General features: G+C 73.1%; 38 protein-coding genes. 18 read left to right on the plus strand and 20 right to left on the minus strand.

Features of this window, described 5'->3' with window-relative positions:
* Nucleotides 1-146: 146 nt before the first annotated feature.
* Nucleotides 147-344: a hypothetical protein gene (locus tag AB0C99_RS32370; protein WP_362482858.1), complete on the minus strand. Its 198-nt coding sequence runs from the start codon at nucleotides 342-344 to the stop codon at nucleotides 147-149.
* Between the two features lie 444 nt (nucleotides 345-788).
* Here AB0C99_RS32370 and AB0C99_RS32375 point away from each other — a divergent pair, with 444 nt between their 5' ends.
* Together AB0C99_RS32375 and AB0C99_RS32380 are read left to right on the plus strand one after the other, a co-directional pair.
* Nucleotides 789-1,274 carry a hypothetical protein gene (locus AB0C99_RS32375; RefSeq protein ID WP_362482861.1) on the plus strand — a complete coding sequence of 162 codons (486 nt, stop codon included), beginning with the start codon at nucleotides 789-791 and terminating at the stop codon, nucleotides 1,272-1,274.
* A 90-nt stretch (nucleotides 1,275-1,364) separates the two neighbouring features.
* Complete coding sequence (locus AB0C99_RS32380) at nucleotides 1,365-1,853, plus strand: ricin-type beta-trefoil lectin domain protein (RefSeq protein WP_362482863.1); 489 nt, start codon at nucleotides 1,365-1,367, stop codon at nucleotides 1,851-1,853.
* Nucleotides 1,854-1,943: 90 nt separating this feature from the next.
* On the opposite strand, the gene AB0C99_RS32385 is transcribed toward AB0C99_RS32380, so the two are convergent.
* The 8 genes from AB0C99_RS32385 to AB0C99_RS32420 all read right to left on the minus strand — a co-directional run bounded on the left by AB0C99_RS32385 (nucleotide 1,944) and on the right by AB0C99_RS32420 (nucleotide 11,336).
* Nucleotides 1,944-3,083 (minus strand): GNAT family N-acetyltransferase, encoded by a 1,140-nt coding sequence (locus AB0C99_RS32385; protein WP_362482866.1) that lies wholly within the window; start codon nucleotides 3,081-3,083, stop codon nucleotides 1,944-1,946.
* The gene (locus AB0C99_RS32390; protein ID WP_362482869.1) at nucleotides 3,080-4,357 is read right to left on the minus strand and encodes an ATP-grasp domain-containing protein; all 1,278 of its coding nucleotides are present in this window, start codon (nucleotides 4,355-4,357) and stop codon (nucleotides 3,080-3,082) included. The genes AB0C99_RS32385 and AB0C99_RS32390 overlap by 4 nt, the downstream gene beginning before the upstream one ends.
* A 32-nt stretch (nucleotides 4,358-4,389) precedes the next feature.
* Nucleotides 4,390-5,697, minus strand: coding sequence for an MFS transporter (locus AB0C99_RS32395; protein ID WP_362482871.1), 1,308 nt, complete (start codon nucleotides 5,695-5,697; stop codon nucleotides 4,390-4,392).
* Complete coding sequence (locus AB0C99_RS32400) at nucleotides 5,697-7,115, minus strand: hypothetical protein (RefSeq protein WP_362482874.1); 1,419 nt, start codon at nucleotides 7,113-7,115, stop codon at nucleotides 5,697-5,699. Before AB0C99_RS32400 ends, AB0C99_RS32395 begins: the two co-directional genes overlap by 1 nt.
* Nucleotides 7,112-7,951 carry a class I SAM-dependent methyltransferase gene (locus AB0C99_RS32405; RefSeq protein WP_362482877.1) on the minus strand — a complete coding sequence of 280 codons (840 nt, stop codon included), beginning with the start codon at nucleotides 7,949-7,951 and terminating at the stop codon, nucleotides 7,112-7,114. The genes AB0C99_RS32400 and AB0C99_RS32405 overlap by 4 nt, the downstream gene beginning before the upstream one ends.
* Nucleotides 7,952-7,956: 5 nt before the next feature.
* A complete protein-coding gene (locus AB0C99_RS32410; protein WP_362482880.1) occupies nucleotides 7,957-8,643 on the minus strand; it encodes a 2OG-Fe dioxygenase family protein in 687 nt (228 codons plus the stop codon).
* 402 nt (nucleotides 8,644-9,045) lie between these two features.
* Nucleotides 9,046-10,038 (minus strand): GDP-mannose 4,6-dehydratase, encoded by a 993-nt coding sequence (locus AB0C99_RS32415; protein ID WP_362482951.1) that lies wholly within the window; start codon nucleotides 10,036-10,038, stop codon nucleotides 9,046-9,048.
* 74 nt (nucleotides 10,039-10,112) lie between these two features.
* On the minus strand, nucleotides 10,113-11,336 hold the full coding sequence (locus AB0C99_RS32420) for a UDP-N-acetylglucosamine--N-acetylmuramyl-(pentapeptide) pyrophosphoryl-undecaprenol N-acetylglucosamine transferase (RefSeq protein ID WP_362482883.1): 1,224 nt from the start codon (nucleotides 11,334-11,336) through the stop codon (nucleotides 10,113-10,115).
* Nucleotides 11,337-11,409: 73 nt separating this feature from the next.
* On the opposite strand from AB0C99_RS32420, the gene AB0C99_RS32425 reads away from it, so the two are divergent.
* Both AB0C99_RS32425 and AB0C99_RS32430 read left to right on the plus strand, forming a co-directional pair.
* Nucleotides 11,410-12,144 (plus strand): response regulator transcription factor, encoded by a 735-nt coding sequence (locus AB0C99_RS32425; RefSeq protein WP_362482886.1) that lies wholly within the window; start codon nucleotides 11,410-11,412, stop codon nucleotides 12,142-12,144.
* Nucleotides 12,141-13,613, plus strand: coding sequence for a HAMP domain-containing sensor histidine kinase (locus AB0C99_RS32430; RefSeq protein ID WP_362482889.1), 1,473 nt, complete (start codon nucleotides 12,141-12,143; stop codon nucleotides 13,611-13,613). Before AB0C99_RS32425 ends, AB0C99_RS32430 begins: the two co-directional genes overlap by 4 nt.
* 55 nt (nucleotides 13,614-13,668) lie before the next feature.
* On the opposite strand, the gene AB0C99_RS32435 is transcribed toward AB0C99_RS32430, so the two are convergent.
* From AB0C99_RS32435 to AB0C99_RS32445, 3 genes are all read right to left on the minus strand, one after another.
* Nucleotides 13,669-14,196, minus strand: coding sequence for a hypothetical protein (locus AB0C99_RS32435; RefSeq protein ID WP_362482892.1), 528 nt, complete (start codon nucleotides 14,194-14,196; stop codon nucleotides 13,669-13,671).
* A gap of 109 nt (nucleotides 14,197-14,305) precedes the next feature.
* On the minus strand, nucleotides 14,306-14,563 hold the full coding sequence (locus AB0C99_RS32440) for a hypothetical protein (RefSeq protein ID WP_362482894.1): 258 nt from the start codon (nucleotides 14,561-14,563) through the stop codon (nucleotides 14,306-14,308).
* 1,013 nt (nucleotides 14,564-15,576) lie between these two features.
* On the minus strand, nucleotides 15,577-16,302 hold the full coding sequence (locus AB0C99_RS32445) for an NAD(P)-dependent oxidoreductase (protein WP_362482897.1): 726 nt from the start codon (nucleotides 16,300-16,302) through the stop codon (nucleotides 15,577-15,579).
* A 200-nt stretch (nucleotides 16,303-16,502) separates the two neighbouring features.
* Between AB0C99_RS32445 and AB0C99_RS32450 the strand changes: the two genes are divergently transcribed.
* Complete coding sequence (locus tag AB0C99_RS32450; RefSeq protein WP_362482900.1) at nucleotides 16,503-17,426, plus strand: serine hydrolase; 924 nt, start codon at nucleotides 16,503-16,505, stop codon at nucleotides 17,424-17,426.
* Between the two features lie 376 nt (nucleotides 17,427-17,802).
* Here the strand turns inward: AB0C99_RS32450 and AB0C99_RS32455 are convergent, their stop codons facing one another.
* On the minus strand, nucleotides 17,803-21,078 hold the full coding sequence (locus AB0C99_RS32455) for a S8 family serine peptidase (protein ID WP_362482954.1): 3,276 nt from the start codon (nucleotides 21,076-21,078) through the stop codon (nucleotides 17,803-17,805).
* 410 nt (nucleotides 21,079-21,488) lie between these two features.
* Here AB0C99_RS32455 and AB0C99_RS32460 point away from each other — a divergent pair, with 410 nt between their 5' ends.
* The 3 genes from AB0C99_RS32460 to AB0C99_RS32470 all read left to right on the plus strand — a co-directional run bounded on the left by AB0C99_RS32460 (nucleotide 21,489) and on the right by AB0C99_RS32470 (nucleotide 23,780).
* On the plus strand, nucleotides 21,489-22,484 hold the full coding sequence (locus AB0C99_RS32460) for a hypothetical protein (protein ID WP_362482903.1): 996 nt from the start codon (nucleotides 21,489-21,491) through the stop codon (nucleotides 22,482-22,484).
* Between the two features lie 122 nt (nucleotides 22,485-22,606).
* Nucleotides 22,607-23,098, plus strand: a complete 492-nt coding sequence (locus tag AB0C99_RS32465) for a hypothetical protein (RefSeq protein ID WP_362482905.1) — start codon at nucleotides 22,607-22,609, stop codon at nucleotides 23,096-23,098.
* Nucleotides 23,099-23,159: 61 nt separating this feature from the next.
* Nucleotides 23,160-23,780 carry a hypothetical protein gene (locus tag AB0C99_RS32470; RefSeq protein ID WP_362482908.1) on the plus strand — a complete coding sequence of 207 codons (621 nt, stop codon included), beginning with the start codon at nucleotides 23,160-23,162 and terminating at the stop codon, nucleotides 23,778-23,780.
* Between the two features lie 33 nt (nucleotides 23,781-23,813).
* On the opposite strand, the gene AB0C99_RS32475 is transcribed toward AB0C99_RS32470, so the two are convergent.
* A complete protein-coding gene (locus tag AB0C99_RS32475; protein WP_362482911.1) occupies nucleotides 23,814-23,954 on the minus strand; it encodes a peptidoglycan-binding domain-containing protein in 141 nt (46 codons plus the stop codon).
* A gap of 363 nt (nucleotides 23,955-24,317) precedes the next feature.
* On the opposite strand from AB0C99_RS32475, the gene AB0C99_RS32480 reads away from it, so the two are divergent.
* Nucleotides 24,318-25,046 (plus strand): SMI1/KNR4 family protein, encoded by a 729-nt coding sequence (locus AB0C99_RS32480; protein WP_362482914.1) that lies wholly within the window; start codon nucleotides 24,318-24,320, stop codon nucleotides 25,044-25,046.
* A gap of 176 nt (nucleotides 25,047-25,222) precedes the next feature.
* Here the strand turns inward: AB0C99_RS32480 and AB0C99_RS32485 are convergent, their stop codons facing one another.
* Nucleotides 25,223-26,074 carry a YihY/virulence factor BrkB family protein gene (locus AB0C99_RS32485; RefSeq protein ID WP_362482957.1) on the minus strand — a complete coding sequence of 284 codons (852 nt, stop codon included), beginning with the start codon at nucleotides 26,072-26,074 and terminating at the stop codon, nucleotides 25,223-25,225.
* Between the two features lie 304 nt (nucleotides 26,075-26,378).
* On the opposite strand from AB0C99_RS32485, the gene AB0C99_RS32490 reads away from it, so the two are divergent.
* From AB0C99_RS32490 to AB0C99_RS32505, 4 genes are all read left to right on the plus strand, one after another.
* Nucleotides 26,379-27,458 carry a helix-turn-helix domain-containing protein gene (locus AB0C99_RS32490; protein WP_362482916.1) on the plus strand — a complete coding sequence of 360 codons (1,080 nt, stop codon included), beginning with the start codon at nucleotides 26,379-26,381 and terminating at the stop codon, nucleotides 27,456-27,458.
* A gap of 318 nt (nucleotides 27,459-27,776) precedes the next feature.
* Nucleotides 27,777-28,220, plus strand: a complete 444-nt coding sequence (locus AB0C99_RS32495) for a hypothetical protein (protein WP_362482919.1) — start codon at nucleotides 27,777-27,779, stop codon at nucleotides 28,218-28,220.
* 72 nt (nucleotides 28,221-28,292) lie between these two features.
* A complete protein-coding gene (locus tag AB0C99_RS32500) occupies nucleotides 28,293-28,874 on the plus strand; it encodes a carbonic anhydrase (RefSeq protein ID WP_362482922.1) in 582 nt (193 codons plus the stop codon).
* Between the two features lie 14 nt (nucleotides 28,875-28,888).
* Nucleotides 28,889-30,400, plus strand: coding sequence for a SulP family inorganic anion transporter (locus tag AB0C99_RS32505; protein WP_362482925.1), 1,512 nt, complete (start codon nucleotides 28,889-28,891; stop codon nucleotides 30,398-30,400).
* A gap of 103 nt (nucleotides 30,401-30,503) precedes the next feature.
* Here the strand turns inward: AB0C99_RS32505 and AB0C99_RS32510 are convergent, their stop codons facing one another.
* Both AB0C99_RS32510 and AB0C99_RS32515 read right to left on the minus strand, forming a co-directional pair.
* A complete protein-coding gene (locus AB0C99_RS32510; RefSeq protein WP_362482928.1) occupies nucleotides 30,504-32,645 on the minus strand; it encodes a tetratricopeptide repeat protein in 2,142 nt (713 codons plus the stop codon).
* Nucleotides 32,615-32,839, minus strand: coding sequence for a helix-turn-helix transcriptional regulator (locus tag AB0C99_RS32515; protein WP_362482931.1), 225 nt, complete (start codon nucleotides 32,837-32,839; stop codon nucleotides 32,615-32,617). Before AB0C99_RS32515 ends, AB0C99_RS32510 begins: the two co-directional genes overlap by 31 nt.
* A gap of 217 nt (nucleotides 32,840-33,056) precedes the next feature.
* Here AB0C99_RS32515 and AB0C99_RS32520 point away from each other — a divergent pair, with 217 nt between their 5' ends.
* The 4 genes from AB0C99_RS32520 to AB0C99_RS32535 all read left to right on the plus strand — a co-directional run bounded on the left by AB0C99_RS32520 (nucleotide 33,057) and on the right by AB0C99_RS32535 (nucleotide 37,859).
* Nucleotides 33,057-33,920: an SUKH-4 family immunity protein gene (locus AB0C99_RS32520; protein ID WP_362482933.1), complete on the plus strand. Its 864-nt coding sequence runs from the start codon at nucleotides 33,057-33,059 to the stop codon at nucleotides 33,918-33,920.
* On the plus strand, nucleotides 33,917-35,614 hold the full coding sequence (locus AB0C99_RS32525; protein WP_362482936.1) for a hypothetical protein: 1,698 nt from the start codon (nucleotides 33,917-33,919) through the stop codon (nucleotides 35,612-35,614). Before AB0C99_RS32520 ends, AB0C99_RS32525 begins: the two co-directional genes overlap by 4 nt.
* 88 nt (nucleotides 35,615-35,702) lie before the next feature.
* Nucleotides 35,703-37,247 (plus strand): nucleic acid/nucleotide deaminase domain-containing protein, encoded by a 1,545-nt coding sequence (locus AB0C99_RS32530; RefSeq protein ID WP_362482938.1) that lies wholly within the window; start codon nucleotides 35,703-35,705, stop codon nucleotides 37,245-37,247.
* Between the two features lie 12 nt (nucleotides 37,248-37,259).
* Nucleotides 37,260-37,859, plus strand: a complete 600-nt coding sequence (locus AB0C99_RS32535) for an SUKH-4 family immunity protein (protein ID WP_362482941.1) — start codon at nucleotides 37,260-37,262, stop codon at nucleotides 37,857-37,859.
* Nucleotides 37,860-37,911: 52 nt separating this feature from the next.
* Here the strand turns inward: AB0C99_RS32535 and AB0C99_RS32540 are convergent, their stop codons facing one another.
* Genes AB0C99_RS32540 through AB0C99_RS32550 form a run of 3 tightly spaced genes read right to left on the minus strand, consistent with a single transcriptional unit; the run spans nucleotide 37,912 to nucleotide 41,210 of the window.
* A complete protein-coding gene (locus tag AB0C99_RS32540; protein ID WP_362482943.1) occupies nucleotides 37,912-38,484 on the minus strand; it encodes a hypothetical protein in 573 nt (190 codons plus the stop codon).
* On the minus strand, nucleotides 38,484-40,724 hold the full coding sequence (locus tag AB0C99_RS32545) for a DUF6571 family protein (RefSeq protein WP_362482946.1): 2,241 nt from the start codon (nucleotides 40,722-40,724) through the stop codon (nucleotides 38,484-38,486). The genes AB0C99_RS32540 and AB0C99_RS32545 overlap by 1 nt, the downstream gene beginning before the upstream one ends.
* 15 nt (nucleotides 40,725-40,739) lie before the next feature.
* Nucleotides 40,740-41,210, minus strand: a complete 471-nt coding sequence (locus tag AB0C99_RS32550) for a hypothetical protein (RefSeq protein WP_362482949.1) — start codon at nucleotides 41,208-41,210, stop codon at nucleotides 40,740-40,742.
* Nucleotides 41,211-41,646: 436 nt separating this feature from the next.
* Here AB0C99_RS32550 and AB0C99_RS32555 point away from each other — a divergent pair.
* On the plus strand, nucleotides 41,647-47,962 hold a 6,316-nt coding region (locus AB0C99_RS32555; RefSeq protein WP_362482960.1), incomplete at its 3' end, for a DNRLRE domain-containing protein.

A 47,962-nucleotide genomic window follows, 5' to 3' on the forward strand; every position in this document is an offset into this window, starting at 1 on the left:
AGGGCGGCGCGCTTGAGGTTCTTCGACATGGAAGGCTCCTTCGGAGGTGTTCCGGGCATAGGGATGCCCGGGATCTGTGGGCGAAAGGTGTGAAAAGGGAGGCGGGGGTGTCACCGGCCGGTGGAGCCGGGCTCACCCCGGTCCGGTCATCCCCAGTCGTTGGTGAGCGGACCGACGGTGCCCGGGGCGGGCTCGCCACTGGGGGCCGCGCTCTGGCCGGAGGTGGCGGTCACCGGCCCGGCAGCCGGAACGCCGGTGCTGTCGGCGTGGGCCACGCCGGCCGCGCCGGTGACCAGGAGGGCGGCGATGGCGCCGGACACGATGCGGGCCGCGATGCGGTTCACGGGATACCTCCTGGATTGACGGTGGCGCTGGACGTGGATGCCGTGTTCGGGCCCTCCCGCCGTTCTCGTCCCGGCGGGCCGCCCTCACAAGAAGAATGTTGCCCCCGCCAGCACCCCTCCGGGCGGCCGCGGCCGTGCAGCAAAGAGCCCACTTCCCGCGCACTTTCCTGCACCCCCCGCACCCACGGGAACACCGCGCCCCGACCGGGCCGCCGCGAGGCCGCCGTACGCCGTACAGACGGACTCCGCCACCCGGCCACTGATGCGAGCCGGGCACACCAGCACCGCCGATTCCCCCCACCCGGCCACAGCGAGGAATCGGCAGCCAGACCTCCCGCCCACGGCACGACACCGGGCGACCCCACCGGCCGGGCCTAACGGCGGGAACGCACCAGCGGCGGCCCATTCAGGGTGCCGCTCGTTTCGATCACGAGGAGAGATCCCATGCGCACACGCGCGAAAGTCACCAGTGTCCTGACCGCCGCGGGAACGGCACTCCTGCTCGGCATAGGAACGGCCCCGGCCGCCCACGCCGCCGGCATCACCGTCGTGCAGTACCAGAACTCCAAGACCGGGCTCTGCCTGGACTCCAATGCCAAGGGGCAGGTGTACGCGAAGGTCTTCGGCGCGGACAACCCCTACCAGCAGTGGGAACGCGCGGAGCAGAGCGGCAAGGTCGTGCTCCGCAACGTCCAGACCCGCCGCTGCCTGGATCTCACCGCCCTCCCCGCCGACAACTCCCTGGAGACGAATCTCGGCTGCGGCATGCTCTGGAAGGAGATCAACTCCGGTGGCACGTTCCGGCTCACCTTCGACTACTTCGGCGAAGCCAGCGAAGCCGTGGACTCCGACACCAAGGGCAGCGTGTACACGAATCCCTACGGACCGGACAACCCCTACCAGCAGTGGCACATGCTGCGCCGCAAGTAGGACGACGCCAGGCCGACAGTCTTCACAGCCCCACGGAACCCACACCATCCCGGCACCCAGCGGCCGGTCCAGCTCTCCAGGAGGAACACCATGACCATCCGTAAGGGCCTCGGCGGCCTCGCGGTCACGGCGGGCGCCACGGCGCTCCTGCTCACCGGCATGACCACGGCCGCCCACGCGGCGGGCGGCCCCAGCGGCGGCATCTGGCGGCTCCAGAACGTCCAGACCGGGCTCTGCCTCACCGACAACACCAGCAAGGTCACCACGTCCTCCTGCTCCACCACCAGCCTGTACCAGAAGTGGGACTACAAGCGCGTCGGCGACAGGATCCAGCTGGAGAACCAGGGAACCGGCCGCTGTCTGAAGCCGACGAACCCCTTCTCGCTGTACCTGGAATCCCGGCCGTGCGGCATCGGCACCAACGACCTGTGGGACGAGTACTTCGTCAGCGGGAAGCTCCGCCTCGTCATGAACGGCAACGCGCTGGACTCCGACGCCAAGGGCAACGCGTACCTCAAGCAGTACGGCGACACCAACCCCTACCAGCAGTGGTACCTCACCACGAGCATCCCCGGCTGAGAACCCCGCCGCACCGCGCCACGGTCAGCACCCGGGTCCCGCCCCCTCTCCGGGGCGGGACCCGGTCCCGGGCCTGGCGGCCACCGCCCCTCACATCTCCAGGTGGGCGGCGAGGCGGGCGAGGTGGGTCGCCTCCTCGGGGTGGTGGGCCAGGACGTAGGCGATCTGGCGGCGTGGGACACAGCCCCGGAGGAGTTTCGCCCGGTCCGAGCCCGTGGAGTAGTGGATGTGCGAGAGGCCCTCGGCCATCGCCGTGCGCAGGAGTTCGTAGTAGACGAGGCCGAAGTAGAGCGGCAGCGTGCCCTGGGCCGCGTAGTCGAAGCCGGCCTGGCGGGCGTACAGCTCGCCCCGGTGGGTGAAGGTCAGGACGAATCCGGCCAGGTTGCCTTCGAGGTGCGCGGTGGTGACCCGGGCGGCCTCGCCGGCGTGGCGGGCGACGCTGTGCAGGACGGCGGTGAAGGCGTCGGCGTTCGCCGGGGTGCCGTACTTGGCGTAGAGGGCGAGCTCCAAGGGGGCGAGCCGCTCGATCAGTTCCGGGGTGAGCGGCTGCGTCCGGTAGGTGACCCCGGCTTCGTCCAGGGCGCGGACCTCGCGCCTGATCTTCGTGCGGCGGGAGCTGTCGAGGCGGGCCAGGTAGCTGTCGAAGGAGCCGTCCTCGGGGACCGGGAGAGAGTACGCCGTCTGGCCGGGCAGGGCCGTGTACCCGCGTTCCGCGAGGACGCCGCGCAGCAGATGGTCGTCCTCGTCGACGTACAGGAAGGACACCGACCGCAGTCCGGCCTCCCGGGCCTCCTCCTCGGCCCGGTGCACCAGGGCCGTGAGGGTGGCGCGTCCGCCGTCGGGGGCGGGGGCGGTGCCGGCCTTGGTGTGGGAGGGGTTGCGGCCACCGCAGGCCAGGGCGGGCAGGAGTCCGGCGGTCCAGGGCGCCTCCTCGCCGGTCAGGGTGCGGTGGACGGTGTCCACGACCCTGGCCGGGCTGCAGAAGACGTACGGCGTGTCGTGGTCCAGCGGGTACGCGGGCAGCACGCCGGTGGCGGGGCCCTCGTCCTCGTGGGCCGTGAAGTAGTACGGGGCGCCGCCGGCGGTGGACTCGGCGTGCCGCAGCCAGGGCGAGGCCGCGTAGAAGCCGCGCGGGCCCAGGAGGGCGTCCCACCGCTGCGGGTCGGTGTCGCGCAGCGTGCGATGGACCCGTACGCGGGGCCCGGGGGCGGGCGCGTGGGCGGCTGTCACCGGCCGTCGCCCGTCGCGGGGACGATGACCGGGGTGAGCTGGCCCAGCGCCGCTTCGGCGCGGCGGACGGCGTCGCCCGTGGTGTCGCCGACGGCCACGACGTAACCGAGCAGATCGAGGTTGCTCTCGGCGGGCCGCACCGGGTCGCCGGGGTGGACCTCCAGGTCGACGTCGACCACGCCGGGGACGCGGCGGGCCAGGTCGGTGCCGCCGATTTCGGTGAGAGTGCCGGCCTGGCGGGCGGAGAGGTAGCGGGAGGCGGCGGCGCGGTCGAGGGTGGTGGTCAGGTCGGCGGCGAGGCCGGCGTGCAGGCGGACGACCTCGCGCTGGAGGTAGAGGCCGGTCGCCTCGCGGATGAGCTGGGTGATCTCCGCGCCGGGCATCCGGCCGTTGACCTCGACGACGTACGGGCCCTTCTCCGTCATCTTGACCTCGACGTGCGCGGCGCCGAAGTCGTGGCCGACGGCCTCCAGTGCCTGGCGGGCCAGTTCGGTGCACTCGGCGCGTACGGGAGCGGAGAGCATCGAGGGGAAGGTGTCGCCCATCTCCACGAAGTGGGGGTGCGCGCCGAGGGCCTTGTCGGTGACGCCGAGGAACCGGCGCACGCCGTCGGCCAGGACGGACTCGACGCTGACCTCGAAGCCGAGGAGGTACTCCTCCACGAGTGCTCCGGGGCGGCGGGGCTGGCCGCGGAAGTCGGTCGGGGAGGAGCTGATGTCCCGGTAGGCGGCGACGACTTCGTCCGGGGTCCGGCAGAGGGTGACGCCGATGCTGGCGGATTCGGTCATGGGCTTGACCACGACCGGGTAGCCGAAGCGGTCGGCGGCGGCCAGCGCGTCCTCTTCGGCGGTGGCCTGGTGGAAGCCGGGCACGGCGACGCCCGCCCGCTCGCACGCCTGGCGCATCAGCAGCTTGTCCCGGCAGGTGCGGGCGGCCTCCGGGGAGAGGCCGGGCAGGCCGAAGTGCGCGGCGACTTCGGCGACGATCGGGATGTTGTAGTCGGTGACGGTCATCACGCCGCGCAGCAGGCCCTGTTCGTGGAAGGGCAGGAGGGCGGCGATGACGGCGTCGGCCGAGTTGGTGTCGGTGCGCACGATCTCGTCGACGTGCCGGGAGAAGATCTCCTCGGCGATCCCGACCACCCGGTAGCGGTCGGGGTCGTTGCTCACCAGGACGGTGTGGAAGCCCAGTTCGTGGGCCGCGCGCAGCGGGGTGAGGCCGAAGTTGGACAGCTGGCTCTCGACGACGGCGATCACGCCGGGGGTGCTGGTCATGTCTGGTTTCCTCGGAGGTCAGAGGTCGGAGGTCAGAGGTCGGAGGTCGGGGTGGGATCCCCCGCCGCGACGGCGGGGGTGGGTACGGGCGCCGGGGCCGGTGCGACGGCCCGGGTGATGGCCCGGCGGGCGGCCAGGCTCAGCAGGAGGGCCGCCAGGGTGAAGGCGGCGGGCATGCAGAGGGCCGCGCCGGGGCCGGCCCGGTCGGCGATCAGGCCGGTGAGGGCGGAGCCCGCCGCGCCGCCGAGGGCGATGAAGCTGCCGACACCCGCGAACGCCTGGGTGGCCCGGCCTTGCGTGGTCATCTCCCCGATGAGCTGGAACTCCTCGGCGCCGGCCGGGGCGATGGGGAGTCCGCTGAGCACGAGCAGGACGGCGAGCAGGACCAGGGCCCAGCCGGCCGGGAGGCCGGGCGTGAGCGCGTGTACGGCGGGCAGGGCCGCCAGCGCGAGGGTGAGCACGATCAGCAGGCGGAGGTAGCGCCGGTAGGTGGTGCCGCCGAAGGTGCGCGCGCCGTAGAGGAGGCCGCCGACCACGCTGCCCGCCGACTGGAGGGCGACGAGGGTGCCCGCGAGTTCGGGGGCCGAGCCCCGGTCCCGCAGGGCCGCGGTGACCGCGACGACGAGCCCGCTGGACAGGGCCGCCGTGAGGGCGATCGCCACGAGTACGGCGGTGGCGGCGGCGGTCCGGCCCGTTGCCGCGTCCTTCGGTGCCGGGTCCGCGGTGCCGGGGGCGGTGGCGGGCCGGCCGGTGCGCGCCCGTACGGCGGGGGCCTGCCCGTACGCGAGTCCTCCGGCGCCCAGCAGGACGGCGGTCGCCAGCAGGGCGCCGCGGGCGCTGACGAGGGTGGCGAGGAGGGTGACGACGGTCGGGCCGAGGATGAACAGCAGCTCGCTGAGGGTGGCCTCGAAGGAGTACGCCCGCTGCCGCAGGGCCGTGTCGTCGGTGAGGGAGGGCCACAGCGCCCGCATCGACGCCCCGACGGGGGCGGTGGCCAGCCCGGCCGCGCAGGCGGCGGCGGGCACCACCGCGGCCGGGGCGCCGGCCGCGGCCAGGGCGGCCCCCGCCAGGGTGAGGCCCGCCAAGGGGCCGGTGACGCACAGGACGCGGCTCGGTCCGGCCCGGTCCATCAGCCTTCCGGTGACGGGGCCCCCGACGGCGCTGCCCACGGCGTACGCCGCGCCTGCGGCGGCCCCGGCCGCGAGGGAGCGGCCGGACTGGACGCAGGCGAGCAGCAGGGCGAGGGGGACCATGGTCCCGGCCAGGCGCGCGAGCGCGGCGGGCACCGCCGCCGCGCTCGCGCCCGGAAGCCTCAGGAGCTCCAGGTAGGCCCTGACCATCAGGGGGTCCCGGGCGCGGGGTCCGGGTCGGCCGGATCCGCCGGGGCTCCCGCGTCCGCCGGGTCGGCGAGCGCGAAGACGTCCGCGCCGGTCTCGGCCCGCCACACCAGCCGTTCGGCGTCCCCGGCGTCCCCGCCGCCCCCGTCGATGGCGACGACGGCGGCCCGGGTGCGGATGAAGTTGTTGCTGCGGCCGAGCGAGTACGCGCCCGTGTCGTGCAGGCACAGGAGGTCCCCGGCCCGTACGTCGTCGGGCAGTTCGGTCGCGGCGGCGTGGACGTCGTTCTCGTAGCAGAGCGGCCCGGCCACCGACCAGGTGCTGTGGACGTCCGAGTACCGCCGGCCGATGGGGGTCAGGCGGTGGACTTCTCCGGTGCCGTTCCACGGGGTGACGTGGTTGCCGGCGTCGAGGATCAGCCAGCGGGCTTCGGGGAGTTCCTTGCGCGACATCACCCGCGTGACCATGGCCATGACGTCCGAGACCAGCCAGCGGCCGGGCTCGCAGGCGAGCGCGACCCCGTCGAGGCCGCGCAGCCGCATCCGCTCGTCCACTTCCGGCAGCAGCCGGGCGATGTCGAGAGCGGGCTCCTCCTCCGGGAAGGGGGCCTCGCCGCGCAGGGCGGCCAGTGCTCCCTGCGGGCCGGTGCGGGGGCGCCGGATGCCCGGTACGCCGAACCCGCCGCCGATGTTGACCTCGGTGAGGCCGAAGCGGGCGTGCAGCTTCGCGGCCTCGTCCAGGACCCGGTCCAGTGCCGCCAGCATCAGGTCCTCGTGGACGATCTGACTGCTGAGGTGGGCGTGGACGGCGCGCAGGGCGAGGTGCGGGGACCCGTCGACGCGCTCCACCAGGGCGGCGAGCTGCGGTGATCCGGCGGGCCAGCCGAAGCGGGTGCGGGCGGCGGCGCGGGCGGCCTGGGCCCGGTAGCTGGGGTCGGCGGAGGTGGAGACGGGCAGTCCGGGGGAGATCCGGATGCCGACCTCGACCGGCGCTCCGGTGCACGCGGCGAGGGCCTCCAGCGCCTCGATCTCCTCTTCGCCGTCGATGTTGACGCGTACGCCGTGCCGTACGGCGGCGGCCAGTTCGGCGTCCGTCTTCACGGGGCCGTTGAACACCATGGCGGCGGGGTCGAAGCCGGCGGCCAGCGCGGCCTCCATCTCGTACCCGGAGACGACGTCGGCGCCGAGGCCGTGAGTGGCGAGCCGCCTCATGAGGTGGGGCAGGTAGTTCGTCTTCACCGAGTAGTAGGCGCGGGCGGGCCTGCCGAGCCCGCCGAGCACCTCCAGCAGGCGGGCGGTGGCGCGGTCCAGGCGTCCGGTGTCGAGGACGTGGACGGGGGTGCCGTGGCGCTGGGCGATGCCGGCCAGCCGTGCCGGGTCCCAGCCGGTGTCGGGGCCGGTGTGCGGCCAGGTACCGCTCATGCGGACGCCTCCGTACGGGCGGCGTGCGGGGACTCGCCGGTGATCAGGCGGAAGCCCGCGTCTATGTGGTCGCGGGAGGCGAGGTCGGCGTAACGGCGCTGCCACGCGCCCGAGGCGAGGTCCTCGCGCAGGCGGGCGACGCCCCGGTCGACGGCCTGCGCGTCGGTGAGGGCGAAGGCGGAGCAGGCGCGGCGTATGGCGGGGTCGAGGTATGCCTCGGGGCGGCGCCAGAAGGCGGTCATGAACCCGTCGGTGAAGTCGTGCCAGATCGGGAGCTCCGTCACCTCGCAGGGGCCGAGGAGCTTGGTGAGCCGCTCGATGGAGGGGACGCGGGAGCACTCCGCCTCGGCGATCTCGGGGACGTAGTCGCGGGTGAACCAGAACTCCCGCTGCACGTCCATGTCGTAGGTGACGAGGGAGAACCGACGGGCGACCCGCTGGAGTTCGGCGATCCCGGCCTCCAGGTCCGTCCAGTGGTGGACGGTGAGGACGGCCATGACCGCGTCGAAGCTCTGGTCGTCGAAGGGCAGCCGCTCGGCGCTCGCGACGACGCACGGCGCGGACCGCGGGCCGCGCTGGACCCGCATCCGCAGGGAGGGTTCGACCGCGACGAGAGTACGGCCCTCGGGCTCGTAAGCCCCGGTCCCGGCACCGAGGTTGAGCACGGTGCGGGCGTCGCCGAGCGATGCGTCGATCCGCGTGGCCCAGCGGTGGTCGGGACGGCGTACGGAGGCGTAGCCGACACCGATCCGGTCGTAGACGGGGGCGGCGTGGCCGGTGGCGGCGTCGCTGGCGTGGCCGGTGGCGTACGAGGAGGAGGTCAGGTCTCGGGACATGGCGCTCAGACCTCGTTGCTCTCGCGGACCTCGGCCTCGTACTCCTCGCCGTAGCGCCGGTTGTCCCAGGTGTTCACGGCGACGAGCCACACGTCCCGGTGGCCGCCCTCGTCGGTGAGGTGCTCGATGTCGGTCACGTGGTGGAACATCAGGCGGTCGTCGAAGGCGATGGCCTGGCCGTCCTGGAGGGTGGTGCGGAAGAAGGGCTCACCGCCGCCGAGGGGCATGAGCTGGGTCTCGCCGCCGGAGATGTTGTGGCGGCGGGTGACGGCGACGATGCCGTACTGGTGGCCGTCCCGGTGCGGCCCCTCGGGGGCGGCGACGCCCTCGACCTCGGGGGTGGAGACGACGCGGCACTGGTGGATGTTGAGCTGCCAGGCGGTGTTCTTGTCGAGCCCCAGCGCCTCGGCGCCGACGGCGATGAGCGGGGTGGGGTCGGTGGTCAGCGGCTCCAGCGTGCGCAGCCGGCCGCCGACGAGGTCGTTGTACTGGCGCGGCTGCGCGAAGTGGCGGTGCGGCAGCAGCTCCAGCTTCCACTGGTCCTCGTGGACGAGGCGGAACTGGGAGAAGCGCCGGTACCGCTGCGTCGAGCCGGTGTACGGGTCGAGCGGCAGCTTCTCGAACTCGGCCAGGCTGTGCGCGTCCAGCGGCGGAGTGTCGATGACCGCGTAGCCCTTGTCGCCCAGACTCATGTGAACCCCCAACGTCAGCAGCCCGGATGTGTGTCATCCGAGCTTCGAAGCAACGTTCTGAAGGCTAGGCAGGTGTACGACACGCCAACAAGATCATGATCTTGGCATGAACGGCAGGGGAACTCGACAAGGCGTCACATGGACAGCCTGCGCGCCGGGAGGTATAGGCGGACGCGCGTAACGGGCGCCGGAAACATGGTGACGGAACGACCGTGGCTCGAATCGTATCAGCCGCCATGGCCTGAATCCGAAAACCCCTCATATGGCCGCTGTATGGCCGGTGTTGGGAGACGAGGGGAAACGAGGCGAGCCACTGCCATTCCGGCGACGGGGGCCACCGTCGGCCCGTGGCGGGCGAGTTCGGCATCCCGGTCTCCCCCGCCGTCGACGACAGGCTCCGGATCAGACCTGGTAGCGGTCCGAGGCGAACAGGTGCGGGTGCGCCTCGACCCATTCCGAGGTGCGGCGCAGGCCCTCGCGCAGCGAGACGCGCGGCGCCCAGCCCGCCCATTCCCGGGCCCGGGAGTTGTCCGACAGCAGGCGCATGACCTCGCTGCCGCCGGGCCGCAGCCGCGCGGGGTCCTCGACCACGCGCGCGTCCCGGCCCGAGGCGGCGATCAGCTCCGTCGCCAGGTCGCCGACCGAGATCTCGCGCCCGCTGCCGAGATTGACGACCTCCCCGATGGCCCGGTCGCAGCCGGCGACGGCGAGGAAGCCCTCGGCCGTGTCGGTGACGTACGTGAAGTCACGCGTGGGCGCGAGCGAGCCGAGCCGCACCTCGCGGGAACCGGCGTGCAGTTGGGACAGGATCGTGGGGATGACGGCGCGCGCGGACTGGCGGGGACCGTACGTGTTGAAGGGGCGGACCACCGCGACCGGCAGCTCGAAGGCGTGGTGGAAGGAGAGCGCCGTCATGTCGGCGCCGATCTTGGACGCCGAGTAGGGGGACTGCGGCTGGAGCGGGTGGTCCTCGGAGATGGGCACGGTCCTGGCCGTGCCGTACACCTCGCTGGTGGAGGTGTGGACAAGGCGTCGCACCCCGTGCCGGCGGCACGCCTCGGCGACGTGCTGGGTGCCGACGACATTGGTCGCGGTGTACGCGCCGGGGGCGGCGTAGCTGTACGGGATGCCGATCAGCGCGGCCAGGTGGAAGACGGTGTCGCAGCCTGCGGCGGCGTCGCTGATCCGGCCCGCGTCGCGCAGGTCGCCGGCCCACATCTCGACGGGCCCGTCGGGGTCGGCGAGGTAGCGGGCGAGGTGGCCCTTCTCGGCGTACGGCTTGTAGTGCACGAGGGCGCGGACGCGGGCGCCGCGCGCCACGAGCAGGTCCACGAGGGTGGAGCCGATGAAGCCCTCGGCGCCGGTGACCAGGACGGTGCGGTCGCGCCAGTCGATCGCGGCGGAGTCGGTCGTCGTGGTGTCCGTGGCGGTGACGGCGGCGGTGGTGGTGCTGTGGATGGTGCTGGTGTTCACGCGTGCTCCAGGGAGGTGGGGTGGGCGGGGCGGGCGGGGTGCGCGGGACGGGCCCGGCCGGCCAGGCGCAGGACATGGTCGGCGAGCAGGTCGGCGGCGTGGGCGTGGGGGCCGGGGGCGGCGGCGCCGGCCATCGCGGCGAGGCGGCGCGGGTCGGCGAGGAGCGGTTCGAGGAGGGCGGCGAGGCGCTCGCCGGTGGTGTCGGCGTCGGGCAGCAGCAGGCCGGCGCCCGCGTCGGAGAGGACGCGCGCGTTGTGCGTCTGGTGGTCGCCGGGGGCGTGCGGGTAGGGGACGAGGACGGCGGGCACCCCGGTCGCGGCGAGCTCGGCGATCGTGGCGGAGCCGGCCCGGCAGACCACGAGGTCGGCGGCGGCGTACACGAGGTCCATGCGGTCCAGGTAGGGGACCGCGCGGGCGACGCGCCGGCCGCCGCACTCCGAGGTGAGGTGCGCGAGGGCGTCGCCCGAGCCGGAGACGCCTGTCTTGACGAGCAGGTGCACGTCCTCGCGGTCCTGCCAGCGGCAGGCGAGCTCGGCGGCGGCCTCGGTGAGGCGGACCGCGCCGAGGCTGCCGCCGTTGAAGACGATCAGCCGGCGGCCGGCGGGCACGCCGAGGGCGGTGCGGGCCTCGTCGCGCAGCCGGGTCCGTTCGGCGGCGGGGAGCTCGGCGAGTCCGGCGAGGGCGGCGGAGATCGGCATGCCGGTGGTGACGGCGTCGGCGCCGCCCGCGAGGTGGGCGCGGCTGTGGTCGAAGGCGACGGCGATGTGCGGGGTGAGCCGGGCGGCGAACCGGTTGGCGCGGCCGGGGACGGCGTTGGACTCGTGGATCAGCGCGGGCAGCCCGGCCATGCGGGCGCCGAGCACGGCGGGGGCGCTGGGGTAGCCGCCCATGCCGACGACCACGTCGGCGCGGCGGTCGCGCAGCACCTGCCGGGCCTGTCGGCCAGCCCGCAGCAGGTCGGCGGGCAGGAGCCAGCGGCGGGCGCCGAGGGCGGGGTCGAAGGGGATCATGTCGACGGTGTGCAGGGGGTACCCGGCGTCGGGCACGAGCCGGGTCTCCAGGCCGCGGTCGGTGCCCACGAAGGCGACCTCGGCGTCCGGCACGGCGCGCCGGAGGGCGTCGGCGAGGGCGAGCCCGGGATAGATGTGGCCGCCGGTGCCGCCCGCACCGATCACGACGGACAGGCGGCGTGTGGTGGGTGTGGTGGGTGTGGTGGTCATGGGTCCCACACTCGCGGCGGGTCCTAAGAGGCTTCTAAGAGGTCGGGTTTGCCCGGTTTGGCAGAGTGGGGGCATGAGGACGACGGATCACGGTGTGGCGGGTGGGGGCGGTGGGGCGACGGTGCGCGGGCGGGTGCTGGTCGTCGACGACGAGCCGGAGGTGCGGGCCGCCCTGGCGGACGCGCTGGTGGTCGAGGGGTACGAGGTCCGGTGCGTCGCCGACGGCCTGGCGGCGCTCTCGGAGATCGCCGCGTGGGAGCCGGACGCGGTGGTCCTCGACGTGATGATGCCGGTGCTCGACGGGCTGGCGGTGTGCCGTCGGCTGCGCGGGGTGGGCGACCGGACCCCCGTGCTGGTGCTGACCGCGCTGGACGCGGTGAGCGACCGGGTGGACGGGCTGGAGGCCGGGGCCGACGACTACCTGGTCAAGCCGTTCGCGCTGGACGAGCTGCTGGCCCGGGTCGCGGCCCTGCTGCGGCGGGCCGCGCCCGATCCCTCGGACGCGGGCGGGCCGCTCGTCTTCGGCGACCTGGTGGTGGACCCGGTGAGCCGGACGGGGCGGCGCGGCGAGCGGTGGATGGAGTTCAGCCGCACGGAGGCGGCGCTGCTGGAGGTGTTCCTGCGGCACCCGGGGCAGGTGATGACCCGGGAGGTGCTGCTGGAGCTGGTGTGGGGGCGCGATTTCGGGCCGGACTCGAACTCGCCGGCGGTGTACGTGGGCTATCTGCGGCGCAAGCTGGAGGCGGGCGGGGAACCGCGGCTGCTGCACACCGTGCACGGGGTCGGCTACCGGCTGGACGGAGCGTGACCGGGCCGGGGCCGCGCGGCCGGGGCGCGCACGGTGCGCGGCGGCGCGGCGGCGTGTGGGGGCGGCGGCGGCCGTTGCGGACCCGCCTGGCGCTCGCGGTGACGTCGGCGGTGGCCTTCGTGGCGCTGGGGGTGAGCACGGCGGCGTTCTTCGTGACCCGGGGCGCCCTGGTCGACCAGCTCGACCTCAGCCTGACCCAGTCCGCGCGCCTCGCCGCCCAGCGCGATCCGGACGCGGCGCCGGGGGTGCTGGCCGGGGAGTGCCGGTTCCTGGCGGCGCCCGCCTGCGCGCAGGTGGTGGCGGCGGATCCCGCGCGGGACGGCGCCGGGCCCTCGCCGCTGCCGGTGTCGCCGGAGGCCCGGGAGGTCGCGGCGGGCACCCGGCGGCCCTTCGTCACGAACATCACCGTGGCCGGGCACGAGGCCCGGATGCTGACCACGGACTACGCGCCCGGGCGGGCCCTCCAGGTCGCGCTGCGGTCCGACACGGTGCGGGAGGGCACCCGGGACGCGGCCTGGTGGCTGGCGTGGACGGCGCTGGCCGGGGTGCTGCTGGCGGGGGTGCTCGGCTCGTGGGTGTCGCGCAGCGGCCTGGCGCCCGTGACCCGGATCGCGGCGACCGCCATGCGGATCGCGGGCACGCGGGACCCGAGCCATCGCATCGAGGAGCCGCCGCCGGGGCGCGAGGACGAGATCACCCGGCTCGCGTCGAGCTTCAACACGATGCTGGCGGAGCTGGAGCGGTCGGTCACGGCGCAGCGCCGGCTGGTCGCGGACGCCTCGCACGAACTGCGCACCCCGCTGACGGCGCTGCGTACGAACGCGGAGCTGCTGGCGCGGGCGGACCGGCTGACCCCGGAGCAGCGGGACCGGGCGGCGGGGGCCCTGGGGCGGCAGTTGCGGGAGGTGTCGGGGCTGGTGAACGACCTGATCGAGCTGGCCCGGGACGAGGAGCCGCAGGCCCTGGTGGAGCCGGTGCCGCTCGTGCCGCTGGTCCGGCACGGGGTGGAGGCGGCCCGCGAGCACTGGCCGGCCGTGCCCTTCCGCCTCTCCCTGCCGCCCGACACCCATCCCGGGCCCCTCGTGCCGGGGGTCCCGGCGCGCCTGCACCGGCTGCTGGGCAACCTCCTGGACAACGCCGCCAAGTTCAGCCCGCCGGGCGGCCCGGTGGAGGTGGACCTGCGGGTGGCGGGCCCGGCCGGGGAGGTGGAGCTGACGGTCCGCGACCACGGCCCGGGCATCGCGCCGGAGGACCTGCCGTACGTCTTCGACCGCTTCTACCGGGCCGGCGCGGCGCGGGCCCTGCCCGGTTCGGGGCTGGGCCTGGCCATGGCGCGGCAGATCGCCCGCGCCCACCACGCCGAGCTCACGGCGGAGCGGGCCCCCCACGGCGGCGCCCTCCTGCGGCTGCGCTTCGCCCCTGACCCGGGCCCGGGCCCGGACCCCGGCCCCGACCCCGGACACGCCTGACGCGAGTACGCAGCAGGACAGGACCAGGCGTCCCCCACGTCTCCGCCAGGACCGCCTACTTGCCCGCCAGCCCCAGGTTGGCCCCGCTCCGCAGGTCCGGGAACCCCTGCGCGATGACGGGAGCCGCCTCCAGGCAGGCCGTGCGCGTGCTCGCGTTCGTCGGGGCCTTGGCACATCCCAAGGTCGTGTAGGTGCGCACCGCGCTTTGCAGCCTCCGGGCGGTGGAATCGAGCGTCGCGAATCCCTGGCGCCCATTGATCTCGCGCAAGGCGAGGCCGGCCGCCTCGGTGGTCGCATCGGCCGCGGCCTGGCACGTCGAAGTGAGCACCTGGGGCGACGAAGCCGAGCAGGGCGACTTCGTGCCCGAGCCGAACCGTTCCTCGTCCGCCGAGATGCGCTGCTCGACCGCGAGCTTCACCTTCTCGGCGGCCTGTCCCTTCGCCGAGACCGGCTCGACCGACGGGGAGGAGGACGCGGAGGGCTGGTCCGAGCCATTCGCCGCCGGAGGTTCACTGCACCCCGTCACGAACACCGCCGACAGCACCAACACACCCACCGCACACAGCACTTGCCGCTTCACCATCTGTTCCCCTCCGAACGGTCGCGCCACCCTACCCGAGGGTTCACCCAAGATCGGAGAGCCCTCGGAATCAGCCGATGGGCCCGCCGTCAGGCGCCCTGCCCGAACCCGCTCAGTACGCGTCGTCGAGTCGGCCGACGAGGAGCCGAAGCTCGCGAGCCCGGCGCCGGGACATGCCGCGCATCACGGCATCCGGGAACTCCCGCGCTTCGAAGGGGTTGCCGCAGCACTCCCACACACCGCAGCCGCCGCCCTCGTACTCCCTCCAGAGGTTGCGGTACGGGCCCCGCACGAACTCCCGCCACATCCTCAGGGACTCGGCCGTGACGCCGGGCCACAGGTAGTTCCGGCTGTGCTCGACCCTGGCCACTTCGGCAAGAGCGGCCGGGGACAGGCCCGTGATGGCGGGTTGACGGGAATGCCGGCGCCGCGGCCACTGCTCGGCACGGACACGCCCGGGCCGTCTACGCGGCATGGGCCTTTCTGTGGAACGTGAACGTCATGGCGCGATCCTGCCAGAGACGATTGCGCCGACGCACCCGACTTACGGCTCAGTCCGCTCGTCGCGGCTCCGTCCCCTTCTTCGGCCTGCACCGGCGGCGTCCGCCCATCCAGGAGGCGCTGGAGAAACTCGTCCTGGGCATCGCTCCCCGGCGTCGGTTGACGTCGGGACTGGGGCGCAGAACGGCCGGCTGGCTGCCCAGTCCCGCGGCGAGGGGCTCGGTCCTGTACCGGTCGGCTGCCTGCTGAAGATCAGCGGCGAGCAGGTCCGGGACGAAGGGCGGGCGAAGGGTTCGATGCCCGCCGGTCCTGACCACCTCGCGGACGTAGCCGTCCTCGGTGTCCCGTCGATCTTGGGCCGTGGGAGGATCTCGCCCATGACTTGCACCCGAGGGGGCCGTGCCTCGTAGACCGCCGGCTTCACTTCGACTGCGGGAACGCGGCCGGGGTAGACCCTGGGTGCGATATCGCGATGTCCCAGGTCTGTCCGGAGCAGCGAATGCCGCTGTCCGCGTGCTCGAACGGGAGCGGCTGTCTCCCGGCGTCGTGGCGGTGGCACTGAGCGTGTGGTCCGTGCGCGTCCACGGCGCGAGGCGCCGGTGGAGGCAGTGCGAGGCGGAGTTCACCTGCCCCTGCTGCGGCGAGGGTTGGGCCCGGGACAAGCTGCAGGACGCTCTGTTCATGCTTCCGCCCAGGGCCGCCAACGAGCTCCGGGTGCAGGTCGAGCGCCTGGACGCGGTGCTCCTCCGGCGAACGCATCACGAGCCGGCGGAAGACCCGGGGTTGGCGTGGTGGCATCGCAGATGCTGATCGTATCCGTGTCGCTCACTCCCGCAGCCACGCCAGGGCGCCGGCACCCATACGGCGCCCCCGTCGGCGTGGTCAGCGGCGGTGGGGTTCCCAGTGGAGCAGGTCGCGGGCCTTGGACTGGTTCCAGAGGCCGGACTGGTCGGTGCCCGTGATGTGGAAGACGTCGAAGCCGGCGCGGTGCTCCAGGGCGGCCAGGACCGCTCGGGCCAGGTCGGTGGCGGCCAGGGCGTGGACCGGTGTGCCGTCGAGGGTGTGGGTCTTGGGCGGGTGGCCGGGCAGTGCCCAGGCGGGCCATGCCTCGTCGGTGGTCGGCCAGGCCAGGCGCAGCACGGTCACCGACATGTCCCACTGGGCGACGGCCGCGTGGCAGACCTGTTCGGCGAGACGTTTCGTCAGGCCGTACAGGTCGGTGGCGTCCGGCGGCACCGTCTCGTCCAGCGCGCGTGAGGCGAGGTCGCTGAAGACGGAGAGGCTGGAGAGGTGGACGACGTGGGGCACCCCGGCCTGCCGGGCGGCGGCCAGCGCGAGGTGGACCGATGTGACGTTGATGTCGAAGGCGCTTGCCGCGTCTGCCAGTTGCCCTCCTGTCGGGTTGCCGAGGGCCGTGTGCAGGACGATGTCCACGCCGTCCATCGCGGCGGTCAGCGCCGCCGGGTCGGTCGCCGATCCTACGACGTGGGTGTGGGCACCGCCCGCGCCGGGGCGCGGATCGAGCACGACGACCTCGTGCCGGGCCGTGAGGGCGGGGAGGATCAGGCCGGCGACGTAACCACTGCCCCCGATCACCAGGACGCGCATGCCGTCACGCTAGCAGGCGGCCTCGGGGCCCTCGGGTGTGGGCGCCCGGGAGCCCCACGCACGGCGGACGGGCCTCGAATGTCACCACCACGCAACAGCTTCGGGCCCGGCGCTCGATTCGTACAACCATCCGCGCCCCCAGCCGTCATCTACGTCGGGTAGGCCATCGGCGTACTCGTTCAGCACTCAGGGGGACCCTCATGACTCACCACATATCCCTGCGCGCCCGCGTCCTTCCGGTCGTGGCCGCCGCCGGGATCCTCGTACCCGTCGTCGCGGGCGCCGCGCCCGCCTCCGCCGCCACCGCGCCGCAGGTCAGCTGCACGTCGGGCAAGGCCGGGCTCGCCACGAAGCTCCAGCGGGACATCACCGCCGCGCTCGCCGGACGCGCCGGCACCGTCGCCGTCAACGTGCGGGACCGCGTCACCAACACCAGCTGCACCCTGCGCGCCACCACCGCGTACGACTCGGCGAGCGTCGTCAAGGTGACGGTCCTCGCCACGCTCCTGTGGGACGCCAAGAAGCACAACCGGTACCTGACCGCCCGCGAGTCCCAGCTCGCCACCGCCATGATCACCAAGTCCGACAACGCCGCCACCACCACCCTGTGGAAGCAGCTCGGCGTCACGAAGGTCAAGGGGTTCCTCGCGGCCGCCGGCATGACCAAGACGGTCCCGGGATCCGGCGGCTACTGGGGGCTCACCCGGATCAACGCCACCGACGAGCAGCGGCTGCTCTCCCTGCTCACCGCCAGGAACACCGTCCTGAGCGACAACGCCCGCGCCTACGTCCTCAAGCTCATGGCGAACGTCGTCCCCTCCCAGAAGTGGGGAACCCCCGCCGGCGCACCCGCCTCCGTGACCAAGCACGTCAAGAACGGCTGGCTGCAGCGCGCCACGCGCGGCTGGCGCGTGCACAGCATCGGGGCCTTCCAGGGCGGCGGCCACGACTACACGATCTCGGTGCTCACCGACGGCAACAGCACGATGAACTACGGCGTGCAGACCATCCAGGCCGTGTCCAAGGTGATCCACCGGGACCTGACCCCGAGCGCGGCCGCGTCGTCCCGCTACACGCCCACCACGTCGCCGCGCGAGGCGTACGTCGCGGTGCCCCGCGGCTGACGCCCCGCAGGTGGGGCCGTCGCCGACGTGGGACGGGACGGGTGCGGGACGGGTGCGGGTGAGGCCCGTCACCCGCGGGCCCGTACGGCCGACGCCCGCAGCAGGCAGCCGAAACCCGCCACCGTCAGCACCCCTCGGACGTCGTTCCAGGCGACCCACGGACCCTCGAAGGCCGCGCGGGCCCGCGCCGGGTCGGCGGTGGCCGGGCCCGGACCATGGCCGCGCGTCGCAGCGGCATACGCGGGCGTCCACGGGCGGCACCGCAGGCGACGTCGTCGGTCGTCGGCGGCAAGCCACGGCACGCGTGAAGGCCCGGCGTCACCAGGGGAAGTGGTGACGCCGGGCCGACTCGTTGGCGTTGCTTACGCGCCGAGGGTCACTTGCCGAGGAAGGCGTTGTGGACCGTGACCGTCGACAGGTTGTCCTGCTTGTCGGTGACGGCGGCCTTCAGGGAGAGCGCCTTGCCCTTCTCCGGCGCGCGCACCGTGATCTTGCCCGCGACGACCGGGACGGACCGCCAGGTCTGGCCGTCGTACGAGACCTCGACCCGCAGGGTCTTGAGGTTGGCGCCGGCCGCCGCGCCCTGGACCACGACGGGGAACGTCTGGAGGACGCCCGCCGGAGCGGTGGAGTCCAGCGCCAGCTTCGGCTGGAAGCGGACCGTGGAGACGGGCAGTTCCGTCGAGGTGCCGGCACTGTGGGCCGACGTGAACGTCCACGAGGCGTCGATCCGGGTGCCGGTGCGGTTGTACTTCGCGTCGCGGTTGAGCGTGGTCGCCACCGTGTACTTCGCGGACTCCGGCGGCAGCGTGAAGCTCACGCGGTCGACGGCGGCGTCCTTCTGCGCGTACAGGACACCGTCGCGGTGGACCGTGGTGGTCGCGCTGGTGTAGCGGGCGTTCCCGAAATGGCCCGCTCCGTCGCCGACCATCGTGAACGCGCCGTAGATGTCGTCGCCGGAGCGGACGATGCCCTCGCCGGGCCCCATCCGGGGTCCGACCACACCGACGTTGACGTTCTTGGAGTACGTGGTCCCCGGCTTCAGCTGGGGCCCGATGTCGAGGGAGTACGACACGTCGACGGGCCGGCCGCCGTCGGCGCCCGCCTCACCCACGACGAACGCCGCGGCGCTCCAGGCGATCCCGTCGCCCGGGGTCAGGTACAGCTTCTGCGTACCCGGCGCCGGGTGGGCGGGGTAGTAGTCGAGGAAGCCGTTCCCGCTCGGCAGCCCGCCCTCCGCGTAGAGAGCTCCGGCGACGCCGGGCGCGGACGCCCCGAAACCTACCTTGATCAGGGCGAGGTCCTTGGCCGCGTAGACCTTCTCGTAGCCGTTGGGCAGGTCCTTGACCTCACCACCCGCGAGGGTCTGATAGATGCTCGTGCCCTGCTCAAAGCGGGCCGACCACTGCAGGTCGAGGGTGGCGTCCGTTCCCATCGAGCCCTGCCGTGCCGTGCGGACGTTGTCGAAGGTCCGCGCGTCGAAGCCGTTGGAGATCCGGACCTCCGGCGTCGTGACGGTGTAGAACATCGACACGCGCGTCTGCCGGGCGGCCGCGTCCGGCACCTTGACCGTCACCGGCCGGGTGGTCCGGGCGTCGAGGGTGACGGTGGCCGGTCCGGTCACATTGAGCCGGGGGTTGTAGATCAGGTCCAGGCCCTTGGCCGGGTCGGCGGGGTCGACCTGCATGTCGGCCTGGAGGTTGTAGCTGCCGCGGGGCATGCGGACCGTCGCGGAACCCGAGGACAGGTCCGGGAGGAACTGCCGCTCCGAGGCGGGGCCCTCGTAGCCGAACAGGTCCACGCCCCAGACGGCGCCGGACGCGTCGGGCCGCCCCACCGTCTTGAAGGTGACGTCATACGACTCGACCTCACGGTCCACGGTGGCCGGGGTGCGCACGCTCTGGCCCGACCCGGACGCGACGATCGTGGCCGCGTACGAGCCGTCGACGGCGCCGCCGAGACGGGTGTCGGCCGTCAGGTCCACAGAGGCGGTGCCGCCCGCCGGAACGGTGATCCGCTGCGCCCCGAGGGTGAAGAACCCGGCGGGCGCGGGCTGCCCGTCGCCGCCGATCGGCGCGTCGAGCGCCAGGTCGAGCGTCACGTCGGCGGTGCCGGTGTTGCGGTAGGTGACCTGCTTGGTGACCGGCGTGTCGTCGGCGTGGGGCCACTGCTGGCGGCCCAGGTGGACCGGTCCGCCTTCGGCGAGGACCGTCTGGTCGATCGCCCGGTCGACGGCGAGGCGGCCCGCGCCCTGCTCGAAGACCGAGAACGTGCCGCCCTTGGCCGAGCCGGTCAGGGCCGCCTTGAGCTGCGCGCCCGTCCAGGTGGGGTTCTGCTGCTTGAGGATCGCCGCGGCGCCCGCGACGTGCGGGGTCGCCATCGACGTACCGTCCAGGCCGACGTAGCCCGGCGGGTTCTGGTCCGGGGTGCCGGCCGCGGCGGCGGCCGTGATCCCCACGCCGGGGGCGCTGATGTCGGGCTTGACCGCGTGGTCCTCCTTGCGGGGGCCGAGCGCGGAGAACCAGGCGAGCCGGTCGTCGTCGTCGACGGCGCCGACGGTCAGGGCCGCTTCGGCGGTGCCCGGCGAGTTGACCGTGCCGGGGCGGGGATCCCCGAGGTTGCCGGCGGCGACGGCGAACAGGACGCCCTTCTCCGCGGAGACCTTGTCGATGTGGGCTTCGAGGGGGTCGATCCCGGGACGGTCGGGGCTGCCGAGGCTCATGTTGATGACGTCGGCGCCCTGGGCGACGGCCCAGTCGATGCCGGCGATGGACTCGGAGTCGCTGCCGAAGCCGTAGTCGTCGAGGACCTTGGCGTTGAGCAGCAGCGCCCCGGGAGCCACGCCCTTGAAGCGGCTGTCCTTCGTTCCCGTACCGGCGGCGGTGGAGGCGACGTGCGTGCCGTGCCCGACGCGGTCCACGGTGTCCGCGGAGCGGCTGAAGTTGCGTGCCGCCGCGACCCGTCCGGCCAGGTCCGGGTGGGTGTCGTCGATACCGGTGTCCAGGACCGCGATCTTCACGCCGGTGCCGTCGAGCTTGCGGTTCCAGGCCGCGGGGGCGCCTATCTGACCGGTGGAGCGGTCGAGCGACGCCTTCCGCACGCCGTCCAGCCAGACCTTCGCGATGCCGGAGGTGCGCGCCGCCTGGCCGTCGGCCTGGGGGCGGGTCAGGGCGTCCCACAGCGACTCGGTGCTGTCGGCGGCGCTGGTGACGGCGTCGGCGCCGAGGGAGGGCAGGGTCCGGTTGACGGTGGTGCCCTCGGAGGCCCGCACCTGGCCGCGGGCGGACTGGGCCGCCGCGCCCTGGTAGCCGACGATGACCTTGAGCCCGCTCCGGTACGCCCTGCGGCTCTCCGGCTCGGCGAGCCCGGTGACGTCGAACAGCCGCTGGTCGAGCGTGCCGTCGGCGATGAGCCGCCGGGCGTCGCGCGGCATCACGTAGGTGCGGCCCTCATGGACCTGGGTGAAGAAGGGTATGTTCTCCCGGCCCTTGGCGCGTTCGATGCCCGCGACCCGGCCCTTGGCGTCGACGAGGACGCGGTCGCCGGTGATCAGGACGACGGTCTGCACGTCCTTGCCCGGCCCGGCCTTCTTGCCGGCTGCCTGTGACGCTGCGACGAGGCCGCCGTCCTGTGCCGACACCGGGCTGGTCATGCCCGCTGTCAGAGCCACGGCGGCTGCGGCGGCGACCGTGACCGCGTACGCCTTGTTTACTGGTGTGCGCAAAACTCCCCCTGCTCAGGAGCGAATCGGGCGGGCGGGGGCCTGGCCCGAACGGGGGCGTACTCAGACATGCGTACGCCCCGGATTCCTGAAGTATGCCGAGGGGGTTCCGGGGCACTCAATGATCGTTCTGTGACAGGACGTTGACCATACGAAGACGTGCCGGAGCGGGACGGGGGGCGGAGCCGGGGACGGGAACGGGGACGAGAACTGGGACGGGAACGGGCGATTGGTACGCGGTCTGACGCGCGCTATATGTCGATGCGTCAGGAGGCGCTCTTCGGTGGTGTGGGCACAGGCTGAGCTGGGGTAACGCGGCGGAGGATGTGGGGAGTCACGTCATGGATGCCGGTGGGCGCGAGCACGGGCACGCGGTGTCCGAGCTGATGGAGTCGCGGGATCTCGCACGCAGATGGCAGGAGACGGGCACTGAAGCCGAACTGCGGCGTCGCACTGGATCACAGGACGACCTGGTCTCCACGCGGGTGCAGGACGATCGCTACTACACGGTCGACAGGCTCACTCTCGGCGGAATGACCGTGTGGGACGGGCACGGGGCGATCCTCACGCGCCTGGAGCGCTTGCTCGGGATCCGTACCCCGTGCGAGGAGCTCATCACGCGTGCGATGGACCGGCACCAGGGCCACGCGGCATGGGGAGAGGCCGCGATTACGCTGGCCGGACGACGCGAGCAGGAGAGCTGGACGGCCGCCGAGACCTTGCACGCCGATCCGGACCCGGCCCGCCGGGTGTTCGGCGCCGAGCTGATGTGCCAGTTCGAGATCTTCGGCGAAGACGTCGAGGAAGAGTTCTACGTCCGCGCCGTGACCGCCCTGGTCGACTGGTCGGAGGTGGAGACGGACAGCGCCGTTCTCGCCGTGGTGCCGGAGGGCCTCTACTCGTTCGTCGCACCGCGCGCCGAAGCGGCCCTCCTGGCGCACGCCGGACACCATCACGCCGGTGTCCGGCGCTCGGTGGCCGCCGGGATCCGCAGGCACCCGGACGGCCCGCACCTGTCCGACGGGGCTCGCGAGGCGCTCCTGACGCTGCTGGCCGACCCCGACGCGGAGGTTCGGCGCTCGGCCTGCTTCAGTGCCGCCGCGGCGGGGAGCGGTGATCCAGCCCTCACCGAGGTTGTCGCGGTCCTCCTCGACGACCCGGAGCGGCCGGTCCAGCTCGCCGCCCTGTACGGTCTCGCGATGCATGACGACGATCGGTGCGTGGCAGCGGCAGACCGTTGGGGCGGGCCGCGACGCGGCTTCGGCGAGCAGGAACGGGGCGCCTTCGAGTCGGTGTGGTGGTTCCAGCGGCAGCGCGAGGACCGCGGACGGGCCTGACGATCCACGCGTCGAGGGCGTCGTTGCGAGCGAACGTGACTCGGCCGGCCGGGTCGGCCGAGTCGACGTCGGGCCGGCCGGGTCCTGCCCGACGTCGACGGACGACCTGTCAGACTGCTTCGGTGTTCGAATACCGCCTGTGGCTGGCCGCAGTCCCGCACCCCCTCCCGGAAGCCGAAGCACGGATCTACTGGAACCTGAAGGAGCTCCCCACTCCGGCCTTCGACGAAGCGTTGGAGCAGGCGGACTACGCCTATGTCGGCTCCTGGCAGGACGAGCATCAGGGGGAGCTGCCGCAGTCGGGCCGCTGCCCTGCCGTCCGGATCTTCGACTGGCTGTTCTATCGCGGGACTGTCGACGTCCATCAGGCGCCGACTCTGGACGCCCGCCTGCGCGACGAACTCCTCGGGCTCTACCGACCCCGGCCGGATGACCTGCCCGCCGAATCAGCGGATGCCGACGAGTTCGCCGCCTTCCTCACGGCACACCTCGGCTGGAGCCTGCTGCCTGAGGAAGGACCCCCATCGACATGGCAGGCCGACGGGACGGCAGCGACGAGCCCACCCGATGGCCTGCCACTGGCCGACGCCGACGGGCCCGTAGCCCCAAGGTGAGCCCCGAGGTGAGCCCCTGCCCCGTGGAACCGGGTGTTCGAGACCGCACGTCCCCCCGTACATGCTGACCGCCCTGGGGATACTCTTCGCCGTCGCGCCCGCCGCCGTCTGGGCGACGCTCGCCCGCACCCGCGCTGTCGGCCTCGCGATCGGCGCCACGCTGCTCGCCGGGGCCGGTCTGCTGATCAGCGTCCAGCAGACCTGGATCTCCGCCCCCAGGCCCGACGCCCATCTCCTGTTCACGATCCTGGCGCCGCTGCTGGTCGCCTGTGGTGCGGGGCTGGAAGGCCGGCGGGAGGGCACCCCTCCCCCAAAGTGGATTTCCCTCCGGAACGGAGCGATCGGCATTCTGGGGACGCAATTCGGCCTCACCCTGGTGGTCGGCCTCTTGTACGCGCTGCTGATCAGCGAAGGCTCGGACGCCCCGCCGTCCAAGGCCCTCCCCACAATGCCACCAGGCATCAGCATGACCAGCGAAGGAATCGGCTGCGGGTCCGGCGGCTGCTGGCGCCTCGCGACGGTCGCCAGCGAGGACGGCCTGTCCCGCCCGGAGATCATCCGCACACTGGGCCTCCAGCGGGAGAGGTGTCGCGCCAACGGCTGGCTGCTCGACTGGCGCGACGTGTGCGTCGGGGCCCGGGACAACGGCGAGAACGTCACCATCTACGCCGGGTGGGGATAGCGACGGGCAGCTCCCCGAGTACGTAAGGACGTACTACCTCTTCTCGGTCGGGAGCCGTCCCCAAGTCCTGGCGGCGACCGTGCCGTCGGCGGTGAGCCCGTACGAGCGCGGGAAGCGCTTCACCGCGGACTCGGTCCCCGCGCCGAAGCAGCCGTCCACGCCACCGGAGCCCACTGGGTAGCCGTGGTGATCAGCAGTGCCTGAAGCGCCTCACCTTCGCGGAGGAGTCGCTGCGGTCGGTGAAGGCGTCGCTACGGGATCGGTGGCACGGTCAGCGGGGACGCCGGGGGCCGTGGCTTCTCCGGCTCCTTGGGCGGGGCGCACTCGTGTCGGGCTCGGATCACGGTCGTCCACGGCGCCGGGAAGAGCTCGCTGCCGCCGGGCGGGTACGCGTCGTCCCGGCCGACAGCCACAGCCAGTCCAGGAGAAACAGATGTCGACCGAGCAGGTCAGGAATTCTCCGTTGCCTTCGGAGGAGGCTTCGTCGGCGCGTCGGGCTGCTGAAGGCTCGACGCGCGACGTGGATATCGTCCTGTCATGACACAGGGATTCGAACTTGCTTCCTCTCTTGCCGGAGCCGTAGAAGGCCGTATGGGTGCGTGGCGCTTCATCCAGGGCTTCGCCACCCACTGGGCCGGCGCCCTGGAGAGCGGTGACGGGTGGGCGGAGGCTGATCTGGTCGCGGCCGAGGAGAGGCTGGGCGTCCGACTGCCCACGACATTGCGCGAGGCGTACCTGCTGTTCGGGCGCCGTACGGATCTGACCAGCAGATACGACGTGCTCCTCAGCCCAGCCGAGCTCTACTTGGATGAGGCCGGGGAGGCCCTGGTCTTCCGGCACGAGAATCAGGGCGCGGTGTCTTGGGGCATTCTCCTCGACTGCCTTGAGGATGACGACCCCGCGGTGTTCAGCCGGACCGATCTGGCAGACAAGAGCGCAGAGCGATGGGAGGGCTGGCTGGAGCGTCTTTCCCTCTGCTTCGTTGAGATCGTCCTTTCCGAATCTCTGCATACGGATGAAACGCTCTGCGACTACCTCGACTCCGACGACTCCGACGTCGAGTTGCTGGAGGAGAACTACGTCCGGTTGCCGTTCCCGGAGTATCCCATCGGTGACGAGCACAATGGAATCCGGTGGTTCCTGGGCCAGGACGCCCTGCTGCGCGACGACGCCGGCGCGGCCCTCTTCGCCCGCGGCCGGACGGCGGAGAGCCTCGACCGCGTTCGTGACCTGATCCCGGGAGACTGGATCAACGACTGTCGCTGATGCACGCCGTTCGGGCTGGTCCTGCTGCTGGGCGGGCGGGAGATGCGGGATCCGGCGTCCCTCTTCCCCCCCCGGCATGGACGTGGCTGTGGCGCTCTCCGACGGCCGTCTGCTCGTCACCCTCACCGACGTCGACTGGCCCGGAGGGGATCCCGCTTTCGCTCTCTGGACGGGCCTCACACGGCCGTCCTGATGTCGTCCTGCTCCTGTTCCTCTTCCGGTTTCGGTTTCGGGGCCGGTTGGCGGGGCGTGCGGTCCAGGTGGAGTTCGGCGGTGAACTGTGCGCCGGTGAGCAGGGACAGGTTGGACAGCCACAGCCAGATGAGGAAGACGACCACCCCGCCCAGTGAGCCGTACAGCCGGCCATACGTCCCCACCATCGACGTGTACAGGGCGAAGCCCGCGGAGACTGTGAGCCACAGGACGGCCGCCAGCGTGCCGCCCGGCAGGCTGTGGCCCCGGCGGCGGGCGGACGGCGGTCCCGTCCGGAAGACGACGACGACCAGGACCAGTACGAGGGACAGCATCAGCGGCCACCGGACCAGGCTCCAGACGACCGGCACCTCCGCGTCGAGGTGGAGCAGGGAGCCCACGCTCCCGGCTATGGGGCCGCTGAGGACGAGCACCAGCGCGCTCACGGCCAGCAGCACCAGCAGGACGAGGGCGGTCACGAGGATGCGGTGCGCCTTGCGCCACGGGGAACGGCGGTCGGGCACGCCGTGCATCCGGTGCAGCGCCCGCCGGAAGACGGCCAGGTAGCTGCACGAGGACCACAGGGCGCTCACCGCGCCCGCCGCCAGCAGCGTCCAGGTGGCGGAGTGCTGGGCCAGGGCTCCGTCGAGCAGCCCGCGCAGTTCCGTGCCCGACTGGCCCGGGGCGTAGCGCGTGACATGGGTGACGAACCGTTGCGCGGTCTCCGGGTCGATGAGGGCGAAGGCCAGGACGGTGACGAGCAGCGCCGGCAGGATCGCGAGGATCGCGTAGTACGTCAGGGCCGCGGCGTAGTCGGTGATGTCGTCCCGCCACATCGTGGCGGGCGTCCGGCGCAGGGCACGCCACCAGGCGCGGTGGCGTGCGGCACGGGCGGGCACGCGGTCGTGGCGTTTCCGAGGGGCGGGGTGGCTCATGGGTACGGGGCGCCGATCGTGTCGAGGGGTCGAGCGTCTCCACGCTACTTACCCGGAGCGCTTATCCCCTCGGGCCATCTGCCCATACGACCGTCTGGCCATCCTCCTATCCGCCTATCCGCATCTCCGACCATCCGCGATCACCGATCACCGATCGCCGACCCCAGGCGAGACCCGCCGCCCCACTGGCATACAGTCGCCGCTCGTGTCATCGCTTACGCATCCCGGTACCACCTCCGCCGCCTTCACCCGCATCAACGCCCGAGCCGCCGGCCTCCTCGGCGTGTCCAAGGACCGTTACGCCCACCTGCTGGGCATGGATCCCGCCCATCTGGCCGGGGACCGGTACCGGCCCCCCGCTTCCACCAACATCCGCATCTGGGAACTCATGGTCACCCAGGCCCCCTGGACCGAGGTCGCCCAGCTGATGATCGAGCAGACGGCGTTCGGGCAGCTCGGGGTGTGGGACTACCTGCTGACCTCCGCGCCGACGCCCGTCGACGGGTTCCGCGACGCCATGGACTTCATCGCGGGCGTCGCGGACGCCGGCAGCGACACCATGTTCGTGACCGAGGACGACAGGGAGATCACCCTCAGCCACGTGAACGCCGCCGACCTCAGCTACACCGCCGCGTCGGCCATCCGCGCGTACGCGCTGGCTCTCCTCCGCCACCGGCTCAGTACGGCGCTGGGAAGGGAGCTCGTTCCCGTACGGGTCGCCCTCGCCACCCAGGCGCCCCGCCGCCACGACGCCTTGTGCGCCCTGTACGGCACCCGGAACATCGAGTTCGAGCGGCCGGTCAGCTCCCTCACCTTCCGCGCCGACGACCTGCGGTGCCCGATGCCGAACTTCCAGCCCGGGCTGTCCGGCGTGCTGCGCAGGCACGCCGAGCTGACCATCGCCGCGGCGATCCCCCTGCACGACTGGCTCGCGCTGTTCCGCGTCGCGGTCAGGGACGCGGAAGAGGGGGACGGGAGCGGAGACGGCGGCGCGACGCTGGCCGCGACGGCGGCCCGGCTGGCCGTCAGCCCGCGCACGCTCCAGCGCCGCCTCGGTGAGCACGGCACGACCTGGACGGCCGAGATCCAGGACCTGCGTCGCGAAAAGGTCACCCGGCTGCTCGACTCGACCGACCTGCCCGTCGACGCGATCGCCGCGCGCAACGGTTACGCCGACGCCCGCACCCTGCGCCGGGCCGTGCTCCGCTGGACCGGGCACACGCCTTCGGCCCTGCGCCGCCACCCCGGGTCCGGGTCTGGATCCGGACCCGGGTTCGAGGCGTAGGCGCACAAGGGGGCGAGGTTCCCTGAGGCAGCGCCCCCACGTGCCCCCACGTGCCTCTTCGCGCCGCTCCACGCCCCTCGTGTGCGGGCGGTCGCGGACGGCCGCGCCCCCTGTTCGAACGCGCCCAGGCGCCGATCTCCTGGCTGATCGCGTCAACTTGCGGCTGATTCCAGTCGGAAACCTGGGTTGTTCACCTGGTGTTACGCAGGGGACATCACCTGCCCGTATTACTGTTCGTTGACCCAGGCATGAACTTGCTTTGGTGAATCGTGTTGACGACGGGAACGTCGAGAAACGACGAGGGCAGAGGGAGGGAAAGTGCGTACGACGACGTCCACCGGACGCGCCGGAACGGCGCCCGCGCTCCTGCCCGCCCTCGTGCTCGCGCTCCTCCTCGTCGTGAGCTGCGGCGGCTGGAGCCCCGCGGCGGCGGCGCCCGGGCCTCGCCCGGGCGAACCGCAGCCGCGGGTCCTCGCGGCCGCCCCCGCCCCGTACGAGACCGCGCCCGCGCAGCACTGCGAGAACAGCGCCACCCACGGCCGCGCCGCGGCCCGCCACCAGGGGCGCCGGTGCGCGCTGCCGCACCGCGCGGCCCCGTGCCCGGCGGACCACGCCGAACTCCGGCCTGTACCCCTCGTCCTGGAACAGTCGACGACCGACGACGACGGCGCCGCGCGCACGAGACGGCACCACGCCCACGGCCCCGACGTCGCACACGCGCAGTCCCCCGCACCCGCCGCACTCCAGGTTTTCCGCTGCTGACAGGCAGGACCGCACACGAAGCCGTCCTGTCAGCCCGACGCGCCCCCACGCGCGCCAGGAGGAATACACGCCATGCAGCCCCTCATCGACCACGCCCGCCGGTTCGGACAGCGCCCTGAGGAGTTCGCCCCGTTCGCCCAGGGCCAGTCCCCCGCCGCCCTCTTCATCACCTGCTCCGACTCCCGGGTCGTCCCGGCGCTCATCACCGGAGCGCGCCCCGGCGAACTGTTCGAACTGCGTACGGCGGGCAGCATCGTCCCCCCGTACGCTGGAGCCGCCCCCACCGGCGAGACCGCCACCATCGAGTACGCCGTCGAGGTCCTCGGCGTCCGCGACGTCGTGGTCTGCGGCCACTCCCACTGCGGCGCCGTCGGCGCCCTCGTCCGCGGCGACGACCTCAGCGCCGTGCCCGCCGTGCGGGACTGGCTCGCGCACGCGGCCCCCGAGGGCACGCCCGGGCGCCCCGACGACCCGGCCGTCGCCGACGCCGTACGCGGCCACGTCCTCGCCCAGCTGCTCCGGCTGCGCTCCTACCCGTGCGTGGAGCGGCGCCTGGCGGCCGGTGAGCTTCGCCTGCACGGCTGGTTCTACGAGGTGCACACCGGCGCGGTCAGCGCGTACCGATCCGAGTCCGACTCGTTCGAGTCCCTGTGAAGGGGGAGTTCCGCATGCTGCCTTCCCTCTCCCGATTCCCCTATCTGCGGCAGGACTTCGCCGCCTCTCTCGTCGTCTTCCTCGTCGCGCTCCCGCTGTGCGTGGGGGTGGCCGTCGCGTCCGGCGTGCCCGCCGAACTCGGCCTGATCACCGGCATCGTCGGCGGCATCGTCACCGGTCTGATGCGCGGCAGCAGCCTCCAGGTCTCCGGGCCGGCCGCCGGTCTGACCGTGCTCGTGTTCGAGGCGGTCCGCGCCTTCGGCCTGGCCGCGCTCGGCGTGATCGTGCTCCTGGCCGGACTCCTCCAGATCGTCATGGGCGTCCTGAAGTGGGGCCGCTGGTTCCGAGCCATCTCCCTCTCCGTCGTGGAGGGGATGCTGGCCGGCATCGGGCTCGTCATCATCGCGGGGCAGCTGTACGCCGCGGCGGGCGTCGCCGCCCCCGCCTCCGGGCTCGCCAAGCTGGCCGGGCTGCCCGCCGCCCTGGTCACCGCCCTGGGCAGCACGACCGCCCTGGTGTCCCTGGCCGTCGCCGCCGGGACCGTGCTGGTCATGGTGACCTGGCGGCGGCTGCCCCGCGCCGGGCGCGCCGTCCCCGGCGCGCTGGTCGCCGTCGCGCTGGCGGCGGGCCTGACCTGGCTGTTCGACCTGCCGATCGCCACCGTGCGGGTCGGCGACGTCTTCGACGCCGTCCACCTGCCCGGTGCCGACGCCCTCTCCGGGCTCGCCGACCCGGCGCTCCTCGGCACCGTCCTCGCGTTCGCGCTGATCGCCTCGGCCGAGTCGCTGTTCAGCGCCGCGGCCGTCGACCGGCTGCACGCGGGCCCGCGCACCCAGTACGACCGGGAGCTCGTCGCGCAGGGCGTCGGCAACACCCTCTGCGGCCTGCTCGGGGCGCTGCCCATGACCGCCGTCATCGTGCGCAGCTCGGCCAACGTGCAGGCGGGCGCCCGCACCAAGGCGTCCCGGGTGCTGCACGGCCTGTGGCTGCTGCTGTTCGCGGCCCTGCTGCCCGCGACGCTCGCGTACGTGCCCCTGGCCGCGCTCGCCGGCATCCTGGTCCACGCGGGCTGGAAGCTCATCCCGTTCCGGGCGGTCGCCACCCTCTGGCGCGGACAGCGCGGGGAGGCGCTGATCCTGGTGGTGACGGCGGTGTCGATCGTGGCGGTCAACATGTTCGAGGGCGTCCTGATCGGCCTGGTCCTGTCCGTGGCCAAGGCCGCCTGGGACGCCTCCCAGCTGCGCATCGACCGCAAGGACGAGGCGGCGGGCGGACCGGTCAGGGTCCGTCTCTCCGGCACCATCACGTTCCTGCGCCTGCCGAAGATACTCGACGCCCTGGAGGCGCTGCCCCACGACCGGCCCGTCGAACTGGACCTCTCCCAGGTCCATCATCTCGACCACGCCTGCCGCACCGCCCTGGAAGCCTGGGCCGCCCGCCACAGCCCCCAGCACCCGGACGCCGTCCGCCTCCACGCCCTGCCGGCCGGCGGCCGGGCCTCCGAACCAGCCGACTCGTCCCGCTGACGTCCCGTCGTCGGCCTCGTCCGCCTCGTCCGCCGGGCCCCGACGGCCCGGCGGACGCCGTGCGTCGACGGTCGCGCGCGCGGACCGTGCCGCGACCGGGGCCTCAGGGAGCCGGGGTCGCCCGCTCGCGGCAGCGGGTCGCGGCCGGGAGGTCGCCGATCGTCTCGTAGACCTCGGCCGCGCGGGCGTACGTGTGGCGGCTCTCCGCGGTCCGGTCGGCGTCGGACAGGTGGGCGGCCAGGGTCTCCAGGGCGCCCGCCTGCACGTAGGTGGGGTCGAACGCCCGCATGAGGGCGATCGCCTCGGTGAGCGTGCCGATCGCCTCGTCGCGCCTGCCGAGGGCGCCCGGGCAGCGGCCGAGGTGGGCCAGGGTGTCGGCGCGCAGGTTGGCGGCGATGCTCGGGGTCAGGCCGGAGTCGGCGTCCGCGATCAGCGCGAGTCCCTCGTGGTAGCGCTCGATGGCCTCGTCGTGGCGCCCTCTGTCGCGCAGGCAGTGGCCGACGTTGATCGTGCACGACAGGTACGCCTCGGCGTCGCCGAGCGGCCGGACCAGCTCCACCGCGCGGATCGCGGAGGCCACGGCCTCGTCGAAGCGGCCCAGGCGGCGCTGGGCGACGGCGGTGTAGCCGTGCGCCCAGGCGATCTGGGCCGTGGCGCCCAAGCGGGCGGCGAGGTCCACGGCGGTGGTGGCGTGCCGCAGCGCCGTCTCGGGGTCGTTGAGCGGGATGGCGTGCACCCAGGCCAGGTGGTTCAGCTGGGTCGCCTGCTGCGCGAGGTCGCCCAGGTGGGCGGCAGCGTCGGCGCCGAGGGTGAAGACCTCCTGCCAGTGTGGGCCGTGGACCCACTGGTCGGAGAACCAGTGCATCGCCTCGGCGCAGTCCAGGACCAGCGCGTACGTGCCGTCGGCGGAGGCGGTCCGCAGGGCGCCGAGCCAGTTGTCGACGTTCCGGCGCAGCCATCTGTCGGCTTCCTCCGCGTCGGAGGGGGTGAACGGGGATGCGGGGGATGCGGGGGATGCGGGGGCTGCCGGTGCTGCCGGTGCAGCGGCGGTGACGTCCGGCGTCGTCGCATCCGGCGCGCCGTACCCGGGCTCGAACCACCGGCCCGCCAGCGTGGCCGTGCCGAGCAGCCACGCCGTCACCCGCACGGTCAGCGCCTCGCGCTCGGCCGCCGGCTCCTCCGCGTACAGCCGCTCGCGGGCGAACAGCCGGACCAGGTCGTGGAAGCGGTAGCGGCCCGCCGCGCCGTCGTGGAGCAGGCCGAGGTCCACGAGGTCGTCCAGGGCCTCCCACGCCTCGCCCCGCGCCATCCCGCCCGCGGCGCCGGCCACGGTCGCGTCGAAGTCCGCTCCGGGCACGAGGGCGAGCCGCCGGAACATCCGCCGTGCGGGGGCGGCGAGTTGCTCGTACGAGAGCCCGAAGGCGTTGGCTATCTTGAGGTCGCCCGCCGTCATCTGATCGAGTCTGCGCTCGTCGTTCGCCAGCCGGGCGGCGAGCTCGGCGGCGTCCCAACGGGGGCGGCTGAAGAGCCGGTTGCCCACGATCCGCAGCGCGAGCGGCAGGCCCCCGCAGAGGTCCGCGAGCCGGGCGAGGGCGCGCGTGCCGTCCGTCGCCGAACGTTCGCCCAGGATGCCCGTCAGCAGGTGCATGGACTCCGCCGCCGGGAGCGGGCCGAGGGCCAGCCTGCGCACGCCCTCCAGGCCCGGCAGCAGGCGCCGCGTCGTCAGCAGCGCCCGGCCGGTGCCGCCGCCGGGCAGCAGCGGGCGCACCTGCTCCTCCGAGGCGGCGTTGTCCAGGACGACCAGGGTGCGCCGGTCCCGCAGCAGCGACCGGTAGAGCGCCGCCCGCGCCTCCGTGTCGCCCGGGATGCGCTGCTCCGCGACGCCGAGGGCCCGCAGGAGCTGCCGCAGGGCGTCGTCGGGGGCCACGGGGCGCTGCGACATGCCGAGCAGGTCGAGGAAGAGCACCCCGTCGGGGAAGCCGGGCCGCACCGCGTGGGCGGCGCGCAGGGCGAGCGTGGTCTTGCCCGGGCCCGCCGGACCGGTGATGACTCCCACTACGCCGGCCCCCGGGTTGTGCTCGGCGCGCACAAGCTCGCCCACCCAGGCCGGCTCCGCCGCGCGGCCGGTGAAGTCGGCTATCGCGCGCGGCAGTTCGCAGAGGCCGGGTTCGCGCTGCCAGTGGTCCCGCAGCCGGCCCTCGCGCGCCAGCTCGATCAACCGCGCCCGGTCGGCGGCGCCGAGCACCAGGGCGTCCGCGACCGCCGCGACCGTGCGGTGCTGGGGCCCCGGCTGCGGCCCCGTTCCATGTCGGACAGGGTGCGAGCGCTGACCCCGGACGCCTCGGCGAGCTGCTCCAGGGTCAGCCGCGCCGCGCGCCGGTGGCCCCGCAGCGCCTCGGCGAATCCGGCCGGACCCGACACGGCGGTCATCACGCCCATGCCCTCCTTCTCCACGGCGGAACCGGCGCCCGCCGCGAAACCGCGTCAGCCTAGTCGGCCGACCGCGAGCGGCTCCATCCCCCCGGGCTCCTCCCGGGCTCCTCCCGCGGCTCTCCCTTAGCTCCCCCGTACCTCTCCCGCATCTCTCCGGATTTCTCCGGTGGGCCGGGGTTAGGGTCGTTGCTGGTCGCTGGAGAGAGCCTAGGTGAGGAAGCCGATGACGTCCGCTGAGCAGTATTTCGGCCCGGATGGCCTGCGCCGGTTCGACCACGGCGGGCTCGCCGGGGCGCGGCTCCCCGAGGCGAGCCGGCTGATGCTGACGGAGACGGGGGTACCGCGCGGTGTGCTGCCGTACTTCCGGAGCACGGCTCCGAGCGAGCCCGTCGCGCTCGACACGTTCGCGGTCCAGCAGGGGCAGCCGAGGCCGCCGGTGGAGATGGGGAGTTGGCCCCGGATCGGCGGTGACGGCGGGGCACACCTGTGTGTGCGTCCGGACGGGGCCGTGCAGGCGGTCGTCCTGTGGGACGTGGCGGACGACATGTTCGTGAACACGGACGCGTCGACGTTCAACGCCTCGCTCCAGGCCCTGGACTCGGCGCTGCCCGAGCTCATGACGGCGGCCGGTCTGATGGAGGCGGCGGAGGTGTTCCGGCGTCTCGGCGCGGAGCTGCGGCGGATCGATCCGGCCGCGTTCGCGCAGCGCGAGAGCTGGTGGCCCCGGGTCCTCGACGACGTCCGGCACACCGTCAACTTCCCCTTCGCCGCGACCTTCGAGTACGAGGACGAGCACGGGGCGCCGCACACCGTCACCGAGTCCGCAGGGCCGGGGCTGCCACATCCCGAGCAGGCCGTCTGGAACCGGCTGGCCGGCCTGGGCGTCCCGGCCTCCCGCGTCCGGCGCGTCCACTGCGAGCTGGAACCGTGCGCGATGCCGGGCCACTACTGCGCGCTGTGGATGGCACAGACGTTCCCGCACGCCGAGTACACCCACAGTTTCGACTACGGGGCGACCGCCGAGTCGCGCGAGCGGGGGCTTCAGGAGCTGATCGTCCACTCCGCGCGCCCGCCGGAGCGGCCGTGACCGCGTGGGACCGGCCGGAGGGAGGCCGCGAGCCCGCGGCGGCGGCCTTACTCGGCTGGCTCGCCGATCCCGGCGCGCCGTCCCTGTGCCTGGTGTCCGGACCCCCCGCCTGCGGGAAGTCTTCGCTGCTGGCGTGGCTCATACGCCATGGCAGCCGTACGGGCACGGCCGCCGAGCGGACGGTGCACGCGGTCGTCCCCGTCGCGGCCCGCTCCGTCGCGGGGTCCGTGTGGGCGCTGGCGGAGCAACTGGGGATCGCGGCGGCAAGCGGCGGCGAGCTCGCCGGGCTGCTGGCGCGGGACGGGCGCCGGACCGTGCTCGTGCTGCCGAACGCCGAGCGGGAGTCCGTGGCCCGGCTGGCCGTGCTGCTGGCGGACGCGCCGGGGGTGCGGGTGATCGTGGAGGCCCGGACCGGGAGCCCGGCCCACCGGGTCCTCGGCGGTGACCGGGCGGCCGTACTGGATCTCGGGCTGCCCCAGTGGACCGATCCGGAGAGCCGCGCGCGCCGGCCCGCCGCCCTCCCCTCCGCCCCGCCCGGCGCCGCCGCGCCCGACGACGTGCCCGCCGGCTTCGATCCGGCGGACGGCGCCTCCCTGTGCGCCGCCGACCCCCAGCACGTCACCGCGCTCCTCGAAGCCGAGGACCCGGCGGCCACCCGCGTCCCCGGGCTGCGCGCCGCCTGGTTCCGCGCCGGGCCCGCCCTCGTACGGGACACGGCTCCGGCGGAGCGCGCGGTCGCCCTGCTGCTCGCGCTCGGCCCCGACGGCGATCCGGGGCTGCGCACGAGCCTGGAGGCCGTGGCGGCGGGCGCGTCGTGGCGGGTGAACTGGCGGCTCGCCAAGGGGAACCCCGTACCGCCGTGGCCCGGCCCCGTCGTCGCCCTGGCGCCCGCCGGAGGCGAGGGGCCCGGCGCGGTGCTGGCGCTCGATCCGGCGGGGACGGTCCGCCGCCTCGCCGTGGCGGACGGCGCCCCGCTGGGCAGGCTGCCGGGTGCGGCACCCGCCTCGGGGGCCTGCGTCCTGTCCGACGGGTCCGTGCTCCTCCTCCACCCGGCGGGCGGCATCGGCGTCGAGGCCGCCTGGTCCACGCATACCGCCTCGACGGGCATCGAGGCCCTGCTCCAGGAGCGCCGGCCGGCCTCCGACGCCCTCGCCTCGGCGCTGCGCGGGCGGCGGGGGACCGCCCTCGTCTCGGGCGCCGCCCCGGGCGGTGACGTCGTGGCACTGGGACGCTCGACCGGAGAGGTGCTCGTCGCGGGGGCCGCCGAGGGACAGGTGCGGCTGCACGACGGGCCGGTGACCGCCGTCTCGGTGGTCGCGGTGCCCGTGAACGAGGCCGAGTCCGCCGTGCTGGTGTACAGCGGCGGCGCCGACGGGGCGGTCCGGCTCTGGGTGCCGGGCGGCGCGCCGATGGACGGTGCGTACCGGCGCCGTTCCTGCGCGGTGGCGGCCGTGCACGCGGCGCGGACCCCGTACGGGCCGCTTCTCGCGGTCGCCTGGTCCGACGGGCTGCTGGAGCTGTGCGCGACGGCCTCGGGCCGGGTGCGCGCGTTCCACGCGGGGCGCCCGGCCCGCGCGGTGTGCGTGACCCCGGCCGGGGAGGTGCTCGTCGGACTGGACGACGCCCTGGTCCGCCTCTCCCCGGACCTCCTGGACACCGACGGCGTCCCGATGCCGGTCCGTGCAACTGACTGACCCTCAATTTCCATCCTGTACAGATAGTTGACGCCGTCGACCCGCACCGCCGAGGGTGGATGGCGACCGTCTGTTCGGGGGGACACACATGGGGAAGAAGCTGCCCGGCGACCTCGTCGAAGTCCTGGACCTCATCGGGGTGGACTGGCCCCAGATCGACGAGGACGAGGTCAGGGCGTCCGCCAAGGACTACCGGCATCTGGCCGAGGGCATCCGCGACGCCATCAAGGAAGGCAACAACGCCTGTTCCCACATCGTCGCGGGCAAGAGCAAGGGCGAGACGGTCACGGCGATCGACCTGCGGTGGGGGAAGCTGACCACGCGGGACCTCACCACCTTCGCCAACGGCTGCGACACGCTCGCCGGGGCGCTCGACGAGTGCGCCGGGCTCATCGTCGGCTGCAAGATCGCCATCATCACCAAGCTGAGCGCGACCGCGGCGGCGGCCACGGCGGGCGTCATCGGCATGATCTTCTCCGCGGGCCTCAGCGCCCTGCTGTCCGCCGCCGCGATCGCCGCGGCCCGCATCGTGATCCAGGAGGCCATCGACTACGCGGTCGGGGAGATCGCGTCGATCGTCACGGACAAGATCGAGGCGAAGGTCCTCGCCGAGATCGAGAAGCTCTTCACCCGCCGACTCGGCGGCGGGACCGCCGACGACGCGATGCCGCAGGGCGCCGCGGGGATGGCGCAGGACCTCGTCATCGAGTTCGACGAGTTCGACCGCGCGGCGGGCGACTACCGCAAGACGGCGGGCAACTTCGACAAGAAGAGCGGCGAGTTCAAGGGCAAGGGCGGGAACCGCAAGGCATCCGTGCGCAAGGACAGCCGGTTCCACAAGCTGGCCGTGGTCATGGACAAGGCGGAGGAGGCCGTCGAGAAGAAGGCCGACGAGATGGTCAAGACCCTTGAGGACCACGGCGGCAAGATCGACAAGAGCAAGACGAGCCACAAGGACCACGACGACGACGTCAAGGAGGAGCTGGAGAAGTGCGGTGACGACAAGGAGGTCCCGATGTACCTGCTGAACGCCGACGGTTCGGTGCAGCGGCTCAACTACAACGGGACCACCAGCGCGCTCGACCCCGGCGACAAGTCCGGGATCTGGGACGTCGTGGAGAAGGACGGCACGGTCTGGCGGCCCGCAGACCGTGAGCGGCACCCCTATACCGCCCCGGTCGGCAAGGGCAACCCCAAGGTCACGTCCACGAAGATCGCGCCCGGCAGCACCGATCTGTCCCGCGCGACGGAGATCGCGCGGTACGCGAAGGACGACTACGGGGGCACCAACTTCGCCGCCGGCCGGTACATCGACCCGAAGACGGGCAAGCCGATCATCCTGGTCGGCGACAGCGAGGGCCCGCACTCCGAACGCACCATCGGGTACCCGCTGCTCAAGAAGAACCTGGAGGCGAACCTCACCGCCGTCTACACGGAACGCGAACCGTGCCAGCTCTCCCCCAAGTGCGACCAGTGGTTACACAAGCACTTCCAGTCGAAGAACCCCGCCCTGGAAGTCACCCACACCAACAGCTACGACCAGTCGAACAAGAGCCTCTGGGACCGGGACAAGGAACACCGCGCCTACATGACAGCATTGGAGGCGAAGCAGAAGTCCCAGGGACATCCGTAGGAAGGCCGACCCGTGCTGATCGACATCCGAGCCGACCAGGTGCCCGCCACGTTCGGGGCGGCCGGGGTCACCTACTTCCCCCGGTACGCGGGCAGCCGTCTGCACGCCCCCACCGCCGGCTTCCTCGCGACGGTGGGCCTGCCGTCGGGCAAGCTGTTCTCCACCAAGGTGGACCTGGGCGAGTACGAAGAGCCCGCCGCCCCGGACCGGCTCTCCCCCGGCCTGTCCTGCCGTCCCTCCCTCCAGGCCGCCTTCGACGCCGAGGGGGCGGCCCTCCCCGAGGAGGCCGCGTCGTGGGAGATCCTCGGGGAGTTCCAGTACGCGACGGTCGCCCTCGACCCCGCCTCCGGGAAGGTCTACTCCTTCGCCGAGGGCGAGGAGTTCCCCGTCCCGATGCACGCGGACGTCTCCTCGCTCGTCCACGCCCTCATCGTCGTCGAGACGGGGGTCGCCGAGCTCCGCGAGCTCCCCCACCGCGACGACCTGGCGCGGGCGGCGGCCGTGGAGGAGCTCAGGGCGCGCATCACGAGGGTCGACGAGACGCCGTTCGCGAGCGAGGACGGCGCGTGGAGCGCCTTCTTCGAGGAGCTGGCCCTCGGCATGTGGGGCTGACGCCTCCGGCGCCCCGGGCCGTCCGCCCCATCAGGACCTTCCCAGTGCCCGCTCAGCACCCCGCCAGCCGCGCCAGGTTCCCCGCCGACTCCGTGACGACCCTGCTCACGTTGCCGATCGCCGTCGCCCGGTCCACCGGGCTCTTCCCCGCCGCCTGCGACGGGGCGCTGACCGTGACCGTGATGTACGGCGCCGTCGAGCCCATGCGGGTCGCGCAGCCCGGTGGGAGCTGGGCTTCGGCCGCGTCGGGGAGGGCCCAGCCGGTGGTGCCGGCGGGGAGGGGGGTGGCGCCCGCGCGTGTGGTCACCGGGGTTCTGCTGTCCTGGACGATCAGGGAGTAGACCTGTCTCGGGGTGCCGTCGCTCGCCGCCGTGGCGCGCTGGAGCAGGCACATCCTGAAGACGGCGTGGTCGCCCTCGCCCTTCTTCTCGCGCTCCGCCGCGCTCACCGCTCCGCCCTGGCCGTCGTCGATCAGGGCCGCCGTCCGCGGGGTGAGGGAGCCGAAGCAGAGGGCGGACTGTCCGGTCTGGCCGGGCTGCGGGGCCGGCCACAGGAGGTAGGCCGTCAGGGCCGCCGCTGCCGCCGTCGCCGTGGCGGCGGGGATGACGAAGCGTTTCGGCGGCATCAGTAGCGCTCCCCCATGTGCAGGTCCGCGGCCTTGATGCCCATCTGGTACCACTCCTGCGCGGTCCGCTGGAGGCCGCGCTCGAACTCCTGCGTGCCGTCGTCGAACAGCTTGGGGTCGAGGTCCCGCTCCCTCGCCGTCTCGCGGAGCATGGTGAGCATCTGCCGCTGGCCGTTGTCGTAGTGGTTGATCATGTTGTTGCGGGTTTCGGCGTCCACCTTCGCGTTGAGGCCGTTCATGTAGTCGGCCGTCGACACGTCGATGGAGCGCTGGATCACGTCACCGGCCCAGGGGATGCCCGTGAACGGGGCCCCGATGACGTGGTAGTTCATCATCTTGTTCCAGGCGTTGGCGTCCTTCTTCGCCTGCCCGAGGTCGAAGATGACGTCCCCGCGTACGCCGTCAAGGGTGCCGAGGACCGACGAGGACTGGGCGACCCAGGACCGCATCACCGGGTCCTCCGTGCGGTACGACTCGACCGGGAAGCGGTCCAGGCCCTCCGCGACCACCGCCGTCTGCGAGGCGTGGATCGCGCCGAACGCCTGGGGGTCCTCGGACACCGAGCGGATGATCCGGATCAGGTCACCGCGCGAGACGGTCAGGTCGTTGAAGGCGGTGGGGTTGTCCATGTTCTTGCCGAGGATCTCGTTCACGTCCGAGCCGTAGGAGCCGATCATCTCGCCCATGGCCATGCGCAGGGAGACGGGAACGGCGCTCGGGTTCTTCCGGGTGTCCTCGGCGTACTCGGCCAGCATCCGCTCGAAGATCGCGGACTGGGCGCCGTCGTGACGGGTGCCCACGGGGCTCATGTCCGTGCCCGGCGGGCGGCCCGTGGCCGCGGCGTCGACGGCGGCGGCGAACTCGGCGCGGGCCGAGCTCCGCTGGGTGTCCTCGGGCATCTTGTCCTGGACGTCGGCGCCCGGCCACTTCCGGTCCTCCAGGAAGTACTTCAGGTTGTCCGTCGTGTTCGGGTCGAAGTAGTGCGTGGCGGCGTCCGGGTTGCGGCTCATCGCGTTCAGCAGGCCCTTCATCGGGTCCTGCTGGGTGCCCTGCCAGTGCTCCATGACGCCGTCGTACGCGTTCTTGCGGCCCGTCTCCCACTCGCGGATGCCGTTGCCGACCTGCGTCAGGAACGCCTCGCTGTAGACCGGGTCGTCCTTGTCCTTGCGGAACTGGCTGTCCTTGGGGTCCTTCGGGTCGTACGGGGCGTCGCCGGCGTCCGCGGCCATGAGGCCGGTGAGCTCGTTCCAGCCGGTCGCCCCGCCCGGCAGCGCCCCGGGGTGCCGGTCGGGCAGGCCGTTGCCGTTCCGGGCCGTGGCGAGGAGCCGCTGGGTCCAGTCCGCGGGGACGCCGCCGGGGGTGCCGAGCGGGGAGTCCGGTCCGGTCGCGGTGGCGAGGCTCGCGGACAGCGCCTTGTACAGGCGGGCGTCGGTCGCCGAGACCTGCCCGTCGCGGCCACCGTGCTCCAGGCTGCCGGCGAGCAGCAGCAGCGCCTCCTGGTCCTCGCGGCCGAAGTAGCCGAGGTTCGTCATCAGCTCGGTCGTGAACGCCGGGACGTCCTTGCCGCCCTCGACGAGCTCCAGGAGGCGGGCGCGTTCCTTGTCGTCCAGGTGGTCCCAGCGGGCGTACAGCCCCGCCGCCTCGCGGCCGTTCGCGGCCTGCCGCTGTTCGTCCTCGCGCTGCCTCCTGGCCTCGCCGATGTCGCGGGGGCCCTTTTCGGCGAAGTCGTTCGGGTGGTTCCTGACGAGCGCGCGCAGGCCCCACGCGCACAGCTCGTCGGCTTCGGCGGCGCGCTGGAGGATGCCTTCGAGCTTGCCGCGCAGCGCGTCGAACTGCGCCTGGGTGGCGACGGGTTCGGTACTTCCGGCCGGGCGCCGGTCGGGGTGGATACGGTGGCTGAGGACCCCGTTCGGGTAGATGGTGATGCCCGGCGGCGGGTTCTCGTAGGCGGCCTTGAGGTCGTCCTGGGCGGTCTTCAGGAGCGTGTGGGCGTCCTTGAGGAGGTCGCGTACGGACTCGGCCTCGGCGACGGCGTCGCCGAACTCCTTCGCGGTCTTGCCGACGAACGCCTTGGTGACGGTGGCGTTCTCGCCCCGCCAGGTGGACGTGTCGGCCTTGGACTTCATGGCCGCCGCGTCGGTCCGGAGCGCCGTGAGCTTGGCGATCATCTCGGTCCACTGGGTGGCGGCGGCGTCCATCGGGCCGAGTCGCGCGTTGAGGAGCTGCTCGAAGGTGGGCATGGCGGGATCGGCTCCTTACCGGAAGTACCTGTCGATCTGGGAGGCGGGCACCGAACCGTCCGTGCCAGGAAGCCCCTCGGCGGGCGTGCCGACGCTCCGCAGCTGCGCCGCGATCCAGACATCCTCGGCCTTGTTCGAGCGCTGGGTGTGGGCGAGGTGGTTGGAGATGTGCGCGCACGCCTGGAGGAGGGTCTTCACCTGGGTGTCCCAGGTCCTCGTCACCTCCGTGAGCGCGGCGCCGGAGGCGAGGCCGTCGCCCGTCAGGCTGCTGCCCGCGCTCTCGCTGGCGGCGGTGGCGTGCTTGCCGGCCGGTTCGAGTCCGCTGAAGAGGCCGTACGCGGCGTGCCCGACGTCGCCGAGGTCGTCGTCCTCGACCACGTAGTCGGCGGAGCCCTTGGCCGGCGTCCCGCCGCCGGTGTTGTCGACCTGGTTCAGCCGCATCGCCACGGTCGCCTTCTCCGTGGCCCACTCTCTGTCGAACGACATCGTCGACACCCCCGTGTCCCTGATGGTCTTTTGGCCCTGGTGGCGCTGACGCACCATCGGTGACGCTAGCCGGGTGACCTTCGTCCCGCCAGGGGTGATCGTTCCGGGTGGCGAATTCTTGACGGGTCAAGGGGAGTTCCGGCTTCTTTCACGACCCTCGACGCGCGGGCACTTATGTCCAGTTTTAAGGACTTTAATCCTCGTTAGGGCCCTAGGTCCTTAAGTTGATGAAGATCAAGTAACGCCCCTTCCAGTCGTAATAAGCATCTTGTGAGTATTTGGTGCCCCCCACGTGGGGCACCCCCTGCCCGCGATACGAACGAATGGATGGATGGGCCTCATGACCTTGGGTCACCCGCTGGATCGCGCGACCGAGCGCCACAGACCATGGACGGGGCGGAGCCTCAAGCACCTCGCGGGCACGCTCGCGCTGCTGATGACCGCGGGCCTGGCGGAGGGCGGCGCCGCTTTCGCCGCCGAACGCGAACCCGCGGCCACCGCCGTCACCGAGGCGGCCGACCTCGCCTCCGCGCGGACCGCCGCCAAGCTGTCCGGCAAGAAGGTCGAGGCGCTGTCCGAGCGTTCGGAGACGTCCACCACCTGGGCGAACCCCGACGGCAGCCTCACCTCCGAACTCTTCGGCGGCCCCGTCCGGTTCGAGCGCGACGGCGCCTGGACCGACGTGGACGTACGGCTGCGCAAGGCGCCCGACGGCGACATCGAGCCCGTCGCCCACCCCCACGGCCTCGAACTCTCGGCCGGCGGCGGTGGCGCCAAGCCCCGCTCGCTGAGCGCCGCCCAGCAGGCCCCCGCGCACGACCTGGTCACCCTCGGCGAGGGCGACCAGCAGATCACCCTCCAGTGGAAGGGCGGCCTGCCCGCCCCCCAGCTCAACGGCACCCGCGCCCGCTACCCCGAGGCCGTCCCCGGCGCCGACGTCATCGTCGACGCCACCCGCACCGGCTTCGAGCAGTTCGTCGAGATCAAGCGACGCCCGGACACGGACGCGTACACGTACACCCTGCCGCTGCGCACCCAGGGCCTCGACGTCCAGGAACAGCCCGACGGCAGCCTCCTCTTCGTCGACGGCGAGAAGAAGCGCCAGGCGGTGATGCCGGCCCCGCTGATGTGGGACGCCTCCACCGACCCGGTCTCCGGCGAGCACACCCGCCGCGCCCCCGTCGCCATGAAGGTCGTCAGGACCGACGACGGCGTGGACCTCGTCCTCACCCCCGACCCGGCGTTCCTGGCCGACCCGGCCACCACGTACCCGGTCACCGTGGACCCCTCCACCGGCAGCCTCGGCAACGTCTTCGACACGTACGTCCAGCAGGGCGAGACCCGCGACTGGTCCACCGACACCGAGCTCGACCTCGGCAACCCGGGCACCAAGAACGCCAACGGCACGCCGCGCACCGCGCGTTCCTTCATCACCTGGAACACCGCGCCGATCGCCGACTCCCTCATCTCCTCGGCCACGCTGTCCCTGTGGAACTTCCACTCGGCCAACACCGACTGCAAGGCGTACCCGTGGGAGGTCTGGGCGACCGGCAAGGCGTCCACCGCCTCCCGCTGGACCGCGCAGCCCGCGTGGACGGCCAAGCGGGCCACCTCCACCCAGACCACCGGCAACCCGGGCTGCTCCACCCAGCCCGACGGCTGGATCACCGCCGACGTGAAGACGCTGGTGCAGGAGTGGGCCTCGTCCAAGGAGGCCACCTCCGGGATGGGTCTGCGGGCCACCTCGGAGACCGAGGTCGCGCAGTGGAAGCGGGTCAACTCCGCGAACGCCGCGCAGAACCCGCCGAAGCTCTCCGTCACGTACAACTACCGGCCCGGTATCGGCACCAAGCAGGAGGCGGGTCCCCCGTACTTCTCCTACGGCGGCGCCTACATGGTCAACACGGTGCGGCCGGTGCTGCGCGACACCATCACCGACAAGAACGGTGACAAGGTCAACGCCACCTTCCAGATCTTCGACTCCGTCACCGACCAGCAGGTCGGCGGACTGCTCGTCTCCCCGTACGTGGCCTCCGGGCAGCCCGCCGCGGTGACCGTCCCGGCGGGCGTGCTCACCGACGGGCGCACGTACAAGTTCCGCAGCAACTCCTACGACGGCACGCACTACAACACGGCGTGGTCCGCGTGGAAGACCTTCACCGTCGACACCCGGGCCCCCTCCGCGCCCGTGTCCATCACCTCCAAGGACTACCCGGCGGACCGCTGGGCCGGCGGCGCGGGCAAGCCCGGCACCTTCGCCGTGACCCCCGCGTCGGCCGACGTCAACTGGCTGGAGTGGTCCCTCGACGGCACTACCTGGACCAAGGTCTCGCACACGAGTGCCGCGACGGCGAACCTCTCCGTCACCCCGGCCACCGACGGCACCCTCACCCTGCGCGTCCGGGCCGTCGACAAGGCCGACAACCGCTCCGAGGCCGCCGAGTACGCCTTCGACGCGGGCCCCGGCGGCGTCGCCCAGCCCGGCGAGGGCACCCGGATCGTCCGGCGCGTGCCGCTCGTCGCCCACGCCGACGGCCGCGTCTTCGACCAGGTCTCCTTCTCCTGGCGCCGCTCCGAGGCCGACCCCTGGCAGCCGATACCCGCGGCCCACGTCAGCGGCGCCGAGCCCGGCGGCGTGACCTGGCCCGTGCCGCTGACCGGCGGCAAGAACAAGCAGCTGTCCTGGGAGGCCACCCGGACCGTCGACCCCGACGGCACCATCCAGCTCAAGGCCGACCTGACCGGACCCGGCGGCGCCAAGGGCGCCACCGCCCCCCGTACCGTCGTCGTCGACCGCAACGCGAGCGGCGCCGCCACCACCGACGTCGGCCCCGGCAGCGTCAACCTGCTGACCGGCGACTACGCGCTCTCCGCGAGCGACGTCTCCGCGTTCGACCTGTCCGTCAACCGCTCCGCCTCCTCCCGGCGCCCCGACGCGGGCACCAAGCAGACGGGCCAGGCGCCCATCTTCGGCAAGGAGTGGGTGGCCGGCACCGCGGCCGAGACGACCGACTCCGACTACGCCTACCTGAACCGCCTGTCCGACACCGCCGTCGATGTCGTCGACGCCGAGGGCGACCCCATCCACTTCACCGCCAACGCGGCCCGCGACGGCTGGGTCGCCGAACCCGGCGCCGAGGACCTCGTCCTGCGGGGCTCGGTGACCGGCACCTTCACGCTCTCCGACCCGGAGGGCACCGTCACCACCTTCACCCGGGCCGACGCCACCGCGCCGACCTGGCAGGTGTCGTCCACGCTCCTCAACGGGCTCGCCGCCTCCGCGACCACCGTGGTCTCCGAGACCGTGACCGTCGACGGCGTCAAGCTCGCCCGCCCCAAGCGGGTCGTCGCGCCCAGCTCCGCGACCACCGCCGCCGCCTGCACCTCGACACCCAGCACGCGGGGCTGCCGCGCGCTGGAGTACGTGTACGCGACGGGCACCACCGCCGCCGGCGACACCCTCGGCGACGTCAAGGACCAGGTCAAGGAGATCAGGCTCTGGTCGACGGAGCCCGGCGCCGCCGCGGCGACCGCGAAGACCGTCCAGACCTACCGCTACGACGCGCGCGGCCGGCTCCGCGAGACCTGGAACCCGCTGGTCTCGCCCGCCCTGAAGACCGCGTACGACTACGACGACGCGGGCCGGGTCACCGGTCTCACCCCGCCCGGTGAGCAGCCCTGGACCTTCGCGTACGGCAGCGGCGGCCAGGACGCCACCGCGGGTGACGGCAAGCTGCTCCGCGCCTCCCGCCCGGCGCTCGCGCCCGGCAGCGCCGACCGGGTCGACGGCACCGCCGCGACCAGCGTCGTCTACGGCGTGCCGCTGACCGGGGACCGCGCCCCGTACCCGATGGGCGCGCGGGACGTCGCCGCCTGGGGGCAGCTGTCCGCGCCCACCGACGCGACGGCCGTGCTGCCCGCCGACGCGGTGCCGTCCGCGCACGCCGGCGGCGAGCTCGCCAAGGCCGCCTACCACCGGGCCACCGTCCGCTACCTGGACGTGTCGGGCCGCGAGGTGAACACCGCCGAGCCGGGCGGCCACATCAGCGCCGCCGACCACGACGAGAACGGCAACGCCGTCCGCGAGCTGTCCGCGGCCAACCGGGCGCTCGCGCTCGGCGCCGACGCGGCGGACCGCGAGCTGCTCGCGGACCTCGGGATCGCCGGGCTGCCCGGCCCCGAGCGCGCCGAGCTGCTCGCCACCCGCTCCGTCTACGACCGGGCGGGCACCCGGGAGCTGGAGGAGCTCGGGCCGCTGCACCGGGTGGACCTGACGGCGGACCTGAAGTCCGGCGGCACCGTCCACACCGCGGCCGGCGAGTCGGTCACGGCACGGAGCTGGACGGTCAAGGAGTACGACGCGGGCCGCCCGACCGACGGGTCCGCGAGCATCCGCGACCAGGTCACCCGGAGCACCAGCGGCGCGCAGGTCCGCGCGCACCCGGAGGTCCTCGCGGACCCGAGGGTCACGGAGACCGCGTACGACTGGACGAAGGGCCTGCCCACGCGGTCGGTCCAGGATCCGGGCGGCCTCGCGCTGGCCACCGGCACCGAGTACGACGAGCAGGGCCGCAAGACCAAGGAGGTCCCGCCGGGTTCGTCGGGCTCCGACGCGGCGGCCCGGGTCACCTCGTACTGGTCCGCCGCCGGTTCGGGCGCCTGCGCGGGCCGGCCGGAGTGGGCCGACCAGCTCTGCTCGGTCGGACCGGCCGGGACGGTCGGCGGCGGCCATCCGGCGGAGCTGCCGACGACCACCACCGAGTACAACTGGTGGGGCCAGCCGGCGAAGGTCACCGAGACGGCGAACGGCGTCACCCGCACCACGACGACCACGTTCGACGCGGCGGGCCGCCCCGTGACCAGCAAGGTCACCGGCGGCGTGGGCCAGGCGGTGCCGGAGTCGACCACCGTCTACGACCCGGCGTCCGGCCGGGAGGTCAAGACGGTGTCGCCGACCGGCGGCACGATCACCAAGGCGTACGACACGCTCGGCCGCCTCGTCTCGTACACCGACGCCGACGGCGGCGCGACGACGACCTCGTACGACCGGCTCGGCCGGCCCGTGGAGGTCCGCGACTCGGTCCCGTCGACGGTCACGTACGCCTACGACACCTCCGTCGAGCCGCGCGGCCTCGCCACGTCCACGACGGACTCGGTCGCGGGCACCTTCTCCGCGCGCTACGACGCCGACGGCGGGGTCACCAGCGAGCGGCTGCCCGGCGGCTACACCCTCACCCAGAAGGAGGATCCCACCGGCACGGCGAGCAGCCGGGTCTACACCCGGGACCGGGACGGCCTTGAGCTCGTCTCCGACACCGTCAGCGAGTCGATCCACGGCCAGGTCACCCAGCACTCCGGCTGGTCGCAGCAGAGCTACGGCTACGACGCGACGGGCCGGCTGACCCGGGTCGAGGACACGGTGGAGTCGGTGTGCACCACGCGGGCCTACGGCTTCGACAAGCGCACCCACCGGACCTCGCTGACCTCCGCCGCCGCGGCCAAGGGCGCGGACTGCACCGCGGCGGGCGGCACGACGACCCGCACGGGCTACGACGGCGCCAGCCGGATCACGGAGCCCGGGTACGTCTACGACGCCTTCGGGCGCACCACGTCCGTGCCGGGTCACGGCACGGTCGGCTACTACGCGAACGACCTGGCGTACCAGCAGACCGCGGACGGCAAGCGGCAGACCTGGCAGCTCGACGCGGCGCACCGGTTCCGCTCCTTCACGGTGGACCGGGACGCGGCGGGCACCTGGCTGCGCGAGAAGTCCAAGCGGAACCACTACGACTCGGACGGCGACAACCCGCGCTGGATCGTCGAGGACACCGCGTCCGGCGCCCTGACCAGGAACGTCGACTCGGCGTCGGGCGACCTCGCCGCGACCACCGGCAAGTCCGGCGACACGGTGCTCCAGCTGACGAACATCCACGGCGACGTGGCGCTCCAGCTCCCGCTGGACGGTTCGGTGGCGCCCGTGGCGCTCGACACCGACGAGTACGGCGTGCCGCGCGCCGGGCAGGAGCAGCAGCCGCGGTACGGCTGGCTCGGCGGCAAGCAGCGCTCGGGCGAGACCCTGACCGGTCTGAGCCTGATGGGCGTCCGCCTGTACGACCCCTCCACCGGGCGCTTCCTGTCCACGGACCCGGTCTACGGCGGCAACGCGAACCCCTACGACTACGTCAACGCCGACCCGGTCAACATGTTCGACCTGGACGGCAAGTGGGGGATGCCGAAGTGGGCCAAGAAGGCCGGCGGCTTCGTCAAGCGGAACATCGGTACCATCGCGACGGTGGCCTCCGTCGCGTCGATGTTCGTCCCCGGTCTCGGGATGGTCGCGCTCGGGCTGAACGCGTACAGCGCGTACCGCTCGATCCGGTCCCGTGACTACGTGGGGGCGGCGATGACGCTGCCGGGCATCGGCATCGCGGGCAAGTCGCTGCGGATGGCGTCGAAGGCGAAGAAGGCGAAGCGGGCGTACGGCGCCGCCAAGAAGGCGCGTGTCCGCACGACCAGCTCGACGAAGCGCGCGGTCGCCAAGGCCGGCAACCGCTACCGCTCGGCGGCGGGCAAGGCGACCCGCTGGGGCCGCTACGACGCCCGGTACACCGCGTTCGGCACGTACTACGCCGCGGGCCAGACGCTGTGGAACAACCGTGCACTGGCAGTGGGGCAGCATGGGCGGGCTCTTCGCCGCCTCCTGCCTGCTCCTGCTCCCGCCGCGGATCGGGTGGATCCTCTTCGGCCTGACC

Origin of the sequence: Streptomyces sp. NPDC048659 (assembly GCF_040650575.1) — a bacterium.
Lineage (GTDB): Bacteria > Actinomycetota > Actinomycetes > Streptomycetales > Streptomycetaceae > Streptomyces.

Coding starts and splice junctions, on each gene's coding strand:
- AB0C99_RS32450 (WP_362482900.1), top strand. CDS start 16,503: ATGACTCACCACATATCCCTGCGCGCCCGCGTCCTTCCGGTCGTGGCC.
- AB0C99_RS32445 (WP_362482897.1), bottom strand. CDS start 16,302: ATGCGCGTCCTGGTGATCGGGGGCAGTGGTTACGTCGCCGGCCTGATC.
- AB0C99_RS32460 (WP_362482903.1), top strand. CDS start 21,489: ATGGATGCCGGTGGGCGCGAGCACGGGCACGCGGTGTCCGAGCTGATG.
- AB0C99_RS32515 (WP_362482931.1), bottom strand. CDS start 32,839: ATGGGCGTGATGACCGCCGTGTCGGGTCCGGCCGGATTCGCCGAGGCG.
- AB0C99_RS32375 (WP_362482861.1), top strand. CDS start 789: ATGCGCACACGCGCGAAAGTCACCAGTGTCCTGACCGCCGCGGGAACG.
- AB0C99_RS32470 (WP_362482908.1), top strand. CDS start 23,160: ATGCTGACCGCCCTGGGGATACTCTTCGCCGTCGCGCCCGCCGCCGTC.
- AB0C99_RS32390 (WP_362482869.1), bottom strand. CDS start 4,357: ATGACCAGCACCCCCGGCGTGATCGCCGTCGTCGAGAGCCAGCTGTCC.
- AB0C99_RS32480 (WP_362482914.1), top strand. CDS start 24,318: ATGACACAGGGATTCGAACTTGCTTCCTCTCTTGCCGGAGCCGTAGAA.
- AB0C99_RS32520 (WP_362482933.1), top strand. CDS start 33,057: ATGACGTCCGCTGAGCAGTATTTCGGCCCGGATGGCCTGCGCCGGTTC.
- AB0C99_RS32380 (WP_362482863.1), top strand. CDS start 1,365: ATGACCATCCGTAAGGGCCTCGGCGGCCTCGCGGTCACGGCGGGCGCC.
- AB0C99_RS32410 (WP_362482880.1), bottom strand. CDS start 8,643: ATGAGTCTGGGCGACAAGGGCTACGCGGTCATCGACACTCCGCCGCTG.
- AB0C99_RS32505 (WP_362482925.1), top strand. CDS start 28,889: ATGCTGCCTTCCCTCTCCCGATTCCCCTATCTGCGGCAGGACTTCGCC.
- AB0C99_RS32425 (WP_362482886.1), top strand. CDS start 11,410: ATGAGGACGACGGATCACGGTGTGGCGGGTGGGGGCGGTGGGGCGACG.
- AB0C99_RS32435 (WP_362482892.1), bottom strand. CDS start 14,196: ATGGTGAAGCGGCAAGTGCTGTGTGCGGTGGGTGTGTTGGTGCTGTCG.
- AB0C99_RS32400 (WP_362482874.1), bottom strand. CDS start 7,115: ATGAGCGGTACCTGGCCGCACACCGGCCCCGACACCGGCTGGGACCCG.
- AB0C99_RS32455 (WP_362482954.1), bottom strand. CDS start 21,078: ATGACCAGCCCGGTGTCGGCACAGGACGGCGGCCTCGTCGCAGCGTCA.
- AB0C99_RS32530 (WP_362482938.1), top strand. CDS start 35,703: ATGGGGAAGAAGCTGCCCGGCGACCTCGTCGAAGTCCTGGACCTCATC.
- AB0C99_RS32550 (WP_362482949.1), bottom strand. CDS start 41,210: ATGTCGTTCGACAGAGAGTGGGCCACGGAGAAGGCGACCGTGGCGATG.
- AB0C99_RS32545 (WP_362482946.1), bottom strand. CDS start 40,724: ATGCCCACCTTCGAGCAGCTCCTCAACGCGCGACTCGGCCCGATGGAC.
- AB0C99_RS32405 (WP_362482877.1), bottom strand. CDS start 7,951: ATGTCCCGAGACCTGACCTCCTCCTCGTACGCCACCGGCCACGCCAGC.
- AB0C99_RS32395 (WP_362482871.1), bottom strand. CDS start 5,697: ATGGTCAGGGCCTACCTGGAGCTCCTGAGGCTTCCGGGCGCGAGCGCG.
- AB0C99_RS32485 (WP_362482957.1), bottom strand. CDS start 26,074: ATGTGGCGGGACGACATCACCGACTACGCCGCGGCCCTGACGTACTAC.
- AB0C99_RS32420 (WP_362482883.1), bottom strand. CDS start 11,336: ATGACCACCACACCCACCACACCCACCACACGCCGCCTGTCCGTCGTG.
- AB0C99_RS32540 (WP_362482943.1), bottom strand. CDS start 38,484: ATGCCGCCGAAACGCTTCGTCATCCCCGCCGCCACGGCGACGGCGGCA.
- AB0C99_RS32500 (WP_362482922.1), top strand. CDS start 28,293: ATGCAGCCCCTCATCGACCACGCCCGCCGGTTCGGACAGCGCCCTGAG.